38 protein-coding genes (1 of these 38 cut by a window edge) are annotated in these 53,677 nt (G+C 49.5%); 24 read left to right on the top strand and 14 right to left on the bottom strand.

The window, feature by feature from the left end:
• Positions 1–110: 110 nt before the first annotated feature.
• Positions 111–554, bottom strand: a complete 444-nt coding sequence (locus BMW65_RS17540; RefSeq protein ID WP_090607322.1) for an META domain-containing protein — start codon at positions 552–554, stop codon at positions 111–113.
• A 122-nt stretch (positions 555–676) separates the two neighbouring features.
• Between BMW65_RS17540 and BMW65_RS17535 the strand changes: the two genes are divergently transcribed.
• The 4 genes from BMW65_RS17535 to BMW65_RS17520 all read left to right on the top strand — a co-directional run bounded on the left by BMW65_RS17535 (position 677) and on the right by BMW65_RS17520 (position 3,638).
• Positions 677–1,273: a DedA family protein gene (locus tag BMW65_RS17535; RefSeq protein WP_090607320.1), complete on the top strand. Its 597-nt coding sequence runs from the start codon at positions 677–679 to the stop codon at positions 1,271–1,273.
• Between the two features lie 84 nt (positions 1,274–1,357).
• On the top strand, positions 1,358–1,591 hold the full coding sequence (locus tag BMW65_RS17530; protein WP_090607318.1) for a hypothetical protein: 234 nt from the start codon (positions 1,358–1,360) through the stop codon (positions 1,589–1,591).
• A gap of 60 nt (positions 1,592–1,651) precedes the next feature.
• Positions 1,652–2,596, top strand: a complete 945-nt coding sequence (gene metA / locus BMW65_RS17525; protein WP_090607317.1) for a homoserine O-acetyltransferase MetA — start codon at positions 1,652–1,654, stop codon at positions 2,594–2,596.
• A gap of 127 nt (positions 2,597–2,723) precedes the next feature.
• Positions 2,724–3,638 (top strand): DUF2167 domain-containing protein, encoded by a 915-nt coding sequence (locus tag BMW65_RS17520; protein WP_090607315.1) that lies wholly within the window; start codon positions 2,724–2,726, stop codon positions 3,636–3,638.
• Positions 3,639–3,672: 34 nt separating this feature from the next.
• Here the strand turns inward: BMW65_RS17520 and BMW65_RS17515 are convergent, their stop codons facing one another.
• Together BMW65_RS17515 and BMW65_RS17510 are read right to left on the bottom strand one after the other, a co-directional pair.
• Positions 3,673–4,236 (bottom strand): DUF1572 family protein, encoded by a 564-nt coding sequence (locus BMW65_RS17515; RefSeq protein WP_090607360.1) that lies wholly within the window; start codon positions 4,234–4,236, stop codon positions 3,673–3,675.
• Positions 4,237–4,258: 22 nt separating this feature from the next.
• A complete protein-coding gene (locus tag BMW65_RS17510; protein ID WP_090607314.1) occupies positions 4,259–5,002 on the bottom strand; it encodes an SDR family oxidoreductase in 744 nt (247 codons plus the stop codon).
• A 127-nt stretch (positions 5,003–5,129) separates the two neighbouring features.
• On the opposite strand from BMW65_RS17510, the gene BMW65_RS17505 reads away from it, so the two are divergent.
• On the top strand, positions 5,130–6,566 hold the full coding sequence (locus BMW65_RS17505; RefSeq protein WP_177181190.1) for an aminotransferase-like domain-containing protein: 1,437 nt from the start codon (positions 5,130–5,132) through the stop codon (positions 6,564–6,566).
• Positions 6,567–6,610: 44 nt separating this feature from the next.
• Here BMW65_RS17505 and BMW65_RS17500 read toward each other — a convergent pair whose 3' ends face one another.
• The 3 genes from BMW65_RS17500 to BMW65_RS17490 all read right to left on the bottom strand — a co-directional run bounded on the left by BMW65_RS17500 (position 6,611) and on the right by BMW65_RS17490 (position 9,418).
• A complete protein-coding gene (locus BMW65_RS17500) occupies positions 6,611–7,654 on the bottom strand; it encodes a GNAT family N-acetyltransferase (protein WP_177181189.1) in 1,044 nt (347 codons plus the stop codon).
• Between the two features lie 220 nt (positions 7,655–7,874).
• Positions 7,875–8,339: a hypothetical protein gene (locus tag BMW65_RS24275; protein WP_090607309.1), complete on the bottom strand. Its 465-nt coding sequence runs from the start codon at positions 8,337–8,339 to the stop codon at positions 7,875–7,877.
• A gap of 209 nt (positions 8,340–8,548) precedes the next feature.
• The gene (locus BMW65_RS17490) at positions 8,549–9,418 is read right to left on the bottom strand and encodes a helix-turn-helix domain-containing protein (protein WP_090607308.1); all 870 of its coding nucleotides are present in this window, start codon (positions 9,416–9,418) and stop codon (positions 8,549–8,551) included.
• Between the two features lie 139 nt (positions 9,419–9,557).
• Between BMW65_RS17490 and BMW65_RS17485 the strand changes: the two genes are divergently transcribed.
• The 6 genes from BMW65_RS17485 to BMW65_RS17460 are packed head-to-tail and all read left to right on the top strand — an operon-like array spanning position 9,558 to position 20,758.
• On the top strand, positions 9,558–10,373 hold the full coding sequence (locus BMW65_RS17485) for a phytanoyl-CoA dioxygenase family protein (protein ID WP_090607306.1): 816 nt from the start codon (positions 9,558–9,560) through the stop codon (positions 10,371–10,373).
• The gene (locus tag BMW65_RS17480) at positions 10,373–11,236 is read left to right on the top strand and encodes a hypothetical protein (RefSeq protein WP_090607305.1); all 864 of its coding nucleotides are present in this window, start codon (positions 10,373–10,375) and stop codon (positions 11,234–11,236) included. The genes BMW65_RS17485 and BMW65_RS17480 overlap by 1 nt, the downstream gene beginning before the upstream one ends.
• Before the next feature lie 24 nt (positions 11,237–11,260).
• Positions 11,261–13,729 (top strand): alpha-L-rhamnosidase-related protein, encoded by a 2,469-nt coding sequence (locus tag BMW65_RS17475; RefSeq protein ID WP_143053916.1) that lies wholly within the window; start codon positions 11,261–11,263, stop codon positions 13,727–13,729.
• Between the two features lie 38 nt (positions 13,730–13,767).
• Positions 13,768–16,059: an alpha-L-rhamnosidase-related protein gene (locus BMW65_RS17470; RefSeq protein WP_090607301.1), complete on the top strand. Its 2,292-nt coding sequence runs from the start codon at positions 13,768–13,770 to the stop codon at positions 16,057–16,059.
• A 46-nt stretch (positions 16,060–16,105) separates the two neighbouring features.
• Positions 16,106–19,180 (top strand): SusC/RagA family TonB-linked outer membrane protein, encoded by a 3,075-nt coding sequence (locus BMW65_RS17465; RefSeq protein WP_090607300.1) that lies wholly within the window; start codon positions 16,106–16,108, stop codon positions 19,178–19,180.
• 30 nt (positions 19,181–19,210) lie between these two features.
• Positions 19,211–20,758 (top strand): RagB/SusD family nutrient uptake outer membrane protein, encoded by a 1,548-nt coding sequence (locus BMW65_RS17460; protein WP_090607299.1) that lies wholly within the window; start codon positions 19,211–19,213, stop codon positions 20,756–20,758.
• Between the two features lie 51 nt (positions 20,759–20,809).
• Here the strand turns inward: BMW65_RS17460 and BMW65_RS17455 are convergent, their stop codons facing one another.
• The 8 genes from BMW65_RS17455 to BMW65_RS17420 form a co-directional block, all read right to left on the bottom strand.
• The gene (locus tag BMW65_RS17455) at positions 20,810–23,461 is read right to left on the bottom strand and encodes a DUF5916 domain-containing protein (RefSeq protein ID WP_090607297.1); all 2,652 of its coding nucleotides are present in this window, start codon (positions 23,459–23,461) and stop codon (positions 20,810–20,812) included.
• Between the two features lie 170 nt (positions 23,462–23,631).
• The gene (mnhG, locus tag BMW65_RS17450) at positions 23,632–24,027 is read right to left on the bottom strand and encodes a monovalent cation/H(+) antiporter subunit G (protein WP_090607295.1); all 396 of its coding nucleotides are present in this window, start codon (positions 24,025–24,027) and stop codon (positions 23,632–23,634) included.
• Complete coding sequence (locus tag BMW65_RS17445) at positions 24,024–24,296, bottom strand: cation:proton antiporter (RefSeq protein ID WP_090607293.1); 273 nt, start codon at positions 24,294–24,296, stop codon at positions 24,024–24,026. The genes mnhG and BMW65_RS17445 overlap by 4 nt, the downstream gene beginning before the upstream one ends.
• Positions 24,293–24,769, bottom strand: a complete 477-nt coding sequence (locus BMW65_RS17440) for a Na+/H+ antiporter subunit E (RefSeq protein ID WP_090607292.1) — start codon at positions 24,767–24,769, stop codon at positions 24,293–24,295. Before BMW65_RS17440 ends, BMW65_RS17445 begins: the two co-directional genes overlap by 4 nt.
• Before the next feature lie 11 nt (positions 24,770–24,780).
• Positions 24,781–26,304 (bottom strand): proton-conducting transporter transmembrane domain-containing protein, encoded by a 1,524-nt coding sequence (locus BMW65_RS17435; protein WP_090607290.1) that lies wholly within the window; start codon positions 26,302–26,304, stop codon positions 24,781–24,783.
• On the bottom strand, positions 26,301–26,657 hold the full coding sequence (locus tag BMW65_RS17430; protein ID WP_090607288.1) for a Na+/H+ antiporter subunit C: 357 nt from the start codon (positions 26,655–26,657) through the stop codon (positions 26,301–26,303). Before BMW65_RS17430 ends, BMW65_RS17435 begins: the two co-directional genes overlap by 4 nt.
• A gap of 2 nt (positions 26,658–26,659) precedes the next feature.
• On the bottom strand, positions 26,660–27,073 hold the full coding sequence (locus BMW65_RS17425) for a Na+/H+ antiporter subunit B (protein ID WP_090607287.1): 414 nt from the start codon (positions 27,071–27,073) through the stop codon (positions 26,660–26,662).
• 3 nt (positions 27,074–27,076) lie between these two features.
• The gene (locus tag BMW65_RS17420; RefSeq protein ID WP_090607285.1) at positions 27,077–29,386 is read right to left on the bottom strand and encodes a putative monovalent cation/H+ antiporter subunit A; all 2,310 of its coding nucleotides are present in this window, start codon (positions 29,384–29,386) and stop codon (positions 27,077–27,079) included.
• Between the two features lie 241 nt (positions 29,387–29,627).
• Here BMW65_RS17420 and BMW65_RS17415 point away from each other — a divergent pair, with 241 nt between their 5' ends.
• The 13 genes from BMW65_RS17415 to BMW65_RS17355 all read left to right on the top strand — a co-directional run.
• Positions 29,628–30,167 carry an RNA polymerase sigma-70 factor gene (locus BMW65_RS17415; RefSeq protein WP_090607284.1) on the top strand — a complete coding sequence of 180 codons (540 nt, stop codon included), beginning with the start codon at positions 29,628–29,630 and terminating at the stop codon, positions 30,165–30,167.
• Positions 30,168–30,307: 140 nt separating this feature from the next.
• Positions 30,308–31,456, top strand: coding sequence for a FecR family protein (locus BMW65_RS17410; protein WP_090607282.1), 1,149 nt, complete (start codon positions 30,308–30,310; stop codon positions 31,454–31,456).
• Between the two features lie 235 nt (positions 31,457–31,691).
• The gene (locus BMW65_RS17405) at positions 31,692–35,081 is read left to right on the top strand and encodes a SusC/RagA family TonB-linked outer membrane protein (protein WP_177181188.1); all 3,390 of its coding nucleotides are present in this window, start codon (positions 31,692–31,694) and stop codon (positions 35,079–35,081) included.
• A 30-nt stretch (positions 35,082–35,111) separates the two neighbouring features.
• Positions 35,112–36,638 (top strand): SusD/RagB family nutrient-binding outer membrane lipoprotein, encoded by a 1,527-nt coding sequence (locus BMW65_RS17400; RefSeq protein WP_090607280.1) that lies wholly within the window; start codon positions 35,112–35,114, stop codon positions 36,636–36,638.
• 93 nt (positions 36,639–36,731) lie between these two features.
• A complete protein-coding gene (locus BMW65_RS17395) occupies positions 36,732–38,210 on the top strand; it encodes a S10 family peptidase (RefSeq protein ID WP_090607279.1) in 1,479 nt (492 codons plus the stop codon).
• A gap of 9 nt (positions 38,211–38,219) precedes the next feature.
• Positions 38,220–41,111 (top strand): tetratricopeptide repeat protein, encoded by a 2,892-nt coding sequence (locus BMW65_RS17390; protein WP_143053915.1) that lies wholly within the window; start codon positions 38,220–38,222, stop codon positions 41,109–41,111.
• 320 nt (positions 41,112–41,431) lie between these two features.
• A complete protein-coding gene (locus BMW65_RS17385; protein WP_090607276.1) occupies positions 41,432–42,607 on the top strand; it encodes a FecR family protein in 1,176 nt (391 codons plus the stop codon).
• Between the two features lie 148 nt (positions 42,608–42,755).
• Positions 42,756–46,163 (top strand): TonB-dependent receptor, encoded by a 3,408-nt coding sequence (locus BMW65_RS17380; RefSeq protein ID WP_218145447.1) that lies wholly within the window; start codon positions 42,756–42,758, stop codon positions 46,161–46,163.
• Between the two features lie 12 nt (positions 46,164–46,175).
• Positions 46,176–47,564 (top strand): RagB/SusD family nutrient uptake outer membrane protein, encoded by a 1,389-nt coding sequence (locus BMW65_RS17375; protein ID WP_143053914.1) that lies wholly within the window; start codon positions 46,176–46,178, stop codon positions 47,562–47,564.
• Between the two features lie 27 nt (positions 47,565–47,591).
• Positions 47,592–49,112: a S10 family peptidase gene (locus BMW65_RS17370; RefSeq protein WP_090607273.1), complete on the top strand. Its 1,521-nt coding sequence runs from the start codon at positions 47,592–47,594 to the stop codon at positions 49,110–49,112.
• Positions 49,113–49,123: 11 nt separating this feature from the next.
• Positions 49,124–50,614, top strand: coding sequence for a S10 family peptidase (locus BMW65_RS17365; protein WP_090607271.1), 1,491 nt, complete (start codon positions 49,124–49,126; stop codon positions 50,612–50,614).
• A gap of 19 nt (positions 50,615–50,633) precedes the next feature.
• Positions 50,634–52,115 carry a S10 family peptidase gene (locus tag BMW65_RS17360; RefSeq protein WP_090607270.1) on the top strand — a complete coding sequence of 494 codons (1,482 nt, stop codon included), beginning with the start codon at positions 50,634–50,636 and terminating at the stop codon, positions 52,113–52,115.
• Between the two features lie 17 nt (positions 52,116–52,132).
• Positions 52,133–53,677 carry the 5' portion of an amidohydrolase family protein gene (locus BMW65_RS17355; protein WP_218145446.1) on the top strand. Its footprint extends 72 nt past the window's final position, so 1,545 of the gene's 1,617 nt are visible here — the first part of the coding sequence; it begins with the start codon at positions 52,133–52,135; its stop codon lies beyond the right edge, outside the window.

The following is a 53,677-nucleotide window of genomic DNA, read 5'->3' as shown; positions in this document are numbered from 1 at the left end:
GGGACTACGTATGTCTCGACCCCAGAGAGAAAAATGTAAACTGCTCCGAAAAAAAAGTGGCCTGAAAACTTGTAATTCATTAGAGTATATGAAAGGTGATCAAACTTCGTTTAGGGTATTCTTTGGAGGTGGAACACTACACGCTCGCCTGTAATGATTAGCCGATCTCCATCGCTTCGATAAGCCAAGGCGTTTTCCAGTCCATAGACAGTTTGCATTTCCCAATCATGTATGTCACAGTAGCCATAAGTGCCGGGGCCCAGCTCAGAAAACTGAATCGTGTTATTGCTTCCGGTACTATAATTTCCATAATGGTAATTGCATCCGCCCTGCATGCTCAGTTTTCCCTCGGATTGGAAGGATAGTTCATAGGAAGCCCGTTGTCTTGGATAGAGGCTGATATCCTTGGTTTTTTTATCGATGGTTTTTTCCATCTTCCAGCGGGTGTTTGTCAAATCAAGAAGGGTGTTCTCTAGATCGGAATAGCCATTCTTTTCGCAGCTGAAAAGGGAGCAGGCGATGATTACAAGGAGAAAAATACGGTAAGCGTTCATTAATTGATCAGTTGAGTTTGTTAATTAAGACGAGCGGATCCGGTTATTTGCTACAATTGGAGCAAAAAAAGCTTTTATTTAGTTAACATTGTAACAACGGGTATTACGGATTTGATTTTAAAATGTTTGATGTTGAAGCGTTAATTCAATTCGGCGGATTGCTGCTCATTCTTCTGGCAATCTATGCGCAGACTGGGCTTTTCTTCTGCTTTTTTCTTCCGAGCGGATCGCTCCTTTTCATGGCGGGAGTATTGATTGCCAATGGTCTGTTTGCGCATAGCTTTTTTTCGGTATGCGGCTTAGGCATCATAGCTTCCTTGCTGGGCAATATCAGCGGGTATGTTATCGGCTATAAGACAGGCCCGTTTTTATACAGGAGAGCGGATTCAAGGTTTTTCAAGCGGCAGTATTTAACGGATGGAACTCATTTTTATAACAAATATGGTGCTTTAGCTTTATCTATTGGTGTGTTCTTTCCGTTGATACGCACATTTGGGCCGATAGCTGCCGGTATCATCAAATTGAGATTTAGCCGCTTCTTACTATTCGTGTTCATCGGTTCGGTCGGCTGGATTCTTTCCATAGCAACTGCTGGCTATCTGATAGGAAGCATGCCGTTTTTGCGACCCTATCTCAGGTACGTGGTGGTCGTTATTATTGTGCTGGTGACCGTGCCGGTGGCCATTAAAATCGTTCGGGGGCTTAAAAGAAAAAAATGACGGAGGGCATCCGGATCCCGTCGGGCGCGACTCTCGCATACTTTATATAAATTTGCTACCTTTAGGGGCTAAAAATTGTCACGCATGGTAGAGCCATTTGATATCGAAATCTTTGATTATACCTACTCCGTTTTTCCGGAAGAGGAGGGTGTGTATACCATTTTTAAGGAAGGAAAAGAATACTTGCAAATCCAAAAGGACACCGAGAGCCAATGGCTGAAACTCGATCCGGCATCAGGAATTCCGCTTTTCGGGTTGGATGAGGAGGTAAACGCCATTGGACAGGCAATCGTTGCTCACGATAAAAATAGCCAGTAAGTCCGTGCCCCAAAAATTCTCCGTATTTTTGCCTGCAAATCAAGGTGCGAGGAAAATAGCATGCCAGTAAAGATACCAAACAATCTCCCAGCGATATCATTGCTCAAGAACGAGAATATATTTGTGATGAATGATTTGCGGGCCGATACACAGGATATTCGCCCGATGCGTATCATCATCCTGAATCTGATGCCGTTGAAAATCTCGACGGAGACGGATTTCATCCGGCTGCTATCCAACAATCCGTTGCAGGTGGAGGTTGAATTTCTCCGCCTGGATACGCATACGCCAAAAAACACCCCCGAGGAGCACCTGGAAATGTTTTACAAGGGTTTTAAGGAGGTTGCAGCAAACTATTACGATGGCATGATCATCACGGGAGCGCCCGTGGAATTGCTGGATTTTGAGGATGTCACGTATTGGGACGAAATCAAAATGATTTTCGATTGGGCAAGAACACATGTGACATCTACGCTATACATCTGCTGGGCTTCTCAGGCAGCTTTGTACCATTTTTATGGTGTCGGTAAAATTCCCTTGGATAAAAAGCTGTTCGGTGTTTTTAAGCACAGCGCACTCGATAAGCAGCATCCGCTGTTCCGGGGTTTCGATGATGAGTTTTACATCCCGCATAGTCGGCATACCACCATTACAGACGCAGATTTGGTCGGTCTGGAAGGTGTCACCATCCTTTCCCAATCGGAAGATGCAGGCGTAGCCATCGTGGCTTCAAGGGGGGGGCGGGAGTTTTATTTGACAGGCCATTCGGAGTATGCGCCGCGAACCCTCCATGAGGAATACATCAGGGATTTGGAAAAAGGACTCCCAATTGATATGCCCAAGTATTACTATGCAGGGGACGACCCGAAAAGCGCGCCCGTCGTCCGGTGGGCCGGCCATGCCAACCTGCTGTTCAATAATTGGCTGAATTATTTCGTGTACCAGGAGACGCCGTTTGAATTAACGGAAATCGCGAACCTGGGGGAAATCAAGCAGCACAGTTAGCTATGCCCTGTGGCAAAATAACTGACGCTACCGTCACATCTCCCTCCTCAAAATACCCCAAAATGGGTATTGTAATGATGGCTGCATAGCGATATCTTCGTCTTGCCACATACGTTATCCGTGTCATATGAAGAGAAATGCCATCGTCCCCTTGTTCGTCATTTTATTGGCGAATGCCGCGTATTCGCAGGAGCAACCGATAGACGACGCCTTGCTGACTGACTCTATTGAGCGCTCGTTTACCTACCAGCACGATACCATCCAACTGCCCAATGGGATTGGTAAAATCACCATACCGGCAGGCTTCAAATACCTGGATGCCGAGCAGTCGGAGAGGGTGCTTGTAGACTTTTGGGGCAATCCAAAAGTCACGGACATGACCCTTGGCATGATCCTGCCCGAACAGCAAGGGTTACTCAGCAATAGTGGTTATATCTTCAATATCCAATATGACGAAATTGGATATGTAAAGGACGATGACGCGGACGATATAGACTACGATGATCTGCTGGCAGAAATGAAGGATGAAGCAGCAGAAGGAAACAAAGAACGATCGGCGGCAGGTTACGAGCCCGTATCCATCATAGGTTGGGCTGCGACGCCATACTATGACAAGGATCGCAAAATACTCCACTGGGCCAAAGAGCTTCAATTTGGAAACAACCAAGAACATACGCTCAACTACAATGTCCGCGTGCTCGGTCGCAAGGGCGTATTGGTGCTGAATGCCATCAGTACGATGCCCGAAATTGCAGCAGTACAGCAGGATCTCCATCATGTTTTGAATATCGTCCAATTCAACGACGGCTACAAGTATAAAGACTTTGACCCATCGGCCGATGAGATTGCTGGCTGGACCATCGGGGGCTTGGTCGCAGGTAAGGTATTGGCCAAGGCTGGTTTCTTTGCGTTGATACTGAAATTCTGGAAATTCATTGCCATTGGGGTGGCAGTCGTGGTGCGTGCCTTTTGGTCGAAAATACGAGGTAAAAAAAACAGCGACCGTGCAGGTGAAACCGCACTGCCAGAGCAACTAACGTAAGCTGCCTGTGATATACCGGCTCTCAAAGAGGCCGTTACAAATCATCGGTAAAATGCCTTCGTTGCTTGTCCTGCTCAAACTTTCGGTCGTTGTATTCGGTAGACTTGCTGCGAGCTATTGACAAGGTTTTCCATGCATTGTTTTGCTTCATTTTGGCAAGATATACGATCTGCCCAATGTGGTAGGGATAATGGGCAAGCTGCCTGTTTATAGCCTCTGTGACCGTATGTCCATCATTCCGAATATAGACAATGGTTTCCAGGTCTTTTTCGTTCAATGTTTTTAATGCGTCAAATAAGCACTGCCAACCTTTTTCCCAGTAGGCCATGAGTGCAGTCCTGTCGCTGAATTTGTCTTCAAATTCGCTGTCCCTGTTTCGCCAGGGCTTTTCCCCATCTGATGAAAGGAAATCAGTAAAACGAGACTGCATATTTCCAGAAATATGGTTTACGATGATGGCGATGCTATTGCTTTCTTCGTTATATGACCAAAAGAGGCTTTCGTCATCCAGTTGTTCCATCGCTTTTTCACCAAGCATTTTATAATATTCAAACTGCTTAATGGCACTCGTAAGATAGCTTGTTTGTATGGTGTTCATGGGTTCAATATATTTTCGTTCATTATTTGCCGCCTGTAACATCAATGAAGATACCTGTGGAATAAGAAGATTTATCAGCAGCCAACCATAGAATGGCTTCCGCAACTTCTTCGGCTAAACCACCTCTTTTCAACGGTATACTGTCTTTTATGCGGTTGATCCTGTCCGGTTCTCCGCCATCAGCGTGGATATCCGTATGGATGAATGCGGGGCGAACGGCATTGACACGGATACCTTCGTCTGCTACTTCTTTTGATAATCCCACCGTTAGCGTATCGAGTGCTCCTTTGGTTGCTGCATAATCGATGTATTCAAATGGTGCTCCGGTTCTGGATGCAAGGGATGAAACATTGACAATGGTCCCGCCTTTGCCGCCAAGTTTTGTTGACATGCGTTTAATGGCTTCCCTGCAACAAAGAAACTGGCCGATTACGTTGGCGTTAAAAAGCCGTTGTAACCTGTTATAGTCCATAGCGATAAGTTTCATTTGATGCTCCAATATGCCGGCATTGTTGACCAGGCAGTGAAGGTTTCCAAAGCTGTCGTCCACTGCTGAAAACAAGCGAAGTATTTCATCTTCTTTGGATACATCTGCCTGAATGGCTACCGCTTGGCCTCCTTTAGCAAGTATTTTGTTGACTACCTCATCAGCTGCCCTTTTATTGCGATGGTAGTTGACCGCCACGGCATAACCATTTTCGGCTGCGAGGAGTGCCGTAGCTGCACCTATTCCACGGCTTGAGCCTGTTATTAGCATTGTTTTCATTGTAAGGATGTCTTACTTATCAGGTGTATAAAATTTGCCTGCTGTCGTACAAATTTCGGCAAAATAATGGGATGATAGCAGATGCAGTTTTGTTAGTTTTGTGGATAGCAGTTGAAAAATATCGGATATGAAAGTGAAATCGGATTTTGCATATATGCGGATTGCTAAGGTTATTGAGCAGCAGATCCTTAGCGGCACATTACGTACAGGCGATAAGCTCCCATCGCTAAGGACAATTTGTCGTGAATATGGTGTAAGCCAGAATACGGCATTAAGTGCTTACTATCATCTGGAAAGCAAAATGCTGATTGAAACGAGGCCCCAGTCCGGATATTATGTGCGTTATTCAAAAACAACGATCCTTTCATTGCCCCAGATAACCAATCCGGATGCCAGCGCTAATTATGCGCATAGTGAATTAATGGTTCGGAAAGTTTACGACAACCTTGGGGAAGATGGGCATCTGCCGCTTGCTTTGGGTACTCCTGCAAATGAGTTGTTGCCGATAGCCAAACTCAACAAGGGCTTGATGGTGGCAACCAGGGAATTAAAAGGAAGCGGTGTAGCGTATGACAAAACAGAAGGTAATGAAAGGCTAAGAAGACAGATTGCCCGATGGTCGTTTGCGATGGAATGTAATTTTAGCCACGATGAAATTATTACCACAAGTGGCTGCTTGAATGCATTGTCTTACTGCATGATGGCACTTACGAAAAGGGGTGATACCGTAGCTATGGAGAGCCCTATTTCATTCGGAATGCTGCAACTGGCTCAGGTATTAGGCATTAAGGTGTTGGAGTTGCCTTCCGACCCGCAAAGCGGTGTCGATTTGAATGCGTTGGAAGATGCGCTAAAGGATGGTAAGATAAACGTTTGCCTTTTTATCAGCAATTTTAGCAATCCGCTGGGCAGCTGCATGCCCGATGAAAATAAAAAACAAGCGGTACGCCTGTTGGCGGAATATAATGTCCCATTGATTGAAAATGATCTCAATGGCGATGTATATTTTGGCCAGCAACGTCCAAAATCCTGCAAAACATACGATGAATGTGGTTTGGTGCTTTGGTGCGGCTCGGTATCGAAAACCCTTGCACCGGGCTATCGGGTCGGCTGGGTTGTTCCGGGAAAGTTCAAAGACGAAGTGAGGCGCATGAAAAGCTATCACAATATTTCATCAACCGCCATTACACAGGAAGTCATTGCCGGGTTTCTGGAAACTGGCAGGTATGAAAATCACCTTCGAAAATTAAGGCATACGCTCCATGGAAATTTACTGAAATTTTCAAGAGCCATTGCGGATTATTTTCCCGAGGGGACAATGGCCAGCAGGCCACAGGGTGGATTTATTATGTGGGTGGAATTGCCCCGCGCTATCGATACCATGGAGTTGTACGAGAAGTCTATACGGCATAAAATTGGCTTTGCCCCTGGCAGGATATTCACGCTGCAAAACCGCTATGAAAATTGTCTTCGACTGAATTATGGGCTTTTGTGGAATGAGAAATTAGAAAGGGATCTTAAATTATTGGGTGAGCTTGCAAAGAAGGAATTGAAGCGATTTTGACACGCAAAATCAGATTCCTCCGCGCTGCGGGCTATTTTTTGGCGCTATAAAGGCAAAACCATCATTACATTGGCTCTTTTGTACTTTGTTTTGTCTACTTCGATTTCCGCGAAACCATACGTTCTATAGATGTTCAACGCACTTTTTAATCGGCTATGTGAAAAAAGGATGAGCTCTTTTGCCTCAAGGCCTTTTGCTTCCTCAATCGCCCGTAGGCATAATGCCTTGCCTATCCCCAATCCTTGATGATTTTCATGTACTGCCATTTTGGTCAATTCGAGGTTGCCGTTTTCCAGTTTTTTAAGTGCCACGGTGCCAACCGGCTCGCCATCTTTTAAGGCGAACAGGATTTTGCCACCGTTTTTGAGTATTGCATCTTCCGGGTTTGTCAACACGTAATCATCAATAGGCTCTATTTCAAAGTATTTGTTGAGCCACGTCTTGTTCAATGTTTCGAAGGCATGCTTATAGGTTGGCTGATAATCGATTATCATTACGCCACTTTTCAAAAAGAAATCGACAGGAGACAATGCGTCGAAAACATGAACGCCGATATGCTGCATTTCCTTTAAGCCCCTTTCATATAGGCCTGAGATTGTAGCCGGGATAATGGCGGTTTTATAATCCCGTTCGCTGGCTTCGTAGATGGTAGTGCGTGGGCAGTTCGGGAAATTACAGCCCGCGATGAAAAGTGAGGTTATGCCTTTTGATTGGAGTAGGTCATGCAGCATCGTATGGTAAAATGCGCCCCACCTTGGTTTATAAAGAACATAGTCACTATTCCCGCACTGGATTATATTCCCCTGAAGAAGATCTTCGTGGCTGTATGGCCTGCTTATTTCCGGTAATAGATCGGTGATTATTTCTGCTCCCTCGCTATGCGGGACCACCATCGATCGACCTGATGAGATGCTGTCTTTGCGGCATAGCTCTGCATTACTGCCGTCTTGATGATACAGGCGGATGATATGGAAAATAGCTTTGCCATGTTTCCTGAATATATTCGCCAACTCCGATAAAGGTGCGATGATTTCTTCTGTTCCATCAATATAAGCGCTACCACCAGAATGTGCAAAATCCTTTTGCATATCTATAATAAGTAACGCTGATTTGCTATGCGCTAAAATATTACTCATCATACGCAAAATTAGTAAAGATGCAAGTATGATAACAGATGCAATTTTTTAATTTTAAATAAGAGCAGTTTGTGTATGACTTGGGAGGAGGCTTGCCGTTGTAAAAAAGCCTTCCCCGGCGGGGGGAAGGCTTGCTGTTATATATAGTGAGCCCCAAGAAGGGTGCGTTGCCTTAGCGGGCGGCGATGACGGTTTGTGACAATGCTTTTTGGGCCTTGGCAAATGCTTTTTCTTCTTTTTTGAGCGCTACCTTCAGGTGCTGTTGCAATTTTGCAATTTCCAGGGCTTCGTAGGTGTCGCGCTCGGCGTGCAGCTTGGCATAGCGGGCATTTAGCGCTTCGATGGCTTTTTTGCTTTGCGCTACGCGGATGCCGTCAGCAATATCCTGCTGGTACAAGCCCACGAAAAACTGGTGGTCGCGCTCCAGCTCGGCGTGGTTGCCGCGGCTGGCTTTGATGCGTGCCTCAGCCAGGTCATACTGGTTGTACAGCACCACCATGTTGTGCTGGTGGAAGGCGACGGTTTCTTTCAGTGTGGTGACATTATTTTTGTCGTTTGACGGGTCATTAAAGGTTCCGGCAAAGCTATTTCCAAAGGCTGCTACACTAATCAGGGTACTTAATACGATCGTTTTCATGATGTTATGTTTTTTATGTTTACGACTAATTGTTACTACTTTTTTACTGTTGTTTTGTAGATATGACGACGATAGCGGGAAAACGTTGCAGCGCGGTAGCGTGGTTTTAGACGAATGGCAGGTATAGGCCGACCAACGGCAAATGCTTTAGACTAAAAGGTCGATTTTATAGACGAATAGTGGGCTCCAGTGAAAAATAGCGTACGCTTTTACTGTCGTCGGAAGACTTTGGGAGATAAGCCGAATTTTGCCTTGAATAATCGGGAAAAATAGTACGGCGAATCGAATCCGGTGTGGTAGCCTATTTCTTTGATGGTCATGTTGGTGCTTTTCAAAAGCTCTTCGGCTTTATCGAGCCGGAGGTCCAGGTGATATTGGTTTGGCGATTTACCGGTCAACCGCTTGAAAGATTTCCTGAATTTGGAATAACTGATTGGGAATTGTTCGGCCAGTTTCTCCATGTTTACAGGGGTGGCGAGTTGATTTTGGAGGATGAAGATGGTCTGGGATACCCAGATAGATTCTGGATCATTGTCTGTTTCTTCAACCGTCCTTACCTTTTTCAATAACGCCATTATTTGCAGCGTTATCCCCGAAATCAGTTGCGGGTAACCAATTTGGGCGTGGAAAACGGTGGCGAGCAATTGGGCGAATGCGGCCAATAAGTCTTTGTTTAATCCGGTCTTGATGCACGGATTATCCGGGCTGAAAAAACGCTCCATGATGGTCTTGGGATATTCACCATTGAACCCTATCCAATATTCCTCCCAACCTACAGACGCGTCTGGCTTATAACGGTGCCAGATGCCCGGGAACAAAATGAAGCAGGTGCCCGCACCGATTTGTTGGGGCGCTGTCTTAGCGGATTCGAATATTCCGCTGCCACCTGTGATAAATACAATGTAGTAACCATCCAGAATCCGCCCTTTGTTCCACGAAAAAACATGGTCCCTGGGGTGTTTGCTCCTATCGGGGTAGTGCATATTTTTGCTGGTCTTGCAATAGCCGACGGTATTGATGTAAAATCCCCATTCTCTATCTATATCGCTGATATGAAGGTATTTTTGGTAATTTTCCATAGGATTTTCTGCTAATTGGCTGCTTCAAACATAAGGCAAAAATATCAAAAAGTGCAAAAAATGATTCTGTTTTGTCATTTTGCTACTTGTCTTGAGGGACTACCTTTACAGGCGTATTTTAATCAATTAAAACACCTTTATGAACACCACATTGAGCAGCGAGCAAATCACGTGCTATCAAACGAATGGATACGTCATCATTGACGATTTTTTGAATGAGGATGAGCTGGCGCATTGGCGGCGCGTGGTCACCCAGGCCATCGAGGAACGGAACGGGCTGAAGATGCCGGGAAAGGAAATCCGCCTCGGAGAGGACGATGGCATCAATGAAGATGCAACATACTTCAACAACGTGTTTGACCAGCTGCTGAACCTTTGGCAAACAAGCGAAGCGGTAAAACAGCTGATGCTGGATGAGCGCATCGGCAAGATGGCTGCAACGCTCGCAGGGGTGGATGGTATCCGTATCTGGCACGATCAGGCGCTGATAAAACGGCCATGGGCAAATCCTACGTCTTGGCACCTTGACACCCCTTTTTGGTCTTTTTCAGACCGGCGGGCATTGTCCATCTGGGTAGCGTTGGATGATGCGACATTGGAAAATGGCTGTTTGTTTTTCATTCCGGGGTCGCACCAGCGGACAACCTTCGAAAACGTGGGCATCGGAAAAAATATGGGCGGTATTTTTGAAGTTTATCCTGAATTCAAACAAACCAAACCGCAAGCGGCGGTGATGAAAGCGGGTAGCTGCTCTTTCCACAACGGGCTGACCATCCATGGTGCGCATGCCAACATGACGCCGGGATTCCGGCGCGCCATGACTTGCGCCTACATGCCCGATGGCAGCACCTTTAATGGCATACCCAATATTTTGCCTGATGCGTACGTGAAAACACTCCAAATCGGGGATGTATTGGATAATGAGGAGCAAACGCCACTGATTTATAAATCGTGATGGATATCGAATTCTTTTGCCCGCGTTGGGGTTCGGAACATGTTCCTTGGCAGGTGTTCGCACAGCGTATCAAAGACGACGGCTTTGCCGGGGTGGAGGTATTCCCGTTGGGTGATAGGACGAGCAATGAAGACATGGTGGCCATCCTCAGCGATATGGGGCTCTCGTACATCTTGATCCATGCCGAACTGGAAGAGGGAGCAGACTTCGGACGCTACCTAAATGCGCTGGAACGCAACTTGTATGCGTTGCTATCCTACCAGCATGCATCGGCAAAGCCGCGGTTCATCGTGTCGCAAACCGGGCGCGAGTATTATAGCCGGGACCAAATGGCGGTCTGTTTTGATTTGTGCAACCGGATATCCCAAGAGTCGTCCGTTCCCATCATCCAGGAGACACACCGCAACAAGTGGTCTTATGCGGCACATGTGGTGAAGGATTACCTAATGGCTTTCCCCACGTTGGAGCTGGCATTGGATTTGTCCCATTGGGTATGTGTATCAGAAAGCTACTTGGAAGATCAGGAAGATGCCATTGCGCTGGCGATACAGCATACCAAACACATACATGCCCGCGTCGGTTTTCCACAGGGACCGCAGGTCACAGACCCGCGTGCTCCAGAAAACCGGGAAGCGCTGCATCACCACCTCGGTTGGTGGGATCGCTGGATCAAACATTTGGCAAAGACAGGAAATCGTTCGGCTACCATCACTCCGGAGTTTGGCCCGTATCCCTATATGGCATACCTGCCGCATACAACACAGCCGCTTTCCGATCAATATGAGCTGAACTGCTGGATGAAGCAACTGCTCGAACGAAGGTACGCAACGGTGCAGGATGATATGGACCGCATGAAAATATGAATATCAACGAGACGACCGAGAGACATGAAAGCATTTGGAATTTTACTTACAGCGATGCTACTGCTGGCCACGTGGCGGGCGAATGGCCAGATCCACCACGACCCGATGATGAAAGCTATTCACATCATTACGGCGGATAAGCGACTCGCCTTGCACATCGACTACTCGCAGGGCTGCAAGGTGGCGGCGCTGGAAATCAACCACAACAACACATTGGCTCCGACGGGCTTGTTTACGGCCGCCCAAACTGCGGATGCGTCATGGGCGTCATGGGGACAAGATCAGCAAATCAAGGTCTCGCTGCACGCCGACGAGGTGACCTTGGCGGGGATCATGCTTGGAGACATTGCCGAAACCTGGCGGTTCAGGTTGGAAGGGGATAAACTATCGTGGACGATCGACCGGGCATATCCGGCCGACTTGATGATGGAAGACATGGCCATGCCGACCTGGCATTTTGCCGACCTTAACACCTGGAAAGGTGGGATACTGGACAACGGGGGGATGGTGTGGTGTAAATACCTGTCTGCACCGAACGACACCTATGGGGTACACACCGGTGGCGTAACGTTTTGGAACGAGGACGAAGCAGATGGCTTGCGGATTACCGTCCGTGCCGATGAAAACCAATCGATAGCAGCCAAATACTCCCAAAACGAGCAAGGCGCCTTTACCTGCACACACCTCGTTACCGATACGGAGTTGGGCCAGCGCCACCACCTGAGCCGCTTTGTGCACCAAAAAGCGGACGTGTTTGCTCCTTTTGAGGTCAAGGCTGGGAATGTGGCGGTCACCTATGAATTGGCGTACATCAATTACCTGGAGACTTATGACCGGGGGGCATTGCCCGGGATTGATGCGGCGGCAGTCCGTGAATTGCTCAACACCACGGGACGCTATGGCGTCGTCGATAATCGCATCGTGGGAGCCAACGGATGGATTACGAACTGGAAATGCTTGCATGAGCCGTTTTTTGCGCAGATTGGGCTGGCGCTGAACGATAGCAATTATACCGATAACCTATCCGCTACGCTTGATCAAGAACGCGACCTGGCTATGCGTGAAGACGGGCGTGTGTTGTCGCGCTGGCATGACGTGCCCGGAGACGAGATACCCGGTACCTACAATTCCGAAACCGGTTACTACGAAGCGATGTGGGGCTATACGGTAGATTCGCAGACGGGCTACGTGATCAATGCTGCCGAACAGTTCCAGCAGACGGCCGATGTGGATTGGCTGCGCTCGCATAAGGCTTCGTGTGAGCGTGCGCTCGACTGGTTGATCCGGCGTGATACCAACGGGAATGGAATCTTCGAGATGGTCAATCAGCACGTCGCTGAGCAGAAGGCCAGTGATTGGGTAGACATCGTGTGGGCGGGTTTCGAAAATGCGTTTGTGAATGCTCAGTTGTATGAGGCGCTCAACCATTGGGTGGAATGCGAGCACGTGCTCGGCGATCAGGAGAAAGCAGCATATTACCGGGCGGTAGCCGATCGGCTGAAAGCAGCATTCAATAAAACCGTGGATGAGGGCGGCTTTTGGTCGCCCGAGAAAAAGCAGTATGTCTATTGGCGGGATGACGACGGTACGGTGCATGGCGACAACCTGGTCACGCCAGTCAATTTTGCCGCTATCGCTTTCGGACTGTGCGACGACAAGCAGCGCGTGGCTACGATACTCGAACACATCGAACGGCGTACAGAGCAGGAAGGCCTTTTCCACTGGCCACTGTGCTTCGATTCGTTCAAACGGGAAGAGGTACACGCCAACAACTGGCCGTTCCCGCGGTACGAAAACGGTGACATCTTTCCCACCTGGGGGTATCTCGGTATCCGATCGTATGTGAAATACGACAGGGATCTCGCCTTGAAATACATCCGGAACCTATTGGCGCAATACCGAAAGGACGGGCTGTCTTCGCAACGTTACAGCCGGGTAGACCAAAAGGGGCTGGGTAGCGACATCTTGGCGGGCATCAGCACTACTGTAACGGCCCTTTACAGCGACATCTATGGTGTTCGCCCTAAATGGAATCGCATGGGTGTGGAACCGAATATGGTACCGGAACTTAACGGCACGCAATTTACATACACGCTCCATGATACGGCATACGAATTGTCCCTCAGCGTAAATGACTACCAGCTGCGTACGCAGGAGTTTTCGGTGCGGAGCAATCGGGCATTTGGTGTGGGTAGGTCGGGCACTGACGTGGTTTATTACCCCGAGAATGAGGAAACCATGCGGTTGGTCGTGCGTGCCGGTCAGGGTGATTTTACCGACCTCCAGATCACCCAATGGGACGCTGGGCACTACCAATGGTCCGTAACGGGCAATGGGCAGCAACGGGTTACCGTCCACGGACTTACGCCGAATGCTGAATATGCGATGGTGGTGAACGGAAAACACAGGAAGGCAACAGTAGCACCGGATGGATCGCTGACGGCTGAAGGCGATGGGACTGGTGCCGCGACGTTTGCGCTTCGGTTGCGTTGATGGATGAGCTGCTTAACTAACCAACTAACTGAACTGATATGAGGTGTTTTAGCAAATCTTTCCGATGCATGGCGGCGTTGCTGATCAGCCTTTCGGCTGTCGGACAAACCACGGATTGGCAAGCGGAGTGGATTGGCCTTCCGCATGCTGCACGTGATACCAGCATATGGACCGCTTTTTACAAAACTTATTCGATTGAAAACGTGCCCAAAACAGCATACGCCAAAATCGCTACGGATTCGAAATACTGGCTTTGGATAAATGGGAAGCTGGTGGTGTTTGAAGGCCAATTAAAAAGAGGGCCTAATCCCCGTGATACGTACTATGATGAGGTGAATTTAGCGCCTTACTTGGCGAAGGGCAAAAATACCATCGCTGTGCTGACGTGGTATTGGGGACGGGATGGTTTCAACCACAAAAACAGTGGCCAATCAGCGCTGTTGTTTGAGGCGACGTTGGGCAGTGAGCTGCTCAAGTCGGATACTACGTGGAAAGCGGTAGAGCACCCTGCTTTCGGCCATACCGGGCCGCCGCGTCCCAATTACCGTTTGCCGGAATTCAACATCCATTTCGATGCCAGGCACGACCTGCCGCATTGGCTCCTCGGGGATGTGGGTGGTCGTGCTTGGCAGTCGGTCGTCTCTTATGGCGTCCCACCTGTGGCTCCTTGGAATAAACTGGAGAAACGGCCCATCCCAATGTGGTACGACTCGGGTTTGGTCGCTTATGAAAATGATGCTGAATTGTATCGGACAAGCAGTGGCGATACCGTAGTAGCCAAACTCCCCAAGAATATTTCCATAACGCCTTACCTGAAAATAGATGCCCCCAGCGGACTGAAAATCGATATCCGGACGGATAACTACAAGGGGGGAAGTGAGTACAATGTGCGGACGGAATACGTCACGAGGGAAGGGGTGCAGGAGTTTGAAACGTTTGGCTATATGAATGGGCACGAGGTACGCTATGCGATCCCTCAGGGTGTTAAAATCCTCGAATTAAAATACCGTGAAACCCGCTACGACACCGAACGTGTGGGTGTTTTCGTGGTGGACGACCCTTTTTACCATGTGCTTTGGGAAAAATCGTATAATACGCTCAATATCAACCTGCGGGATGCCATTCAGGATCCTGATCGCGAACGTGCGCAATGGTGGGGCGATGCGGTCATCCTATTGGGCGAAATCTTATATGCGTGCGACGGAAATGGACAGTTGGCCATTCAGAAAGCGATCCGCAACTTGGTAGACTGGCAGAAGCCAGACGGTGCGCTGTATTCGCCGGTACCGGCTGGCAACTGGGATAGGGAACTGCCTGCACAAATGCTTGCCAGTATCGGCAAATACGGATTCTGGAATTATTTCCGTTATACGGCCGACACTGCAATGATGCATCACGTGTATCCAGCGGTCAAACGCTACTTGCAGCTGTGGGAGTTCGGTGAAGATGGGTTGCTCATTCATCGCCCGGGTGACTGGGACTGGCTGGACTGGGGGGATGATATCGATACGCCTTTAATTGAAAATGCATGGTACTACATGGCCTTGGAGGCGGCGATCCAACTGGCAGATCTGACGGATAATCAAGTGGACATCGCTGATTACCAAACGGCGTCGGCGTCTATAAAATCGAATTTCAACCGGCTATTCTGGAACGGAACTGCCTATAAAAGTCCATCGAATCATGGCACCATTGACGATCGGGGCAATGGGCTTGCCGTAGTTGCCGGACTTGCTGACAGCTCCAAGTATGAAGCCATAAAACAAGTGTTGAAAAGTGAATTTCATGCAAGCCCTTACATGGAAAAATACATCCTGGAGTCGTTTTTCATCATGGGCGATGCCGAAGGTGGGTTGGCACGGATGAAAAAGCGCTATGCCAACATGGTGGAAAGTCCGCTCACGACGCTATGGGAGGGCTGGGGCATCGGTTCAGCAGGCTACGGCGGTGGGTCGTACAACCACGGCTGGTCCGGCGGGCCATTGACATTGATGCACCAGTATGTAGCAGGTATCGCCCCCGACCGGCCGGGTTTCGAGACGTTCAGCATCCGGCCCCAATTGGGTATGCTAAACGAAATCCACTGCATCACGCCAACGGTGAAGGGCAACATTACGGTTGATGTGAAACGTGCGGAAGACCGCTTATCCATGGTGGCGGATATTCCACCTGGCACGACGGCCCGCGTGGGAATACCCAAGCTAAAAGCCGGCGTATCGAAAATCACGGTCAATGATGAAGAAGTACGGATAAGCCATCTTCAAGAAGACGATGCGTACTACTATTTCGAAGTGAAGGCGGGGAAGTGGGTATTCATAACCAGCAAATAACCAATAGTAACTAATAACTAATTTTTTAAACAAATCCTATTAAATTATGCGAACGAAGTATTACAAAACGCTCGTTTTCCGAGCCCTGTCGCTACTATGTTTCGTGGTGGGCGGCAATGCAGCCATGGCGCAGATACGGGCGACAGGCATCGTTACCGATTCGGTAACCACGGCACCCATCAGTGGTGTGACCGTTACGTTACAGGGTACGTCCGCCAGCGTGCAGACGGATGGCGAGGGCCGCTTCACCATTGAGGCCCCATTGGGCGGAACCTTGGTATTCAGCTCAGTCGGCTACGTGCGGAAATCCGCCACCGTAGTGGATGGCAGCTTACCGATCCAACTGTCTCCTACCGCAGAAGTGCTGGACGAAGTATATGTGGTGAGCTACGGCACCCAAAAGAAGCGGGAGCTTACGGGCGCAGTAGCTCAGGTCGATGCGACGCGGCTGAGGGATATACCAGTGCCTAATATCGGGCAGAAACTACAGGGAAGGATGGCCGGCGTACAGATCAATCATAACTCCGGTACACCCGGTTCGGAGATGTCATTCCGGATCCGTGGAGCGGCATCCATCGGCGCGGGAAACCAACCGCTCATCGTCATTGATGGGTTTCCGTCCGCGAGCGGCCTCCAAACGCTCAGCCCCGATGAGATTGAGTCCATAAGCGTGCTGAAAGATGCATCGGCGGCAGCCCTCTACGGATCTCGTGCAGCCAACGGGGTGGTATTGGTCACCACTAAGCAGGCGAAGGATGGTCAACAGCACCTGGAGATTTCGGCCAATATCGGAACGCAACAGGTGCCCCAACGGGGTCGGCCGGACTTGATGAATGCCCAGGAATTTGCGCAATTCAAGAAAGAATATTACGAAGATGCCGCCCGGTATGAGGGCTATACCGGCGGTGTACCGGAAGCATATGCAGATCCCAGCCGCTATGCCGGAAATTACGGTACCGATTGGTTTGATGTATTGCTCCGGGATGCGATGAACCAAAACTACAACGTTTCCTACAGCAGTGGCACCACGAAGTTGAAGTCGGTCTTCAACTTGAATTTCAACAAGCAGGACGGCGTGATGTTGAATACGTCTGATCGGCGGATCACCGTACGCACCAATAACGTCTACAACGCATCGGAACGATTGACACTGGGGCTCAACGTCGAGTTTTCCAATGGCTATAACAACGGTGTAGCGGGGTTGGACAACGGCCGTAACATCATTCAGCTTGCTTATTTAATGGACCCTGCATTATCCTACCGCAATGAAGATGGCACGTATCCGATTTCTTTTTCGCAGCCCGGTATGTTTGCCAATCCGAACTGGTACTTGGTGGTGACCGAGCGCATCCGGAAAGCGCGGGCAAACCGGTTTCTGGCTAATGGTTATGTCGAATTCGAGCTGCTGGAAGGACTGAAGGCAAAAACCAGTTTCAATGTCAATACCAACAACATGACCCTTCGGGCATTTAACCCCTCAAATGCCCAGGGCGGGCTGGGAAGTGCCCCGCCACAGATGGCTACGGGCCGGTACGAAACGTCGGGTTTTGTAACCTGGATGAGTGAAAATACGCTGACATACCAGCGATCGTTCAACGACAGCCACAACATTGATCTCTTGAGTGGTTATACCGTCCAGAAATATGCTACGGAAAATAGCTTCATCGACGGTCGGGAATTTGCGGATGACGATATTCCGTGGATCAGCGCGGCCATCACCCGGATTGGCAATGTGGGTGCCGCGGATTGGTCGCTGCTGTCCTACTACGGACGGGTGAACTACAATTATCAGGGCAAATACCTTGCTTCGTTTGCCTTCCGTAGTGATGGTTCATCCAAGTTTGGCCAAAACACCCGGTTTGGCGATTTCCCTTCTGCATCGCTTGGCTGGGTAGTTTCAGAAGAATCGTTCATGCAAAACGTCAGACCCATCGACTTGCTGAAATTGCGGGTGAGCTATGGTAAGGTGGGCAACAACAATATCGGTGACTACACCTACCTCGCATCGGTAAACAGCAACGACTACGTCTTCAACGGGCAAGTGACGCCCGGTAAATCATTGAATGGCATCGGAAACAGCTTCCTCACCTGGGAAACCACCGAGGGGTATGACATCGGCTTGGACATGGAACTGTTCAATCACCGGCTGTCTTTTACCTACGACTACTATTGGAAAAAAACCGACGGCCTGCTATATGGCATCGATATACCGATTCAATCTGGATTTTCGAGCGTCACTTCCAATGTTGGCCGATTTGATTTCTGGGGCCATGAGTTTACCGTGGGGTCGAGAAACTTGGTGGGTAATTTTCAATGGACCACCGATTTCAACATTTCGTTTGACCGCAACTTGGTCAAGAAGCTGGGAACGAACGACGCGCCCATTGGCGGGTACAACCTGTATTGGGATGATAACCGCACCGCCGTGGGACATCCCATCGGATTGTTCTATGGATACATCAATACGGGTGTATACATGACGCAGGAAGAATTCGAGACCCAGCCTCATGGTGCCACGTCAATGGTCGGCACGGCACGGTTTGCGGATATCAGTGGTCCGGACGGTGTGCCGGATGGCGTCATTGACCAAAACGACCGGACGTTTATCGGAAACCCCAATCCGACATTCGCCTATGGCTTGACGAATACATTTTCTTACAAAAACTTCGATCTGAGCATCGTATTGGCTGGTACGGTGGGCAATGATATCGCAGATGATGCCTTTCAGTCGACCGAAAACCTGGACGGCGTTTTCAACGTGAGGAAAGGCGTGGCAGGCCGTTGGCGGTCGGAAGAAAATCCCGGCGACGGTATTTATCCCCGGACACGGAGCGGTACCACCGAAGATTTCCGGAATTTCACGACCAGGCAGGTGTTCGACGGTTCGTATATCGCAGCCAAGAATATCACGTTGGGGTATACGTTCACTTCGCCAACCATCACGTATTTCAAGTCCATACGGGCTTACCTGAGTGCACAGAACGCCTTTATGCTGACCAATTATCCGGGGCTTAATCCGGAAGCAGGGATCAGTGGATTAAACGGGTTGAACCAGGGGCGTGATTTTACGGGTTATCCCATTCCGCGCATATTTTCTGCGGGCATACATTTGGGTTTTTAGGAAGGCAATCACATCAATAGAAGAATCATCATGAAAAGAATAGCATATCTTACCGTTTCGATACTGGCGCTTACGTCCTGCTCGAACGATTTTCTCGACTTGGTTCCGCCCACGTCGCTGAGTTCCGCGTCATTTTACCAAACGGCGGATCAGTTTGACCAGGCCACTGCGGCCGCTTACACCAACCTGAGGGGCATCGCCTTCATGGGCATATTCATGGATGAAATGCGGTCGGACAACACGTTTTATACCCGATATGCCGCAGACCGTGGGACGTCGACAAGCGCGGAAGCTTATACTGAATTTAGGGACAATTCCGTGACCAGCCAGGAACCCAATTCGCCGGGTAACCGCTATGGCAATGCCTACCAAGGCATCTCCAAAGTCAATACCATCTTGACCCGATTGGAAAACGCCCCGCTGTCTGCCGAAGAAAAGGATAAAATCGCCGGTGAAGCACTGTTCTTGCGGGCATTTTATTATTACGATCTGGTGCAGCACTTTGGCGGTGTTCCGCTTCAACTGAAGGAGATTACGGCAACGGAAGAGGCTTTTTTGCCCCGGTCTACGGCTATTGAAGTATACGATCAGGTCATTGCCGATCTGAATACAGCCATACCCCTGCTCCCCGTGGCGACTACATTTCCGCAATCGGGCAGGGCTACGAGCGGTGCGGCAAAGATGCTGCTCGCCTATGCCTACCTGTCCAAGCCGACCAAAGAGGTGGATAAGGCAACGGCCGAGCTTTTGGACATCACGCAAATGAATTACGGGCTGATGGATAACTATGCCGATGTGTTTGACCCAGCCCACAAAAACAACAAAGAATCGATATTCGAAGTGCAGTACAAGCAGGGCAATGAGGGGCAGCACAGCGATTTCATCTGGCGATTCATTCCGAAGGCCACCAATCCGGACTTTATCCTTGGCGTAAACGGCACCAACGCCCGGGGAGGCTTGGTCAGCGGTGGTTGGAACGTGCCCACCCAAGAGCTGGTGGACTCGTACGAAGCTGGCGACGTGCGGTTGCCAGCGTCCATTGCGATAGCCGAAGGAGCGGTAGATGACAACAGTGTGATGACCATCACGGCTGTCAAAAGCCCGGTGGATTACGTACCCACGCCGGGTGTGGGTTACCAATATTTCATCAAGAAATACCTACATCCGCCGTATCAGGTCGAATTCAACACCGATAATAATTGGCCGGTTTTCCGGTATGCCGGTGCATTGCTGCTATTGGCAGAAAGCTTGGTGGCCCAAGGGCGGACTGCCGACGCGTTGCCTTATATCAATGAGGTGAGACGGCGGGCAAACCTGGATGAACTCAATACCGTTACCGCTGCGGATGTTGCCAACGAAATGCGGCATGAACTGGCTTTTGAAAACCACCGTTGGGCAGATCTCATACGTACTGGAACGGCCGTGGAAACCATCACGGCAAAAGGCGAGCGGATGAAAGCGCTGTACGGCTGGTTGCTCCCCAATACCTTTGGCATCAACGAAGACAAGTTTATCTATGCCATCCCCACCCGTGAATTGCAGATCAATAGTAATTTGACACAAAACCCGGGATATTAAATAGTTTACATATGCGCTCCGCAGATTCATACCTGCGGAGCGCTTTTTTTATCAGCGATTAAACCAATAATTGACTTTTATCATAAACGTATTCGTGGCGGGTAGTGCAAACATCCGATCCAGGTTGCTTTCCCATCCGGGCTGGTACAGGGCGTCCTGGTAGGATCGGTTGTGTGCCCACACCAGGTAAAATGTCGAACCGGGATGATATTCCCAGCGGACGACCAGGTTGGTGCGGAGTTCATTGAAACTGAAGTCCGGATTTTTAAAGGACAGCTGGCCGCCGCCGATGACATAGCGATCATCGCTAAAGCTGATGTCACTATCGGCGAGCCGCTGGAATCGATCGGCATACGTGCCTGATCGGGTATCCGCTGCCAGCTTGAATTCGTCGTATGTTGCCACCGATGTAAATGGCGATCCGTAATATTGGATAGAAATATCGGGAGTGACATTGACCTGCATATTCAAAGTCACGCCGTACGTTTTCTGCTTCATCCGGCCCATCACATACTCCGTTTTGCCAGCTGTGCCTGCAGTTGGCTGGATGGTGCTTACGTATTGCAGGGCATCTTCATTCCAGGCATAATCCAGTTGCCCCGTCAGGCGCATGTGCGTCCCGATGCGGAAAATCAGGCTTGGATGCACCTGATTATACCGAGTTTCCTCATCCAAATAATGCCTGCCGTCGTAAACCAATTTGTATACCACTCGTTTTGCCCGATCCGAGTTGATGTTGACGTTGGTTTGGAAATTGGTATTATACCGCAGATCGGGCCCACCTCTGAGTCTGCGGCTGTCCACGGCGTGCCAGTTGAATGTTTCTTTTACATCCATTTCGATGCGGTGTTCGATACTGAGGCTGCGCCACCGCAGGGCCACGTCGTTATTCATGGCATCCCCACCATAATTCCAGACGTTCCGCTGCGTCAGGTTGATGCCCGCAGCCCGAAACGGTCCCCAAGGATCCGTTTTCCGGAACGCGATTTCCGTTTCATTCAACTTGTAATCCGATTGCTTCATATACCCCACATCGTTGAGGTCAAATCCGGGTGATGACCAGCTGAACAGCTGGGAGAAATTCCATTGTGCATTTCCCTGTTTTCCGGCTTTTATGTATCCACCCGTTCCCTGCATGGAGCGGTTGTTGGGGTTGAGATCGAGGTAGCCAGCCCCGGACTCCCTGTGGAAATAGTGGACGGCATTTTCCTTTGTTTTCAACAGGGCCTCCGGTGAACCATGGAGGGTACTGAACATGCCTTTCGCATCCACGTAATAGAGGCGGTTTGCGAAATAGTGGGTAAAATCCATCCCGGCGGTGAATGCATTTCCAATCATTGCATCGTGCAGGTGTTGTTTGGTCAGGCTGCGGTTTACCGAAGTAACCATACCCCCCAGCAAGGTATTTCCGTCCCAGTTTTTCTGGATCCGCGCCACGGTATAATTGGTCAGGGGTTCAGTGACCTCGCTGTCGTATACGCCATTGCGCATCACCTTTGACGATGTCTGTGCCGTGACGCTCTCCAGCAACCCGATGGTCAGCCCTTTTCGATTTGTTCCCGTTAGTTTCAGGGCGCCGATGATGGGGATGAAATTGGGGGTGCCCGCAAAGCTTTCGATATTGTCGATACCCTGGGGCTCGTAGGTGGGCATGGCACCGATCCGGCGGGAATAGAACATCATGCCATCGGTATTGTTGTCAAATTCCAGAATATGTTTGCCCTCCAGAAAAAAGGGTCTTTTTTCATCATAGAAGACTTCATAAGCGGATAGGTTCATCACGGACGGATCAAGCTCCACCTGGCCGTAATCGGGATTTACGGTCAGATCCAGCGTGAAATCCTGCAAAGCGAGTTTTGCATCAAGTCCCACATTTTCGCCCCATCGGCTTCCTTTCTGGAAAGGGCTTTGGGGTATTTGAGGTTCATTGATGTGTTTACCCATGACGTAAGGCATAAATTCCATGCCCCTGGGTTTCGGCAAATCGGTAATGCCATGCATTTCTCCGAAGGAAAAAACGTGGCCATTATTCTTGATGGGAATCAGGCTCCAATTCTGGACCTCGTTGTTTCTACGGATGATGCGCCGCACGTGCAGTCCCCATATCCCATCCGTGTCTTTCTGGTTATACCGCAGCTGGCTGAATGGGATACGGAGCTCCGCTGTCCAGCTGGAATCCGGCAGGTTGATATGCGTACGTCCTTCCCAAACCGCATTCCAGCTTAGGTTGACGGAAAGTTTATCCGTCACGGTCAAGTCTGTTTTATTTCCCCCCAGGTTGATGTTGAACTCCGGAGCCACGCGGTAATCATGGTACGTGTCAAATGCGATGCTGATCAGATCCCCGTTGCTGTTGTCGTCCCTATTTCCAATAAACGTGTTCATCGTCTCGGGGTACTGGTCTTTGCAATAGACACCGATGTAGATATTCTGGTCGTCGTAGAAGATTTTCATGCGTGTCCAGGAAGCCGTGTACACGCGTTCGAACGGAATCACCTGGGAAAATTTTTCAGACCATTTTCCCATGTTCTGCCATGAATCTTCATCCAGTTTTCCATCTATTTTGGGTCGCTCCCCGCTAAGCCGTGTAATATGATATACCCGTTTGTATGCATCTTCAAAAGTGACAACCGCTTCCCTTTCCTCCTGAGCACGGGATAGCATGCTGGTGAAAACGAGAAGTATAAGGTAATAATATTTCATAATTACTGGGAATTTTCTTAGCAGGGCCAAAAGTATTAAATTTAGTCACAACTGTGCGAAGCTGGGCAAAAAGAAGTCAGGCAAATACAACGTGCATCCATACTATGGCGTAGGAGTTTGTGTACACTAAATGGTCACGACTGTAGCGATGGCTTTATTGATGGTGGGTGTTACGACGACGGATGCGAGACGCTGTCTCCCTCCGTCGCATCGCCGCTGCTCAACTGGTGGGTATCCTTGTCGTACATGCCCGCCAGATCATCACGTACGGTGCCTTTCCACTTTTCGGTACCGATGAAATAGGCCGTGCGGCCAATGAGGTGGGCCGCCACAGGGGCGGTGAGCGTGAGGAAAAAGATAATGGCCAGCGCCTTGGTGGTGACCGATACCTCCTCCGGAAAATAAAAAGCGGCGCTCAATAGCAGCAACCCCCCGCCAAGCGTGGCGGCCTTGACCGTGACGGATAGCCGCAAGTAGAAATCGGGCATCCGCAGGATGCCGATAGCCGCAATAAGAATGGCCACTGCACCTATTGTGCATAATAGGCCGATGAGTATGCTAATCATTTTCTTCCCCTTTTTTCTAAGTAATATGAAAACGCGATGGTGCCAAGGAAGGCAATCAACGCAAGAATCATCGCCACGTCGATAAATGTGGACTTCTGGGTGCTGATGCTGTACACCGTGATGACACCCACGCCAATGGTGATCAGCAGATCCAACGCTATCACGCGGTCTACGACGGTCGGCCCCTTGAATATCCGGATGAATACCAGTACCAGCGCAACCCCCAGGATGGGCAGAATCACATAGTCAATATAGGTGCTGAGTGTCATCGTATAATCTCTAATAGTCTGCGTTCGAAGCCATCCTTGATTTGCTGGATAAACTGGTCTTTGTCCTTGAGGTACATCACGTGGATGTATAATACCTTGCGGTCTTCGCTCACGTCGAGGATAAGCGTACCGGGCGTCAGCGAGATAACCGTGGAGAGCAGGTTGATTTCAAAATCACTCTTGGCATTCATCGGATACTTGACGATGCCGGGCTGCATGAAAAACTTGGGCGTAATCAAATCGTAGGCCACCTGCACATTCGCCCGGATCATCTCATAGAGGAAATAAAGGAAAAACCCGATAATCTTGGGTACACGGGTGAAATAGCGGTGGTCGCTTTCGTTGCGGTTCATCACCCAAAGCAGGAAAAACCCAATGGCAAAGCCAAACAGGAAATTGGAATAAGACAGTACGCCGGTCAACGCCACCCAGGTGAAGGCAAGCAAGAGGTTCATCAAAAATTGTTTTACCATGACGTTACGTTTTACGGTGATACATTGGGTCCCAAAACCGCTTCGATATACGGTGATACATCTTTCATTTCATGCGCAATATGCTGGGCCACCGCCGTGATGTTTTCGGCTGCAAGGCCGATATACAGCGTGATAGCGGCCAAGAAAACAATGGGCGCGACCAGGAGCGATTTCCTGAATCGGTTTAGTGGCTTAAACTCGTCCCGAAGGCTTTCCCCATCCGGCAGCTCCGGCTGGTCTTTCCAGAATACCTTGGCCCACAGCTTGGCGATGACGTACAAGGTGGCAAAGCTGCCCACGATGATGGCGGCCAGCAATGCATATTGGGCGTCTATGAACCCGGCTTCAAATAGGTAAATCTTGGGCCAGAAACCGGAGAGCGGCGGTACGCCCACCAAGGAAAAAAGCACAAGTGCTATCACCAGCGATAGCAGCGGGTATTCCTTGTATAGCCCCCCCAGCTTATCCATGTTCATCGTGCCTCGCAGCTTCCGGATAAGTCCGGCAATGAGGAAGATATTCGTTTTGACCATGATATCATGAAACAAATAGAGCAGGGCACCGGTGAGCGCAATTTCGGAATACATTCCCAAACCGCCCACCATGAAACCGATGTGGCAGACAATGAGGTATGAAAATACGCGCCGGATATTGTTTTTGATGACGGCTCCGAAGGTACCCGTGATGATGGTGAATATCGCCAGGACGACCAATAGTGTGGTCAAAAAATCGTCGGGGATGAAGATGAGCGTAAACATGCGGAACAGCGCGTAGATGCCCACCTTGGTGAGCAGGCCACCGAATACGGCGGCCACAGCCGATGGTGGCGTGTGGTAAGACGAGGGGAGCCAAAAATACAACGGGAAGACGGCCGACTTGATGCCGAAGCCAATGATAAAGAAGATGGCGGTGATGTCTACCAGTTTGCGGTTTTCCAGTGCGCCGATTTTGAGCGACAAGTCGGCCATGTTGAGCGTGCCGGTGATGCCGTACAGGATGGCAATGCCGGTGAGGAAGAAGGTGGAGGCCAGGATATTCATGGCCATGTATTTGACGGCACCTTCAATTTGGGCCTTTCGCCCCCCCAATGTCATAAACACGAAGGAAGCGATGATGATGACCTCAAACCACACATACAGGTTGAAGATGTCGCCCGTAAGGAAGGCACCATTGAGGCCCATGAGCAGCAAGTGGAAAATGGGGAAATAGCCGTACAACATCCGCCCCCGCGCTACGCCTGTAGCGGAATAGGTAGATACCGCAACGCCGGAAAATGCAGTGAGTAGCACCATCATGCTGCTAAACACATCGGCCACAAACGTGATACCGAAGGGCGCATCCCATCCGGCTGCCTGCATGGTGCGGATGCCGTCATTCCATACCATGGTGAATAAGCGGACGGCCAAAAGCATCGCGATAAGGCTACCCGCGATGCTGATGATGCGCTGGGCAACCGTCTTGCGCCAGAAGAAAAGCAGCACAATCGCTGTAAACAAATGGACAATAACGGGGAAAATGAGCGTATTATCAATCATATATCTTCTTCTTCCGGGGTGTTTAAATCATCCAGGTCGTCCGAATTAATCAATACGTAAACCCGTTTTAACAATACAATAGCAAATGCCTGGAGGCCGAAGCTGATAACGATGGCTGTGAGGATCAGCGCCTGCGGGATCGGATCGGCATAAATGTCTGTAAAAAGCTTGGCCGCACTGTCAATGACAGGGGGCTTGCCCTTGGTAATACCGCCCAATAGGAAAATCAGCAGGTTGGCCCCATTGCCCAACAGGGTGAGGCCGATGAGTAGTTTGACCATGCTGCGCCTGAGCAGCATGAAAATACCTGCTGCATAGAGAATACCGATTAAAATGACCAATAATAGTTCCATGGCTATTCGCTGTATTGGGAGATAGTAAACAATATCGTGAGTACAACGCCGACAACCACGATGTATACACCGATGTCAAAAAACAGCGCGGATCCAATCAGGCCAATGACAGGGAAAGGCTCGTTAAACCACAGACCTGTCATCACGGGCTGGCCGACAAGCATCGGTGCAAACATGCTCAGTGCGGCGATCCCAAGCCCCACTGGAATAAACGCACTCGGATGAACGCGCAGCAGCTTGAGCGTATCATCTGTGCCATTGGTAAAACTATGCAATACGAAGGCGATGGCGGCAATGAGCCCGCCTACAAAACCGCCTCCCGGGTAATAATGCCCCCGCAGCAGGATAAATAGCGAAAAAAGCAATAGAATGGGCAGCAAATAACTCGATGCTGTTTTTAATATTGAACTCTTCATGGTTTATTCTTTTTCTGAAGCTTTGAGCCTTAATTTCAATAAGCTGAATACCCCGATGGCGGCGATGCTTAATACCACGATTTCGAACATGGTATCGAATCCCCGGAAATCGACCAAGATCACATTGACCACATTTTTGCCTTTGGCCAGCACGTATGCATTGTCGCCATAGAATTTGCTTATTGTATCGTCTATCGGCTGGTTCAGCACTTGTATGCCTATCAGGGCGATGACTGCACCGAATGCACTGGCCACCAGCCAGTCGCGTATCCGTGTGCCGCGATTGGCCAGGTTGAGGAAAGACGGCAACCGGAAGAGCACCAGCACGAACAGTACCACCGTAAGGGTATCGATGGTAAACTGCGTCATGGCGAGGTCAGGAGCACTATAGAACACAAACAAGAGGCACATGCCATAGCCGATGACGCTGGTAGCCACCACAGCGGTGAGCCGGGAGGTGGAAGTGACCGCCAGGTAAATGGCTGCAACGAGTATGCCCACGACGGCTATTTCATATATGCCGACTGGTGAAAGCTGATCCGGTATCAGCCGGATGGCTCCTCCGCTAAACAAGCGGAATGCCAGTAACAATACAGCAAAGATGATGATACGGAGTAAATACACCCGCAAGAAACCATTATGCAGTGTTCTTGTGTATCGGATAGCGAAGCGGTGCACAGCACGAGTGAGGCTGGCAATGAGGTGTTTTGGGGATAACGGATTGAAGCGTTCGATCCAAGCCAAACCATGGGCGGACGGTTTGCGTGCCAGGTAGAGGGCTACGCCCAAAGCAAGCGTGATGCCACTGAGCAGCAGCACCGTATTGAACCCGTGCCAGATTTTCAATGGCGAGTCAATCGCTTCGTTGATCATCGCGGTAGCTGCGGGATTAAGCAGGGAGGCGTCTGCTAGGGCTGGGAAGGCCCCGAAGGCAATGCCCAATATGGCCAATAGTAATGGCGGTGCCCACATCAGGGCATGGGGGAGGTGGATGGCGCTGTAACGCTCGGGCAATCGGCCGGCAAATGGTTTCAGGCCGGCAAGCAAGCCTGCATAGAGCAAAAATATATTGGTAACGACCGCGAGGCCGGTAAGGACAAGTGGCAGGATGCCATCGGTATGCAGCGTGGCTTCATACACCAGATCTTTGCCGATAAAACCAAAGGTAAAGGGCAATCCGGCGCTTGAAAGGGCAGCAAGTAAACCTGCTATAGCCAACGGAAACAAGACCTTGCGCAGACCACTGAGCTGCGTGACGTCGCGTGTGCCGGTCTCATGATCTATGACACCCGTGGTCAAAAATAGCGCTGCTTTGTACAAGGCATGCACCAAAATGAAGACCGCTGCGGCCAGCAGCGACTGTGGCGTACCGATGCCGATGAGGAATACCAGTATGCCCAGCGCCGAAATCGTCGAATAGGCCAGGATGCCTTTCAGGTCGGTGCGGAATATCGAGTGGAAGGCACCGTATAGCATGGTAATGCCGCCAATGATGATCAGTGGATAGGTCCAATAATCGGTGCCGCCCAATACCGGATAAAGCCGAGCCAGCAGGTATACCCCGGCTTTGACCATGGTGGCTGAATGCAGGTACGCCGATATGGGCGTAGGTGCTTTCATCGCCCCCGGCAGCCAGAAATGAAACGGGAACTGGGCCGACTTGGTAAAGGCGCCGACAAAGACCAACAGTAGAATCAGTCCATAGAGCGCATGGCCTTTGAGGTATTCGTTGGTCGCTATCATCTCCTGGATGGAGTAGCTGCCCGATAGGTGGCCCATCAAGATGAGGCCAGCCATGAGCAGGAAACCGCCGCCGCCCGTCACGCCGAGGGCCACCAGGGCACTTTTGCGCGAGTCGGCATTGTCATTGTTGAACCCGATGAGAAAAAACGAGCTGATGCTGGTAAGCTCCCAAAAGATAAAAAGGAGCAGCACATTGTCTGCGAGCACTACGCCCAGCATGGCTGCCATGAACAGGCTCAGGTAGGCATAAAAACGATCCAGGTAGGGATGCCCTTTGAGATAGGCCGCGGCATAAAGGAAGACCAGCGAGCCAATGCCGGTGATGAGCAGGCTGAATAGCAGTGATAGCCCGTCCAGTTGGAAGTCAAAATTGATGCCCAGCGAAGGCACCCACGGCTGATGGAAGGCGATACTCGCCCCGTCCTGGATATCCGGGATGAATGCTGCGAAATAGGTGAATAAACCAATGGGCAGCAGGGATGCCAACACGGCCAGCCTGCCTTTCAAGAACCTGCCAAAGGGGATGTACAAAAGGGAAACAATAAAACCTGCAAGGATGGCAAATAGCATCAATAACGTTTGTTTAGTTCTTGGAAAGCCACTAAAATATATAAATTTTAGCAGGAAAGGGATATAAAAGTTGAGAAAGCGTGGCCGAGGAGAAAAAGGTAATGTGTATTGAGGAAGTTTTTTTTGTTAATTCTATTTATAATGTTAATATTTGAACATCCAATTGTAAACATACAATAAAGTGGGGGAGGGACTGGTTTTTGTGGAGTTTTGTCATGTTGATTATCCCAGTCGCAATTAAATGGAAGATAATTACACCTTGTTACCTGAAGCGTTATTTAAGAAGTACTATCCGCGACTTTGCCATTTTGCTTGGCAGCTTGTGCACGATAGGGATTTGGCTGAAGACATTGTTCAGGATGCATTCATGGCTTACTTGAAAAACCATGATGCGATTGTTGAAGATGATATCGCGATAAAGAACTTTTTATACAGTTCGGTGCGGAATGCTTGTTTTAATCTTTCCCGCCATGAGAGAGTCGTGCAACGTTTTTTAGGCTATTACCGGCCGGAAGATTTTGAGGAATCACACGTGATGGCCAAAATTATCCGATCCGAAGTGATGGATGAAATTCACCGTATCATACAGGCTATGCCTGACGCTTGCCGGCAGGTTTTCCGCTTAGGCTATTTGGAAGGGCTATCCAATTTCAAGATTGCAGAAAAATTGAATATTAGCATCAATACCGTAAAGACCCAAAAACAACGGGGAATAAAAATCATCAAAAGCAAATTTAATCCGGAACTTCTTGGGCTGATTTTGCTTTTTTTTGATAAATAATTGTTTTCTTGTCATCCGATAGCCCGCTTTCGGTTTCTTAATAAATAAAACGGAAGCCAGCGGGCAAAAATCATTAAATCTTACAGCTTCCACAGCATGATGCATAGTCTCTTATGCGCAATTGCACAATAAAGACATAAATGGATTCGAAAACGTACCAAGTAGCACAATTGGTCAGTAAATACCTACAGAATAACCTTTCGGAGGACGAGATGGCGGCCCTTCAGCAATGGCTGGAAGAGTCACCGAAAAACGAAGAAGTGCTGGCTTCATTCCGTGGGCGACAATCCGTTTCGGATATGGAATTTTTGAACAGCATCGATGTTGCCGCCGGTTGGGAACGTTTGACAATGCGGAATAGAAAGAATCGGTGGAAGCGGATAGCCAAGGTTACCGGCATTGCGGCAGCAATTGCAGTGGTTGCTTTTTCGTGGGCTAGGTTTTCAACGAAAACAACCCCCGAACTGGAAACCGCTTCGAATAATCGGTATATCAATGATGTGGCACCGGGAGGAGATAGGGCGCTATTGCGGCTTTCCGATGGTCGTCTAGTGGATTTGGAGGCCTATCGTAGCGGATTGGAAGAGCGGGATGGTACACAGATTATCAACAGTGGTGGGCAGGTAACGTATGCGAAGGGAACAACAGCTACGGGAGAACTGATCTATAATACCTTGGTGGTGCCTAAGGCAGGAACATTCCAGATTACGTTATCGGACGGAACGAAAGTCTGGTTAAACGCAATGTCGGAGTTGCGTTTTCCGGTGCATTTCGGACAAGGCAGCCGGGAGGTTTTTCTACAGGGGGAAGCCTATTTTGAAGTGGCTCACGATGCTAAAAAGCCTTTTCATGTGAATGTGAATGGCAATAAAGTGGAGGTGCTGGGCACCCATTTCAACATCAATGCGTACCGGGATGTGATGTCTGCCACGTTGGTGGAAGGATCTGTGCGGGTATCGAATCCGACAGGAGAACGGGTGCTGGCACCGGGGCAGGAGGCGAAGGTAGGCGAGCAGATTACGGTACAGCCCGCAAACATTGACAAGGCCATCGCGTGGAAGCAGGGTGATTTTTATTTTAAACGTGATAATATTGATGAAATCATGGGCCAGCTATCGCGATGGTATGATGTGGAAGTGAAATATGAAAGCGCTTACCCTGCTAACAAAGGATATAGCGGCGCTATCCGGCGGGATGTGAATATCTCGCAGGTATTGGAGATGCTGAGCTATGTGAGCGGGGCGGTTTTTACGATTGAAGGGAATACCGTGACTATCGCATTTGAATAATTACAGATTATAAAACCAAACTAACTGAATAATGAAAGACAGCAATTACCATCCAACTTGACTTGATTAAGAAAAAGTCGGGAGTGTTGGCGCACTCCCTGATAAGGCTAAATCTTAAAGGTGTTTAACTAACTTATTCAATTAACCTCAATTGCATAAAAGTATGCATTACTTTTTATTTTACAAAAAATCAGGTACATCCGCTGGTTCAATCTTAAAAAAAACACTGCTAATCATGAAAATGATCTTTTTTATGATGCTGGTAATGGTGATTGGTGTCCACGCCGAAGGCAGGGCCCAAAAAATCACGCTCTCCATGAAAAATGTCAAAGTGGATCGTGTTTTTGCTGAAATAGCGAAGCAAACCAATTATCGATTTTTGTATAGCGACGATACAATCGATAAATCCGCTTCCATGGACATTGATGTCAAGGATGCAACCTTGAATGATGCATTGGACAAGATTTCCGACCAATGGCTGCTTCAATACAAAATGATGTCGGGTACCATCATGGTGGCCGAAAATAAGAAAGCAATAAGGAAGAACGTCCCTGCTGAAGCAACGACGGAACCGGTGCAGGATGACGTGACCGTCAGTGGAGTGGTGATGGATAAACAGGGCAACGTGCTGACGCAAGCATCTGTAAACGTAAAGGGCGTTGCCGGCCGGGGTACTAATACCGATGCGGCAGGCCGTTTTACCTTGACCGTACCCGTAAACTCGGTGCTGGTCGTGTCGTTTATCGGTTATGAAGCGAAAGAAGTGACCGTCACGAATAACCGGTCGATTACGGTGGTGTTGGATGAATCGTTTTCAGAGCTTGAAGAAGTGGTGGTTACGTCATTCGGTATCCAACGCGATAGGAAGACACTGGGCTACGGAGTCAGTGAGATGAAGAGCGAAGAATTGGCTAAATCGCCAACGACCGACGTCACCAATGCCTTGTCTGGAAAAGTCGCTGGTGTACAGGTCAGTGGCGCTGGTGGTGGCTTCGCAGGCTCTAACGTAACGATTCGTGGTTTTTCCACATTTACAGGAAGCAACCAACCGCTATATGTGGTGGATGGTATACCTTTGGATAATTCAGGCGGAGGCAATTCGGTGAACACGGGCGTTGTTAACTCCAGCCGGATATCGGATATCAATCCGCAGGATATCGAAAACATCAGCGTGCTTAAGGGTGCAGCAGCAACGGTGCTGTATGGCTCACGGGCCGCTTCGGGGGTCATTCTGATTACGACGAAAAAAGGAAAGCAGGGTACACGCAACCAAGTGAATGTGGGAACAAACACGGCGGTGGGTACGGTGAGCCGTTTCCCCGATTTCCAAAACGAGTATGCGCAGGGCAGTAACGGCAACTACATCAACAACGTGGCCGGATCGTGGGGGCCAAGGATAGAAGGACAAACCGTCCGGAACTGGTTTGGTGAAGACGAAGTGCTGCGTGCGTATCCCGATAATATTCGGGACATCCTGCAAAATTCGATCTCGTCCCAAAACGACCTCAGTTTTTCAGGGGCGACCGATAGATACGATTATCGCATTTCGTATGGCTATACCAAAGAGACTGGCTTGGTGCCCAATAACGAGCTGACACGGAATAACTTGTCCGTTAATGTAGGTACGCAGGTTTCGGACAAACTAAAAATCGGCACCTCATTTTCGTATACAAATAACTCATCAGACCGGACACAATCCGGTAACCAAGGCGCTAATCCGCTATGGCGGGGCATCTATGCCCCACGGAGCTACGATTTAACGAACCTACCCTATGAGGATGAAGAAGGCAACCAATTGTGGTATGCCGCAGAAGATCATCCCTATTGGTCCATAAATCACATCACGAATCGGAGAGAGGTCAATCGGTTCTATGGCAACGTAAATCTGAAGTATGACATCTTGGATTGGTTGCAAGCTGACTTGAAAGTGGGCGCGGATGTGTTCAATAGTGCGTCAAAGGGTTTCGACGACATGGGCGTGCGAAGCAATGCGAATACCAACTCAGCCGGAGCTGGAGGTTTGTCCGATCAATCGAGCACTGTTAGAAATATCAATTCATACTTTACGGTGACCGGCAATCGGAAAATCGGCGAAGACATTAACGTTTTGGCCACAGTGGGAAATGAGATCATCGCCAATTACAGTAGCAGTGTATCGGCTGTAGGATTGGGGATTGTATTACCTGGTTTTGCTAACCAACGAAACTTTTTGACTTTCAATCCATCCGGATCCATTACGGAACAACGTGCTGTTGGCGTCTTTGCGGATCTGGTAGTAGACTACAAAAACTTCCTTTCGGTAAACGTCAAGGCGCGGAATGATTTTTCCTCGACATTAGCGCCCGGCAATCGGTCAATTTTTTATCCCGCGCTGGCGATAAGCTGGGTGCCTACCGAAGCATTTCCTTCACTGAAATCGGATGTGTTGTCGTCACTCAAAATCCGGGCAAACATCGGTGAAGTGGGTAAAGGTACGGGACCTTATGATACCAACACCTATTACGGCAGGGCTAGTGCAGGCGATGGCTTGGGATCTACCGCTGTCAATTTCCCGTTTAATGGCTTAGCGGGCTATACGCTAAATAATGGTGCGGGCAACCCGCAGTTGCAACCGGAGTTTACCCGTGAAATTGAATTGGGAACGGAAGTTTCCCTGTTCAGCGGGCGGGTGTTTTTGGATGGGTCTGTGTATAGGCGTGATACCCGGAATCTGATTTTTTCCGTACCGGTTCCTTCTTCATCGGGTTTCACCAGCGTAACGACCAATGCGGGTAAATTGTCCACAAAGGGTCTTGAACTGCTGCTAAGGGTGGTGCCAATTAAAAAGGAAAATTTCAACTGGGATGCCTCATTTAACTTTACCACCTTCAAATCCATCGTCGAAGAGCTGGCTCCCGGCGTAGATAACATTTCCCTCGGTGGATTTACGTCACCGAATATTCGCTTAGTTTCCGGGGAGGAATACGGCCAAATCTGGTCTAATGCCTATCAACGGAACAATGACGGGCAAATGATCATCGGCGCCAATGGATTGCCCCGGCCAACATCGGCGGTGCAACGGGTAGGAAACCCCAATCCGAAATTCGTGCTGGGCTGGAACAACACGCTTACGTTTAAAGACTTTACCTTCTCCTTCTTGTTTGACTTCAAATATAAGGGCGACCAACTGTCGCGGACGATTGGCGATTTGCAGATCAATGGCGTTGCAGCGGAAACTGCTGAACACCCGAGGTTTAATGCCGATGGCACACCCAGTACCCCGTATATCTTTGAAGGCGTGCTGGAAGACGGTACACCGAATAATATCCCCGTCACGGCGCAACAATACTATGGCTTGCAGGGCAAATACGTGGCTTGGGAAGGCTACGTATTGGATGCTACATTCGTGAAGCTTCGTGAGGCCAACCTGTCTTACCGATTGCCGGTACGGCTCTTGGGCAACCAAAAGGTCATCAAAGCGGTTAACCTGTCGGTTTATGGGCGCAACTTATTCATGTATGCACCGAATTATCCGCACCTTGATCCTGAGCAAAACCTGCTGGGGATTAGCAATGCACGGGGATTGGAGTTTGGTATCCAACCCACAGCTCGTACCATCGGTGGTAGTATTCGTTTAACGCTCTAAATTGGAGACCAAAGATTAAAGTTAAAAGAGATGAAAAAGAAGCTATTTTATATTTTACTGACGACAAGTGTTGTGCTTTTCGGGTCATGCGAGAAGTTTCTTGATGTAAATGATGACCCCAATAATGTGACCGATGTGCAGATCACCCAGTTGTTGCCTTCGGTGACCGTCAATGTGGGTTATATGGGCGCAAGTGATTTATTCCGTTATGCGTCACTTTTGGCCCAACAATTCAGCGGCCATGGTCCGAATACCGGCTTCGGTACCTTCCGGGAATACGAACGGTATAACATCAATGACTCCGATGTAAACGGCCAGTGGGTACGGATATTCGGGACGGCATTGAGCGATGCGCAATTGCTGATTGACAAGGCTGAGGAGTCCGGTAACCCACATTATGCCGGCGTAGCTAAGTTGCTGAAAGCGTATATCTATCAAATTGTGGTGGATTCCTGGGGAGATGTCCCTTATTTCAATGCCGCGAAACATTCAGAGAATTTGTATCCTGAAGTGGACGACGATGAAGCGATATATGCCGACCTGATCCGGTTGATTGATGACGGTATTGCCAACATCAATGCCCCTACTTCCACCTTGTCGCCCAATCAATACTCGACCATCTATGCGAGCAATGACTGGCCTTCGGCCCAGGAAAAATGGGAGAAATTCGGCAATACCTTAAAACTGCGGATATTTTTGCATTACAGCGCGAAGGATGCTGCATTTGCTTCCCAGCAGATTTCCGCGTTGGTCAACAGCGGTGCGCAATTCATGGAAAGCAATGATGACAGTTTCAAAATGCCTTTTCTGGCAGAATCACAGCGCCAAAACCCGTTGTACAGCATGGAAAATGGCCAGTTCAGGAACCAATTTTATCCGAATAGGTTCCTGGTGGATTTGATGAACAGCAACGATGATCCGCGTAGGCGCGCGTATTTCGTGCCATTCCCGTATAATTCAAGCCCAGCTACCTATCGGGGAGCCAGTTTCTTGGACAACGAGCCGTCTTCGGCCTATTCACGCATCCATTCGTACGTTTACGGAAACGCTTCGCCGGTTGATCCGGCGCGGATAAACCCCAATGGCAGTTTGCAGGATGGTGCAATCACGTATGGTGGGGATGGCCCTGCCCGGCTGCTGACGTATGCTGAATATAACTTCATTCGAGCCGAGGCTGCGCTGTTATATAGTGCACCTGGTGATGCCAATGCGTTTTTTGCGGAGGGTGTCCGGGCATCCATGCTGGAAGCCGGGATGGAGCAGGCAGAAATCGACGGCTATTTGGCTGCCCATGGTACGCTCAGCGGTACCAATGAGCAACGGTTGGAGCAAATCATCAACGAAAAGTATGTGGCAAACTATGCGGTGTTGGTAGAACCATGGACGGATTACCGCAGGACGGGATACCCGAGCTTGGTGCCACACCAACAACCGGCGGCAATCTATGATGAAGTGCCGCGGCTATTGCCTTATGCACAATCCGAAATCAACAATAACCCGCACATGACGCAACGTTCGTCGTTGCTTGAGCGGGCATTTTGGGATACGAGGCAATAATTAAGGATTGCTAATACATTCAAACGCATCCCTGCATCGCAGGGATGCGATAATTTTTATTTTGCTAATCGCTTTTTAAATCAATAGACTATTATGAGAAGGACAATGTTAATGATGTTATTGCTGTCGGTGCTGCATGCCGTAGATCTAAAAGCTCAGCGGATTCCGTTGGCTGACTCAACGGTGGTGACTACGCACGAAGTGACGATCAAGGGGCAGCGCTTTGGCTATACGGCAACAACCGGAACCCAGCCTGTGTGGGATGCCGAGGGTAAACCTATCGCCGCAGTGCATTACACCTACTACGAACGGAGCGACGTAAAGGACAGGGATACGCGGCCATTGGTTATTTCCTTCAATGGCGGACCGGGATCGGGTTCTGTATGGATGCATATTGCGTATACCGGCCCCCGGCTGCTAAACATCGATGACGAAGGCTATCCCGTGCAGCCTTATGGTATTAAAGAAAACCCATATTCCATACTGGATGTGGCAGACATCGTCTTCGTGGATCCGGTCAATACCGGATATTCCCGCATCTTGGATAAAGACGCTGATCGGAAGCAGTTTTTTGGCACGAATGCGGATATTAAGTACTTGGCAGAATGGCTGAATACGTTTGTCACAAGAAAGAACAGATGGCCATCGCCCAAGTACCTTATTGGCGAAAGCTATGGGACAACGCGGGTATCCGGCTTGGCATTGGAACTGCAAAATTCGCAGTGGATGTACCTGAATGGTGTAGTGCTCGTTTCGCCGACCGACTTGGGCATCGATAGGGGTGCAGCGTTGGAGAAAGCCCTTCGTTGGCCTTATTATGCCGCGGCGGCATGGTTCCATAAAGCATTACCGGCAGACCTGCAACAAAAGGACTTGACTGACGTGCTGCCCGAGGTGGAGCAATTTACAATGAATGAGCTGATTCCGGCAATCGCCAAAGGTGGAAGCTTGCCCCAGCAGGAACGCGAACAAATTGCGGAAAAAATGTCCCGCTATTCCGGTATAGCCAAGACCGTGATTCTACAGCATAATTTTGATATCACGACCTCATTCTTCTGGAAGGAATTATTGCGGGGTCGGGGGTACAATGTTGGGCGGCTGGATTCGCGGTATTTGGGTATCGACTTTAAAGAAGGTGGCGAACGCCCGGACTATGCTGCCGAATTGACTTCTTGGTTGCACTCATTCACACCGGCCATCAATTATTACTACAAGAATCACCTGAAATACAATACGGACGTCAAATACAACATGTTTGGCCCGGTGCATCCATGGGATAGAAGCAATGACAACACGGGATTAAACTTGCGCCAGGCCATGGCACAAAATCCATACCTGCACGTGATGGTGCAATCGGGATATTATGATGGTGCATGTGATTACTTCAATGCCAAATATAACCTGTGGCAGATGGATCCTTCTGGACGATTGCTGGACAGGACGAGCTTCAAAGGATACCGCAGTGGCCACATGATGTACTTGCGGAAACAGGATTTGGAAACGGCTAATGAAGATCTCCGGGTATTTATCAAGAACTCAACGCCGGCTAAAGGTCAGCCTGCCAAGTATTAGCAATATGCTATGAGAAAAATATTGATATGCTGCTTTTTGGTATGTGCGGCCCTTTCACGCGGTGTTTGCCAGGACTTGGTCAATGATACCGATGCTGCTTTGAAGTACCTGGAAGCGCATCGCGACGAACTCAGGTCGCAGCTTAAGCAGGGAATGCGTGATTCCTATGACATCTTGGATGAAATGCTCCAAGTGGGACTATGGGATGAGGTACTGTCCCATATTCAAGCTAGCAGTGAAGTTGATGAAGCCGGGAAAGCGGTTTTGCGCGCTGAATATTGGTGGCTGAATAATGAATTCGATAAGGCTGCGGCCGAATTGGAACCGTTGAAGGCTGCGGTGCAACAATCGCCCTTGGTGGCGCGTATGGCTGCGACGTTGCTTATCGAGGCGTGGAGGTTGCCGGAAGCTGAAGCGCTGTGCAAGAAAGTACTATCCTTCCATCCCGGAGATGAACGGCTCAAGGCGGTGCTAGGCAGATCGTTGCTATTGCAAAAGAAATACGAGGAAGCACTTGCGCTGGCAAAGGAAATGCAACGGCTGAATCCCCATTCGGCCGCTGCTTATTTGCTGGAGGGCGATGTGTATTTCTGGGACCAACGACCGGCACTCGCTGAAGCGCCAATCATCAAATGTCTGGAGCTTAATCCGCTGGAGGCAAATGCCCGATTTAGCTACGGCTATGCCATATGGCGGAGGATAGACGCTACGCAACTGGATGATATGGCGGGCCAATGGGAAGTAGCCTTGGCCATCAATCCGTTGCATTTCCAGACGCACTGGCACTGGGGGAATGGCCATACGAACCTGACCTTTGCCGACTATGTGGATAAGGATGAGAAAGCGATACGATCGCGACTGGAAGCGGCCGATCAATTGGTGCGGGAAGGCAAAATCGAACAGGCGTTGGCGGTGACCCGGGAGGTAGAAAAGGAATATAAAAGCTCGGTACTGCCTGCCATGCACCGGGCTTCTATCTATTACAGTGATTTCGACCATCCGGATAGGAAGACCCGGCTGGATACTGCGCAGGCATTATTTTTGGAAATATTGGCCAAAAAAAGGCATTATGGCCCGGCTCACAATGGGCTCTCCGCGGTGATCAAATCAAAGCGGATTCCGTACTTGGCTTCGTATGATTCCATCACCACGCAGCTAAAAAATACAGCCATCAACGACTGGGATAATTTTGCGAAAGTATTTCCCGATGTGACGTATTACCCGGGTGAGATAGCCAAAGGCATGGCCTGGAACCAGTTGTACAGTTCAGTGGTCTACTTTCCGTTTCTAACGAAACAAAACAATGCCTTTGTGATCCCGCCTTTGCATATCGATCTGGCGATTGCGATGAAATCGCCGCATTTCAGGTTCAATACGACTTTTGACAATAGGCAATGGATGGATATCCGCGGTGTAGGCAGCGGAGCCGCAGACATCGGATATGTAGAACGGGGAGCATACGGCGAACGGAATGTGATATTGCATGAATATGTTCACTTGTTCCATGGCCGCGTGCTCACTGATGAGCAGAATCGGCGGATCCGGGCCTTATATTTCAATGCGATGGCGAAGGGATTGACACTGGATTACTATTCGCAGAATAATGAATCGGAATACCTGGCCCAGACGTACCCGGCCTACTTCGAACACGTGAAGGTGCACCCACTGGATTTCAAGTCCATGAATACGCACCATGATCTTATCACGAAAGATCCGGAAATGTATCGTTTTCTTGAGGAACTCACATCAAAAGAAACGGCGTACCTCAAAGGCGACAAAAGTGCCATGGCATCGAACTGGGCACAGGTGTATTTGAACCTGAGCAACCGGGCCCAGCGGGCGGATGCGGCTTTGGCCCAGCGCTACCTGGATACCGCGCTGACGTATGACAACCACTACTTGCCTGCGCTGCTTGCTTATGCGCGCCTGAAATTGTCGGCAGATGACTTTGCTGGTGCTAAAAACTATGTGCAGAAGGTCGTGGAACTGGACAGTAAATATGCGCCCGCTTATGTGGTGAAAGCCGAAATTGTGGGCGAGGAAATGGGCGATAGTGACGCCGCAATACGCGAACAGGCTACGCTTTATGGCCAAGCGGTGGATATGGAGGATGACTTCCAGATAAAAGCGCAGAATGCCATCCAACTGCGCACATTTTATCATCGGAATGGATTAATTGCAGAGGCTATCCAGGCAGCGGACCATTATGTCGTCATCGGTGCGGAGGTCTCTACGTATTTGAGGGATCGTAAGGACGATGCGCGGGCATATGCCGCGACGGAACGCGCCCGGCTGGGGATTTCGGGCCCGTTGGCGGAATTGGCGTCGTTGGTCGCTAAAAGGCCGCAGAATTATAATTTGAGGGGAGATTATGCGGATGCATTGATGGCGAATGGGCGGTATGGCGAAGCCGTGGCGACATTATTGGAGGCGCAACGGATTCTTGAGGCATCTGCAAGCGGTCGTCCGGATTTTGACTTGCGGGTAGCAGAAGCTTACGCGATGCAAGCTGATAAAGCCGATTCCTTGCAAATGTATATCGGAAAATTGCTGGCGAATGGGATAGATCCCGACCGATTGGATGAATTACATAATCAACGCTTGGTGCGCCTGCTGACTAAAGGAGGTAAGGGGCAGGAGGCGGAAGAATTGTTCCATAAACTTCCCCAAGATGGAGACCGCTTTTACCGGTCTTCGCATGCATTGTCCGCAGCACTATTGGCTGCGCAGAGGGGTGACCTCAAACAGGCTACTTCCTTATTCGAGCAGGCTATTCAGGACAACCGCTACCAAGTACAGGCTTATTATTTGTTGAAAAACTTGTACCAGGGTGATGATGCAAAAATCGACCGCTTAGAAGAGACTTTCGAAGGCCTAAAAGCGCTCGTGGCAAAAAAATAATGCTCCATGTCGGCCAAAGCACGGTAGCAGCAGACCGGCTTTGGCTGCATGAGGGCATTTATTTGGAATGTATCTTTCTATAATTTGGAAAATACAATTACTATTCCAATATTTGGCTACCCAATTAAAGCCAATATCAAATTCGAGCTGGGAAAACGTTGATTAAACCCCGGATTTTTTGCGTTGGTTGCTATTTTTTTTTCTTGTGAATAAAAAATAGCTTTCTTGTCACCCCAATTCGTGCGTTTCGTTTCTTTATAGTAACTAACTGGTATTAATGTCGTGACAGACAGCTTACCTAAAGATACCACAGGAAAGGAATGAGGCCAAATCAATACCATATCGCCGAATTGATCAGCAAATACCTACGGAATCAACTTTCGGAAGAGGGCCAGGTAATATTACAACACTGGTTGGAGGAGCATGAAGACAACCGGCGGCTGCTGGAGTCATTCCGGAATATGGAGCAAGTACAACAGGATATTGATTTCATCAGGGGAATAGACGCGGAGGTTGCGTGGTCCAAAATGCGTAGGCAAAGCCATGGGCTGAGATGGAAACGCATAATGCACGCCATGCGCTACGTCGGGTATGCAGCGACCATCACGATCGTCTTGTGGATATGGTTTTCACGGCCGCAGGATACGGTCGCCAAACCGAACCGGACTGAAGTGGGCAATATCTTTTACAATGACGTGAAGCCGGGAGGTAATAAAGCGCAATTGATTTTATCCGATGGCCGGACCGTGGATCTACGGGCGTATGCGGATAAGCTGCAAGAACAAGATGGTACCGAAATTGTCGGAAGCGAGGGTTCGTTGACTTATGCGGCCAAGGCCATGGACAATGGGGATCTGATTTACAATACCTTGTTGATTCCGAAGGCAGGTACTTATCACCTTACCTTGTCTGACGGCACTAAAGTATGGTTGAATGCCATGTCGGAATTGACATTTCCCGTGCATTTCGGCCATAAGGAGCGGACTGTACAATTGAAAGGCGAGGCGTATTTTGAAGTTGCCCCTGATGCCACCAAGCCATTCTTGGTAGAGGTAGGTGGCGCACAGGTGCACGTATTGGGGACGCATTTTAACATCAACGCATACGCACAGGTAGCTGCCACGTTATTGGAAGGAGCTATCACGATATCCAACAAAGGGAAGGTGCAATCGCTGAAACCGGGAGAGGAGGCGCAGGTAGGGCATGACATCACACTGCAGCCGGCTAACATTGAGAAAGCCATCGCCTGGAAAAACGGTGATTTTTACTTTAAAAGCGATGACATCAAGGAGATCATGGCGCAATTGTCCAGGTGGTATGACATTTCGGTAAACTTTGAAGACGAACCACCGACAGAAAGGTTCAACGGAAATATCCAACGTTCGTCCAATTTATCGGAAGTGCTTGATATGCTGTCTTATGCAAGCGGTGCTACCTTTGAAGTGAGTGGCCAGCAGGTCTCCGTACGATTTTTAACTAATCCATTGATAACGTAAAAACCAACAAGATGAAAACAACACCAACGTCGAACTAAAGAGCCTCGTAAAAAGAAAAAGCGGGAGTGTTGGCAGCACTCCCGGCGAAGGCTAAACGCTAAACTGTGTCAAATTAATCTATCATTTAACCCCTTAATTAGGCAAAAGTATGAAATACTTTTTAATTGGCAATGATATGCCTACCAGCAAATGTTGGCATGTTGCGCCCACTAAATTCCTACTCGCCGTGAAGATCACGTTTTATTTGCTAATTGCATTTGTAACGGGAGCGTATGCTGAAGGGAGAGCACAAAAAGTGACACTCTCCTTGAAGAATGCAAACCTCGAACAAGTTTTTCGCGAAATAACTAAACAAACGGACTATCGCTTTTTGTACAGCGATGAGGTCATCCAACTGTCGGATTTGGTGAGTATTTATGTAAAGAACGCGGAAATACAGCATGTGCTTGACCATGTAATCCATAAACAAGGCATGGCTTACAAAATTATTTCGGAAACGATCATCGTGACACCTCCTAAAATGCAATTTGCGAACCTTAAAAAGGAGGTTAGCAAGCAGGAAGAGGTGGCCATTTCGGGCACGGTCAAAGACGCTACGGGGGCTGGCCTTACTGGCGCTACCGTCACGGTCAAGAACCAGCCCAATATCGGCACGAAAACAGATGGCTCTGGAAACTTTGCGCTGAGGGTACCCAAAAACGCCGTCATTCAAATATCGTACATCGGCTACCTGTCAAAAGAGGTAACGACCACGAATGAGGGACCGTATGACATCCAGCTACAGGAGGATGCGTCTCAATTGGACGAAGTGATCGTCGTAGGCTACGGCGAGCAAAGCAAACGGACAGTTACGGGTGCTATCACCCGTGTAGACGGGGAAACGCTAAAAGATTTGCCGATGCCAAGCCCGGATCAAATGCTCCAGGGCAGGGCGCCCGGCGTGCAGGTGACCGCCAATTCGGGCGAGCCGGGCGGCGGTATTATCGTACGGGTAAGGGGGAGCACGTCTATCAATGCAAGTTCAGAACCTTTATACGTCATTGATGGTGTGCCTATCGTGTCCGAGAACTTGGCAAGGAGCAGTTTTGGGCAACCTACCAACCCACTGGCTGATATCAACCCCGCAGATATTGAATCAATGGAGGTGCTGAAGGATGCGGCAGCTACCGCGATTTATGGGGCAAGGGCCGCCAATGGGGTGGTCTTGATAACCACAAAAAGAGGGGCTGCTGGAAAACCAACGGTGTCAATTTCTACGTATGTTGGCACGTCGAAAGCATGGCGAGATCCGAATGAATTGCGCGTGGACGGACCTACCTATGAATTATTGAAAAATGAGGCAGCCGGCAATAACTGGATAGACCGTTATGGTAGCATTGATGCATTGGATGGATCCGGCAATGCCTTTGCACCGCCGTATGCTAACCCCGCCAACGCCGTAAATACCAATTGGATCGATTACATCATGCAGCGTGGGTCGGTATATAATATCGACGCATCGATTGCCGGGGGCAATGATCGTATCCGGTATATGGTATCGGCCAATAACTTTGATCAGGATGGCATCATGAAGCTTGTCAACTTCAAACGGCGATCGTTTAGAACAAACCTGGATTTCTCGGCGTCTGACAACTTAAAGTTTGGGACAAGTATATTCTATTCCAATAGCCGTAGAAACCGGATCCAAAACGGTAACAGCACGAGCTCAGCTTTGGCAAATGCATTTTTTTACCCGACAAATCTACCGGCTTATAACGAAGATGGTTCGTATAACAAACCGTTGTGGGAGAGCCCGCTTGCTATCGTAAACGAAACGGACTACCTCATGGACAACACCCGGATTATCGGGAACTTCTTTGCCGACTGGACGATTATCAAAGGCTTGGTATTTAGAACAACCTGGAGCCTGGACAACAGTTATGTCAATGAAGATAACTACTCAAATACCAAGATGGTCGCCGGTGCAGGGGTGGGCGGATCGGCTAGTAGCAGCGCGGTGAATGACTTTAACTGGATCAATGAGAATTTACTTACGTATAAAATCTCCCTGCAGAATGCGCATAACCTTGATGTCTTGGCAGGAACGACTTTCCAAAAAAACCGTAATGCGTTTACGTCAGCTACCGGGCAGGGTTTCCCCAGCGATAGCTTCCGGAAAGTGTCTTCTGCAGCAACCCGCAACTCAAGTGGGGATGAGAATGAATGGGCCATCGCTTCGGTTTTTGGCCGTGTAAATTATGATTACAACCAAAAATACTTGCTCAGTGCCAACTTAAGGTATGACGGCTCTTCACGCTTTGGTGCCAACAACCGATGGGGGCTTTTCCCGTCGGCATCGGTGGGCTGGATCATGTCTGACGAGGCGTTTATGGAGCCCCTCTCTGTGATTTCGCTATGGAAATGGCGCGTGAGCTACGGTGTCACTGGAAACCAGAGCGGTATCGACAACTATGCATCGCTGGGATTGTGGGGTGGGCAGCAAGGTGGCTACCGGGGTGGTGGTGGAGCAACGCCCGGATCTGGAGGTGCTGCATCATATGGCGATTATGCAGGGCTTAGCCCCGTTCAATTGGCTAATCCCGACCTGAAATGGGAGACGACCACGCAATTGGACATTGGTGTCGACCTCGCCTTCTTCAAAGGGAAGCTCAATGTGTCAGTTGATTATTATGACAAACAAACGGAGGATCTTTTGTTGGAAGTGCCCATTCCCCGTTCTACCGGATACAGCTCGATGATGCAAAACTATGGTGAAATCGAAAACAAGGGTATCGAATTTGGTATCAATGCGGCAGTCTTTGCAAAAGAGGATTTTGGCTGGGATATCGGCTTGAATATCTCACGGAATAGAAACCTCGTCAAGCGGCTGGCCTCTCCCTTCAATCAGTTTACGAGAGATTACGTCCGGATTGAAGAAGGTTATCCCCTTTATTCGTTTTATGTGCACGAGCAGTTGGGCGTGGACCCGCAAACCGGAAATGTCATCTGGCGTACCCGAGATGGTGAGAGCACATTCAATGTCAATCGGGATCGCTTTATTTCCAGCAGGAATGCCTGGCCGGATTTTCAGGGTGGGCTTTCCAATAATTTCAGGTACAAGAACTTTGACCTGACGACCTTCTTGCAGTTTAGTTATGGTAATTATGTGTTTAACTACAACCGGTATTTTATGGAGCATGGTGGCGAGCAGACGTATGGTTTCATGGCACAACAACTGGACAGGTGGCAAAACCCGGGGGACATTACAGATATCCCGAGGATGGCCAGCGTGAATTACAACACCAATTACCGGCCTTCGCGGCACGTTGAGGATGCGTCCTACTTGCGGCTCAAAAATGTCAGTTTGGGGTATGCATTGCCTGCAAACCTTTCAAGAAAGATAGGTGCAAGCCAGGTGCGGTTTTACATTTCCGGGCAGAATCTGCTGACGTTTACCAGGTACAGTGGGCTGGATCCGGAAGTTTCCGTTGGTGGTTCGGCGCTTACGATAGGCATCGACCAGGGTGTGATGCCGCAACCCCGTTTGTGGATGGGCGGACTTAATTTAACATTCTAAAACTTGCTGAACATGAGAAATTTAGTAATTATATGTGTGGGGCTATTCACCTTGTCTGGATGCGACAGCTTGCTGGATTTGGAGCCGGTTTCGCAAATATCCAGCAATCAGGCCTTTTCAAGCCTTAATAGTGCCGAGGGCGTTATTAACGGGATGTATAACAATTTGCAGACACCCTATATGTGGCGTGTGCAGGTCATTAGCGATGTGGCTTCGGACATGTCACAGCAGACGGATTCGTGGGATGCGCTAATCGCGGCTGACCAATTCAACTGGAGCGTGGACAATTCTGAGGTGGAAGATTTATATACGTCGTTTTACCGCTGTATAGACGTTGCCAACAACATCATTGCTAATGTCCCCAGCATGGATATTAGCCAGGCGACAAAAGATGACATGATCGGACAAGCGTACTGGGTAAGGGGGCTGGCTTATTTTGACCTTGCCCGTCTTTTTGGGGGGTACCCGAATGTATACGGCCAGTTGGGGGCAGTGATTGTGCTCACGCCTTCATCCGGTGTGACGGATGAAGACCTTAGGCCGCGGAGCACCTTAAGCGAAACCTATGCTCAGGCCGAGGCGGATTTGCTGCAGGCATTGCAACTGCTGCCGGAGAGCAGATCGTCCAATGTACTATCCAAGGCCAAAGCGACCAAACCTGCTGCCCGGGCATTGTTGGCCAGGTATTACCTGTATAACCAGCAATGGGATTTGGCCGAACAGTATGCCTCGGACGCGATTGCGGGAAGGCCGCTGGATGTTCCTTTTGCCAGCATATTTACAACGGAGAATTCTGAAGAGAGCCTGTTTGAACTGCAATTTAACAATACGGATGGGATGGGATTGCGCGGGTGGTATTTCCCGTCTTCGCTTGGCGGCCGCGGTGGTACTTCCCTCCATAGCGCTACTTACCAAATTGTCATCGCGGATGAGGATGATGTAAGATCCCAATTTCTTGCACAGCATCCGGTGAACCAGACCTATTACGTGACGAAGTGGAGCGATCCGCAAAACGGAAGCAACTTCCAATTGCTGAGGCTGGCGGAGCAGTACTTGATAAGGGCAGAAGCGAGGGCGGAGCAAAATGACCTGGAGGGAGCCTTGGCTGATTTGAATGCCGTGCGGACGCGGGCTGGCGTGGAATCTATCGGGGGTGGAGGACAAGAAGCGGTATTGGCCGCAATCCTCGATGAACGCAGGCTTGAATTTGTCGGAGAGGGGCAACGCTGGTTCGATGTGATCAGGAGGGGGCTGGGGCTGAGTGTCTTTACCAATATTGTCCGGACAACAGGGAGCCAGCCCAGCTATTCATTGACCGATCCGGGAAGGCAAGTATTGCCTATTCCGTCTGTAGAGCGAACCGCAAATCCGAACATTGCCCAAAACGAAGCTTATCAGTAGTTCATTTTTTAATATATATTTTTCATTATGGAAAGAATAACCAATTATTCATTGTCATTCATTCGTGCATTATTCATCTGTGTGTTGCTGGTGCCCCTGGAAGCAGCGGCGCAGGATATCCGCTTCAATCCGGATTCGTCAGTAACCACGCAACACGAGGTCGTCATCAAAGGAGCATCCGTTAAATTCAGTGCAACAACGGGCATGCAACCTGTGTGGGACGAAAAGGGGAAGGCGCGGGCGGCCGTCTTCTATACCTACTACACCCGCACGGACGTACCCAATCGTGAAACAAGGCCGTTGGTTTTTTCATTCAATGGCGGCCCCGGGGCAGGGGCGCTATGGATGCGATTGGGCTATACCGGCCCGCACCGGATAAAGATCGATAAAGAAGGGTACCCCATCCAGCCTTATGGTATCGAAGATAACCCGCATTCGCTGCTGGACGTCGCCGATATTGTATACATCGAGCCGGTAAATACCGGATACTCAAGGCCCCTGGAAGGAATTTCGGAGGAAGAGTTCTTCGGCGTAAAAAACGATGTGGCATACCTGGCCAGGTGGATAACGACGTTTGTAACGCGTAATAACCGGTGGATTTCGCCCAAATATTTGGTGGGTGAAAGCTATGGAACCACGCGGGTATCGGGATTATCCTTGGAATTGCAAAATAGGCACTGGATGTATATCAATGGTGTGGTGCTGGTATCGCCGACTGGATTGGGGATCCGGCGGGATGGCCCGGTGGCTCATGCCAATATGGTACCTTACTATGCGGCAGTGGCTTGGTATCATAAAAAGTTGCCAGCAGATTTGCAACAAAAGGACCTAACGGATGTGCTTCCTGAGGTGGAGTCGTTTACCATCAACGAGCTGATTCCTGCCATATCAAAAGGTGGGTTTATCGATGCAAGCGAGCGAAAATCCATCGCCGATCGCATGGCCCGATACCTGGGTATTTCTGCTCAGTCCATCCTGGACCACAACTTGGCCGTGCCGACGCAGTTTTTCTGGAAGGAGCTGCTGCGCAAGGAGGGATATACGGTAGGCCGTCTTGACTCGCGCTACTTGGGTATCGACCGGATGGCGGCGGGCGGACAACCGGATTACTCACCCGAGAACACGACCTGGCAACACATCTTTACGCCCGCGAACAACTACTATTATACCAATTATTTGAAATACCATACGGATTTGGAATATTATGTAGCTGGACATACCCGGCCTTGGCCACGTGATGGGGCGCAAACTGAAACGGCAGGTGAAGACTTAAGGCAAGCCATGGCGATGAACCCATTCATGCATCTATTGGTGCAATCGGGATATTATGATGGAGCTTGTGATTACTTCAATGCACAATACAACATGTGGAATCTTGATCCCAGCGGCAAATTAAAAGATCGGATGCATTGGAAAGGCTATCGGAGCGGCCACATGATGTACTTACGGTATGAAGATTTGGCCACTTCGAATGAAGACCTGCGGGAGTTTATTAAATTGAGCATACCTAAGGAGGGTGTTCCGGCTCAATACACCGTTGCACCGTAATAAACGCTGAAATGAAAAATAGACGAAAAATAATCGGGATAGTAATCCTTGTATGTTCGATTATCCAGGGCTACAGCCAGCGTAAGCAATGGGCGGATACCGCAGTAGTGACCCAGCATGAGGTGACTGTAAAAGGCGTACGATTTGGCTACACGGCAAAAACAGGTACACAACCCGTGTGGAATGAGGCGGGTGACGCGATTGCGACCGTACATTATGTCTACTATGAGCGAACCGACGTAAAAGACAGGGAACGAAGGCCGCTGGTGATCTCATTCAATGGAGGGCCGGGCTCGGGCTCGGTATGGATGCATATCGCCTATACCGGGCCACGGCTACTTACGATTGACGATGAGGGATATCCCATTCAGCCTTACGGCGTGAAGGAAAACCCATACTCGCTTCTTGATGTTGCGGATATCGTCTATGTCGACCCGGTCAATACCGGCTATTCCCGTATTTTGGATCCGAAAGCCGATAAGTCACAATTCTTTGGCGTCAATGCGGATATCAAATACCTTGCAGAATGGTTGAATACTTTCGTCACCCGAGAAAACCGCTGGCCTTCGCCAAAATACCTCATCGGTGAAAGCTATGGGACAACACGGGTTTCGGGGCTGGCGCTGGAACTGCAAAATGCCCAGTGGATGTACCTCAATGGCGTGGTATTGGTATCTCCTACAGGCCTTGGCATCGAAAGGGGCGGGCCGGTAGCAAAAGCCCTGCGATGGCCGTATTTTGCTGCAACGGCATGGTTCCATAAGGCATTGCCCGCTGAATTACAGCAAAAGGACTTGACGGATATGCTGCCGGAGGTTGAAGCTTTTACTATGAATGAACTGTTACCTGCTATTGCGAAAGGCGGTAGTTTGAGCCCTGAGGAAAAACAGGCTATTGCAGCGAAGATGGCACATTATTCGGGGATTTCAGCAGGCGTTATCCTGCAGAATAATTTGGATATCAGCACGTCGTTTTTTTGGAAAGAGCTGTTAAGAGACCGTGGCTACACCGTTGGCCGACTGGACTCACGCTACTTGGGGATTGATTTTAAAGACGGAGGCGAAAGGCCGGACTATGCCGCCGAGCTGACCTCTTGGTTGCACTCGTTTACTCCGGCAATCAACTACTATTATAAGAATCAATTGAATTATAAAACGGATGTCAAGTACAATTTATTTGGTCCCGTAGGGCGGTGGGACAACAGCGGGAATAATACCGGCTTGAATCTTCGGCAAGCGATGGCACAAAATCCATATTTGCACGTCTTGGTGCAATCCGGATATTATGATGGTGCTTGCGATTACTTCAATGCCAAGTATAACTTGTGGCACATGGATCCGTCGGGCAGGCTGCTGGACCGGACGTCTTTCAAGGGATACCGAAGCGGCCACATGATGTACTTGAGGAAACAAGATTTGGAAACGGCGAACGAAGATCTCCGTGTGTTTATCAAGCAAACGACACCTGCTGAAGGTGTCCCTGCGAAATATGCTGTTGATTGAATAAAGTAACTATATAGCTATGAAAAAACTTGTTTTCATCCTGGCGCTTTTTGCTGCCCATATCTGCCAAGCACAAGATCGGTCATTCAACCCGGATTCGGCTGTGACGACCTCACATCAGGTTACCATCAATGGACAAACAGTCAAATTCAATGCAGTCACCGGCATGCAGCCCGTGTGGGACGAAGCCGGGAAGGTGATAGCAGGGGTCTTTTATACGTATTATTACCGCACGGATGTAACCAACCAGGCTACCCGGCCCCTTGCAATTTCCTTCAATGGCGGACCTGGTGCCGGCGCTTTGTGGATGAGGCTTGGCTATACCGGACCTCACCGCGTACGTATCGATGACGAAGGCTATCCGATCCAGCCTTATGGCATCGAAGAAAATCCCCATTCGTTGCTGGATGTGACGGATCTGGTATACGTAGAACCGGTCAATACCGGATACTCCCGCCCTGTCGGTGATGCGCCGCTTTCCCAATTCTTGGGCATCAACAATGACCTAAGGTACTTGGGCAACTGGTTGTCTACATTTGTGAGCCGTCATAATCGGTGGACATCACCAAAATACCTGATCGGTGAAAGTTACGGGACGTACCGCGTATCCGGTCTGGCATTGGAGCTGCAAAACAGGCATTGGATGTATGTCAATGGCGTAGTATTGGTATCTCCGGGAACGCTGGGATTCTGGCGGTATGGGCCGGTGGGCGATGCAAACCTACTGCCTTACTATGCGGCTACTGCTTGGTACCATAAAAAACTGCCAGCGGATTTGCAGCAGCGGGATTTGGAGGAGGTGCTTCCCGAAGTAGAAGCCTATACAGTGGACTCGCTGATACCTGCGTTGGTAAGGGGCGGCTACCTGGATGCAGGCAAGAAGCAGGCCATCGCCCGCAAAATGTCCAGGTATATGGGCATTTCGGAAACTGCCATTTTGCAGCATAATCTGGTGGTGCCCATGGCTTTTTTCTGGAAAGAACTGCTCCGCGCAGAGGGGTATTCCATCGGCAGGCTGGATTCCAGGTACCTGGGTATCGATCGGACTGTCGCAGGAGACGGGCCCGACTATGCCGCGGAAAACACGTCATGGCAGCATACCTTTACGCCGGCAAATAACTATTATGTCAAAAATTACCTCAACTACCATACAGATTTGGAATATTACGTGGCTGGGCATGCTTCTTGGAACCGTTTTGCGCTGGAAAACAAGACCGGTGAAAGCTTGCGGCAAGCCATGGCTATGAATCCCTTTCTGCATGTGCTTGTCCAATCGGGGTACTATGATGGGGCCACGGATTATTTCAATGCGCAATATAACCTCTGGCAAATGGATCCGAGCGGAAAATTAAAGGCGCGGATGGATTGGAAGGGTTATCGCAGCGGCCATATGATGTATCTGAGGAAAGATGATCTGAAAACTGCCAATGACGACCTCCGTGCATTTATTTCAAAAACATTGCCAGGTGAAGGTGTGCCTGCAAAGTATAATGTTGACTAACTCAATAAGCTGTCCGTATGAAGAATGTACTGATAATGATGACCGCCTGCTGCTTGTCTTTTTTTGGGATAAACAGCAGGCTGCATGCCCAAGGCAGGGTAGCCGGGGCACCTGAAAGAGAAGAAGGGGAGGGGCCATGGAAACAGTTGATTATCCGTGGGGTGACGTTGATAAACAGCACGCTTTCGCCGCCCATGGGCCCGGTGGATATTGTAGTGGAGGGCAATCGGATTGTCAATGTGGCGACCGTGGGCGCTCCAGGGGTGCCCATCAACGAGGCACGCCGGCCGAAGCTTGTGGAAGGAGGGAAAGAACTGGATGCGACGGGAATGTACCTGCTGCCGGGATTTGTGGATACGCATGCCCATATCGGCGGCTCACAGGCGGCATCCGCAGAATACGTGTTTAAACTATGGATGGCGCATGGCGTCACCACCATCGCGGATCCGGGATGCGGTAATGGCTTGGAGTGGGTATTGGAGCAAAGACAGCAAAGTGCAGCCAACACAATTACGGCTCCCAGAATCAAGGCTTACGCTCGGTTTGGCCAAGGGTCAGACGGTCCTATCAGTACCGAAGAGCAGGCTGTCTCGTGGGTGCGGAGCAACAAGGAAAGAGGAGCGGATGGTATTAAATTTTTTGGGGCCGAACCGCGTATCATGGATGCCGCCATCAAGGAAAATAAACGCCTCGGATTGCGCTCAAAGACACATCATGCGCAGGTGTATGTAGGACGATGGAATGCGTTGCATAGTGCCAGGGCCGGACTTACTTCGCTGGAACACTGGTATGGCCTGCCTGAGGCACTCTTTACCGATCGTACAATACAGGATTATTCCTTGTCGTATAACTACCAGGATGAACAGGATCGCTTTGGCGAAGCAGGGCAACTGTGGGAACAGGCCGCCGAACCGTACTCCGAACGTTGGAACAAGGTGATGGATGAATTGATAACATTGGATTTTACGCTTTCGCCCACTTTGGTGATCTATGAGGCCAGTAGGGATTTGATGCGTGCAAGGCGATCGGAATGGCATGAAGAGTATACGTTGCCGTCCCTATGGGAATTTTATAAACCCAACCGGGTTTCTCATGGCTCGTACTGGTTTAATTGGGGGACGGAACAGGAACTGCAGTGGAAGCGCAACTACCAACTGTGGATGAAATTTGTCAATGAATATAAGAATCGCGGTGGCCGGGTGACGGTGGGTACCGATGCCGGCTTTATCTACGCGTTGTATGGATTTGCTTATCCCAGGGAAATGGAACTCCTGCGTGAGGCGGGCTTCCATCCGCTGGAAGTCATCAAAGCGGCAACGCTAAACGGCGCGGAATCACTGGGCATGGCAGACGAAATTGGCAGCGTGGAAATCGGCAAACTTGCGGATTTCGTGATCGTTGATCAAAACCCGCTTGAAAATCTTCAAGTGTTGTATGGCACCGGCGCAATCCGAGTGACGGAGGATAATGACGTCGTGCGCGTGGGTGGGGTGAAGTACACTGTAAAGGACGGGATCGTCTACGACGCAAAAAAATTATTGGAAGATGTAAAAGCGATGGTA

The sequence above is a fragment of the Parapedobacter koreensis genome (assembly GCF_900109365.1).
In the GTDB taxonomy this organism is placed as follows: Bacteria; Bacteroidota; Bacteroidia; order Sphingobacteriales; family Sphingobacteriaceae; genus Parapedobacter; species Parapedobacter koreensis.
Note: the sequence above shows the minus strand (reverse complement) of the source record. Positions and strands in the feature narration are given on the sequence as shown.

Bases quoted from the DNA above. Each gene is read 5' to 3' on its own strand.
- BMW65_RS17460 (WP_090607299.1), top strand. From the start codon at position 19,211: ATGAAAAGAATAGCATATCTTACCGTTTCGATACTGGCGCTTACGTCC.
- BMW65_RS17425 (WP_090607287.1), bottom strand. From the start codon at position 27,073: ATGAAGAGTTCAATATTAAAAACAGCATCGAGTTATTTGCTGCCCATT.
- BMW65_RS17470 (WP_090607301.1), top strand. From the start codon at position 13,768: ATGAGGTGTTTTAGCAAATCTTTCCGATGCATGGCGGCGTTGCTGATC.
- BMW65_RS17530 (WP_090607318.1), top strand. From the start codon at position 1,358: ATGGTAGAGCCATTTGATATCGAAATCTTTGATTATACCTACTCCGTT.
- BMW65_RS17375 (WP_143053914.1), top strand. From the start codon at position 46,176: ATGAGAAATTTAGTAATTATATGTGTGGGGCTATTCACCTTGTCTGGA.
- mnhG (WP_090607295.1), bottom strand. From the start codon at position 24,027: ATGATTAGCATACTCATCGGCCTATTATGCACAATAGGTGCAGTGGCC.
- BMW65_RS17480 (WP_090607305.1), top strand. From the start codon at position 10,373: ATGGATATCGAATTCTTTTGCCCGCGTTGGGGTTCGGAACATGTTCCT.
- BMW65_RS17510 (WP_090607314.1), bottom strand. From the start codon at position 5,002: ATGAAAACAATGCTAATAACAGGCTCAAGCCGTGGAATAGGTGCAGCT.
- BMW65_RS17410 (WP_090607282.1), top strand. From the start codon at position 30,308: ATGGATTCGAAAACGTACCAAGTAGCACAATTGGTCAGTAAATACCTA.
- BMW65_RS17445 (WP_090607293.1), bottom strand. From the start codon at position 24,296: ATGACACTCAGCACCTATATTGACTATGTGATTCTGCCCATCCTGGGG.
- BMW65_RS17540 (WP_090607322.1), bottom strand. From the start codon at position 554: ATGAACGCTTACCGTATTTTTCTCCTTGTAATCATCGCCTGCTCCCTT.
- BMW65_RS17385 (WP_090607276.1), top strand. From the start codon at position 41,432: ATGAGGCCAAATCAATACCATATCGCCGAATTGATCAGCAAATACCTA.
- BMW65_RS17485 (WP_090607306.1), top strand. From the start codon at position 9,558: ATGAACACCACATTGAGCAGCGAGCAAATCACGTGCTATCAAACGAAT.
- BMW65_RS17400 (WP_090607280.1), top strand. From the start codon at position 35,112: ATGAAAAAGAAGCTATTTTATATTTTACTGACGACAAGTGTTGTGCTT.
- BMW65_RS17415 (WP_090607284.1), top strand. From the start codon at position 29,628: ATGGAAGATAATTACACCTTGTTACCTGAAGCGTTATTTAAGAAGTAC.
- BMW65_RS17380 (WP_218145447.1), top strand. From the start codon at position 42,756: ATGAAATACTTTTTAATTGGCAATGATATGCCTACCAGCAAATGTTGG.
- BMW65_RS17430 (WP_090607288.1), bottom strand. From the start codon at position 26,657: ATGGAACTATTATTGGTCATTTTAATCGGTATTCTCTATGCAGCAGGT.
- BMW65_RS17490 (WP_090607308.1), bottom strand. From the start codon at position 9,418: ATGGAAAATTACCAAAAATACCTTCATATCAGCGATATAGATAGAGAA.
- BMW65_RS17440 (WP_090607292.1), bottom strand. From the start codon at position 24,769: ATGGTAAAACAATTTTTGATGAACCTCTTGCTTGCCTTCACCTGGGTG.
- BMW65_RS17515 (WP_090607360.1), bottom strand. From the start codon at position 4,236: ATGAACACCATACAAACAAGCTATCTTACGAGTGCCATTAAGCAGTTT.
- BMW65_RS17390 (WP_143053915.1), top strand. From the start codon at position 38,220: ATGAGAAAAATATTGATATGCTGCTTTTTGGTATGTGCGGCCCTTTCA.
- BMW65_RS17395 (WP_090607279.1), top strand. From the start codon at position 36,732: ATGAGAAGGACAATGTTAATGATGTTATTGCTGTCGGTGCTGCATGCC.
- BMW65_RS24275 (WP_090607309.1), bottom strand. From the start codon at position 8,339: ATGAAAACGATCGTATTAAGTACCCTGATTAGTGTAGCAGCCTTTGGA.
- BMW65_RS17505 (WP_177181190.1), top strand. From the start codon at position 5,130: ATGAAAGTGAAATCGGATTTTGCATATATGCGGATTGCTAAGGTTATT.
- BMW65_RS17535 (WP_090607320.1), top strand. From the start codon at position 677: ATGTTTGATGTTGAAGCGTTAATTCAATTCGGCGGATTGCTGCTCATT.
- metA (WP_090607317.1), top strand. From the start codon at position 1,652: ATGCCAGTAAAGATACCAAACAATCTCCCAGCGATATCATTGCTCAAG.
- BMW65_RS17420 (WP_090607285.1), bottom strand. From the start codon at position 29,386: ATGCTATTTGCCATCCTTGCAGGTTTTATTGTTTCCCTTTTGTACATC.
- BMW65_RS17455 (WP_090607297.1), bottom strand. From the start codon at position 23,461: ATGAAATATTATTACCTTATACTTCTCGTTTTCACCAGCATGCTATCC.
- BMW65_RS17360 (WP_090607270.1), top strand. From the start codon at position 50,634: ATGAAAAAACTTGTTTTCATCCTGGCGCTTTTTGCTGCCCATATCTGC.
- BMW65_RS17405 (WP_177181188.1), top strand. From the start codon at position 31,692: ATGAAAATGATCTTTTTTATGATGCTGGTAATGGTGATTGGTGTCCAC.
- BMW65_RS17435 (WP_090607290.1), bottom strand. From the start codon at position 26,304: ATGATTGATAATACGCTCATTTTCCCCGTTATTGTCCATTTGTTTACA.
- BMW65_RS17500 (WP_177181189.1), bottom strand. From the start codon at position 7,654: ATGCAAAAGGATTTTGCACATTCTGGTGGTAGCGCTTATATTGATGGA.
- BMW65_RS17465 (WP_090607300.1), top strand. From the start codon at position 16,106: ATGCGAACGAAGTATTACAAAACGCTCGTTTTCCGAGCCCTGTCGCTA.
- BMW65_RS17475 (WP_143053916.1), top strand. From the start codon at position 11,261: ATGAAAGCATTTGGAATTTTACTTACAGCGATGCTACTGCTGGCCACG.
- BMW65_RS17520 (WP_090607315.1), top strand. From the start codon at position 2,724: ATGAAGAGAAATGCCATCGTCCCCTTGTTCGTCATTTTATTGGCGAAT.
- BMW65_RS17370 (WP_090607273.1), top strand. From the start codon at position 47,592: ATGGAAAGAATAACCAATTATTCATTGTCATTCATTCGTGCATTATTC.
- BMW65_RS17365 (WP_090607271.1), top strand. From the start codon at position 49,124: ATGAAAAATAGACGAAAAATAATCGGGATAGTAATCCTTGTATGTTCG.